Annotated in this window: 37 protein-coding genes; 31 read left to right on the top strand and 6 right to left on the bottom strand. The window is 63.7% G+C overall.

Annotation, left to right across the window (positions count from 1 at the left end; translation table 11 throughout):
- From H0W40_RS07575 to H0W40_RS07530, 10 genes are all read left to right on the top strand, one after another.
- The coding region (locus H0W40_RS07575) for a DUF3400 domain-containing protein (protein ID WP_292444914.1) at window positions 1–1514 on the top strand (1514 nt) is incomplete at its 5' end.
- A 17-nt stretch (window positions 1515–1531) separates the two neighbouring features.
- Window positions 1532–1969 carry an HIT family protein gene (locus H0W40_RS07570; protein WP_292444912.1) on the top strand — a complete coding sequence of 146 codons (438 nt, stop codon included), beginning with the start codon at window positions 1532–1534 and terminating at the stop codon, window positions 1967–1969.
- A 30-nt stretch (window positions 1970–1999) separates the two neighbouring features.
- Window positions 2000–2416, top strand: a complete 417-nt coding sequence (locus H0W40_RS07565) for a DUF971 domain-containing protein (RefSeq protein WP_292444910.1) — start codon at window positions 2000–2002, stop codon at window positions 2414–2416.
- A gap of 10 nt (window positions 2417–2426) precedes the next feature.
- A complete protein-coding gene (ubiE, locus tag H0W40_RS07560; RefSeq protein WP_292444907.1) occupies window positions 2427–3158 on the top strand; it encodes a bifunctional demethylmenaquinone methyltransferase/2-methoxy-6-polyprenyl-1,4-benzoquinol methylase UbiE in 732 nt (243 codons plus the stop codon).
- A gap of 226 nt (window positions 3159–3384) precedes the next feature.
- Window positions 3385–4356, top strand: a complete 972-nt coding sequence (locus tag H0W40_RS07555; RefSeq protein ID WP_292444905.1) for an EpsD family peptidyl-prolyl cis-trans isomerase — start codon at window positions 3385–3387, stop codon at window positions 4354–4356.
- On the top strand, window positions 4353–5189 hold the full coding sequence (epsE, locus tag H0W40_RS07550; protein WP_292444902.1) for a polysaccharide export protein EpsE: 837 nt from the start codon (window positions 4353–4355) through the stop codon (window positions 5187–5189). The genes H0W40_RS07555 and epsE overlap by 4 nt, the downstream gene beginning before the upstream one ends.
- A 15-nt stretch (window positions 5190–5204) precedes the next feature.
- Complete coding sequence (epsF, locus tag H0W40_RS07545) at window positions 5205–6614, top strand: chain length determinant protein EpsF (RefSeq protein ID WP_292444900.1); 1410 nt, start codon at window positions 5205–5207, stop codon at window positions 6612–6614.
- A 5-nt stretch (window positions 6615–6619) separates the two neighbouring features.
- Window positions 6620–7510, top strand: a complete 891-nt coding sequence (epsG, locus tag H0W40_RS07540; RefSeq protein ID WP_292444898.1) for a chain length determinant protein tyrosine kinase EpsG — start codon at window positions 6620–6622, stop codon at window positions 7508–7510.
- Window positions 7507–8406, top strand: a complete 900-nt coding sequence (xrtB, locus tag H0W40_RS07535; protein WP_292444896.1) for an exosortase B — start codon at window positions 7507–7509, stop codon at window positions 8404–8406. The genes epsG and xrtB overlap by 4 nt, the downstream gene beginning before the upstream one ends.
- Before the next feature lie 27 nt (window positions 8407–8433).
- Window positions 8434–10002, top strand: coding sequence for an O-antigen ligase (locus tag H0W40_RS07530; protein WP_292444894.1), 1569 nt, complete (start codon window positions 8434–8436; stop codon window positions 10000–10002).
- Window positions 10003–10112: 110 nt separating this feature from the next.
- Here the strand turns inward: H0W40_RS07530 and H0W40_RS07525 are convergent, their stop codons facing one another.
- Window positions 10113–10394, bottom strand: a complete 282-nt coding sequence (locus H0W40_RS07525) for a hypothetical protein (RefSeq protein WP_292444922.1) — start codon at window positions 10392–10394, stop codon at window positions 10113–10115.
- Between the two features lie 72 nt (window positions 10395–10466).
- Between H0W40_RS07525 and H0W40_RS07520 the strand changes: the two genes are divergently transcribed.
- The 5 genes from H0W40_RS07520 to H0W40_RS07500 all read left to right on the top strand — a co-directional run bounded on the left by H0W40_RS07520 (window position 10467) and on the right by H0W40_RS07500 (window position 16464).
- Window positions 10467–12080: a hypothetical protein gene (locus tag H0W40_RS07520; RefSeq protein WP_367153765.1), complete on the top strand. Its 1614-nt coding sequence runs from the start codon at window positions 10467–10469 to the stop codon at window positions 12078–12080.
- Window positions 12077–13420 carry an oligosaccharide flippase family protein gene (locus tag H0W40_RS07515; protein ID WP_292444891.1) on the top strand — a complete coding sequence of 448 codons (1344 nt, stop codon included), beginning with the start codon at window positions 12077–12079 and terminating at the stop codon, window positions 13418–13420. The genes H0W40_RS07520 and H0W40_RS07515 overlap by 4 nt, the downstream gene beginning before the upstream one ends.
- A gap of 288 nt (window positions 13421–13708) precedes the next feature.
- Entirely contained in the window at window positions 13709–14899 is a 1191-nt protein-coding gene (locus tag H0W40_RS07510; protein WP_292444888.1) for a glycosyltransferase, read from the top strand.
- Window positions 14900–14954: 55 nt separating this feature from the next.
- Window positions 14955–15908, top strand: coding sequence for a DUF535 family protein (locus tag H0W40_RS07505; protein WP_292444885.1), 954 nt, complete (start codon window positions 14955–14957; stop codon window positions 15906–15908).
- Between the two features lie 40 nt (window positions 15909–15948).
- Window positions 15949–16464, top strand: a complete 516-nt coding sequence (locus H0W40_RS07500; protein ID WP_292444882.1) for a hypothetical protein — start codon at window positions 15949–15951, stop codon at window positions 16462–16464.
- Here the strand turns inward: H0W40_RS07500 and H0W40_RS07495 are convergent.
- Window positions 16458–17120 (bottom strand): methyltransferase domain-containing protein, encoded by a 663-nt coding sequence (locus H0W40_RS07495; RefSeq protein WP_292444880.1) that lies wholly within the window; start codon window positions 17118–17120, stop codon window positions 16458–16460. The two genes, H0W40_RS07500 and H0W40_RS07495, sit on opposite strands and share 7 nt — an antisense overlap.
- Window positions 17121–17303: 183 nt before the next feature.
- Here H0W40_RS07495 and H0W40_RS07490 point away from each other — a divergent pair, with 183 nt between their 5' ends.
- From H0W40_RS07490 to H0W40_RS07420, 15 genes are read left to right on the top strand one after another with little or no spacing between them, the layout of a single operon-like run.
- Window positions 17304–18335: a glycosyltransferase family 2 protein gene (locus tag H0W40_RS07490; protein WP_292444877.1), complete on the top strand. Its 1032-nt coding sequence runs from the start codon at window positions 17304–17306 to the stop codon at window positions 18333–18335.
- Window positions 18332–19309 (top strand): glycosyltransferase, encoded by a 978-nt coding sequence (locus H0W40_RS07485; RefSeq protein WP_292444874.1) that lies wholly within the window; start codon window positions 18332–18334, stop codon window positions 19307–19309. Before H0W40_RS07490 ends, H0W40_RS07485 begins: the two co-directional genes overlap by 4 nt.
- A gap of 7 nt (window positions 19310–19316) precedes the next feature.
- A complete protein-coding gene (locus H0W40_RS07480; RefSeq protein ID WP_292444872.1) occupies window positions 19317–21515 on the top strand; it encodes a glycosyltransferase in 2199 nt (732 codons plus the stop codon).
- Complete coding sequence (locus H0W40_RS07475) at window positions 21493–22590, top strand: WecB/TagA/CpsF family glycosyltransferase (RefSeq protein ID WP_292444870.1); 1098 nt, start codon at window positions 21493–21495, stop codon at window positions 22588–22590. The genes H0W40_RS07480 and H0W40_RS07475 overlap by 23 nt, the downstream gene beginning before the upstream one ends.
- The gene (locus H0W40_RS07470) at window positions 22587–23864 is read left to right on the top strand and encodes a polysaccharide pyruvyl transferase family protein (protein WP_292444869.1); all 1278 of its coding nucleotides are present in this window, start codon (window positions 22587–22589) and stop codon (window positions 23862–23864) included. The genes H0W40_RS07475 and H0W40_RS07470 overlap by 4 nt, the downstream gene beginning before the upstream one ends.
- Complete coding sequence (locus H0W40_RS07465) at window positions 23861–25276, top strand: Coenzyme F420 hydrogenase/dehydrogenase, beta subunit C-terminal domain (protein WP_367153762.1); 1416 nt, start codon at window positions 23861–23863, stop codon at window positions 25274–25276. The genes H0W40_RS07470 and H0W40_RS07465 overlap by 4 nt, the downstream gene beginning before the upstream one ends.
- A 55-nt stretch (window positions 25277–25331) precedes the next feature.
- Window positions 25332–26171 (top strand): hypothetical protein, encoded by an 840-nt coding sequence (locus tag H0W40_RS07460; protein WP_292444866.1) that lies wholly within the window; start codon window positions 25332–25334, stop codon window positions 26169–26171.
- Complete coding sequence (locus tag H0W40_RS07455; protein ID WP_292444863.1) at window positions 26168–27289, top strand: glycosyltransferase family 4 protein; 1122 nt, start codon at window positions 26168–26170, stop codon at window positions 27287–27289. The genes H0W40_RS07460 and H0W40_RS07455 overlap by 4 nt, the downstream gene beginning before the upstream one ends.
- Entirely contained in the window at window positions 27286–28536 is a 1251-nt protein-coding gene (locus H0W40_RS07450; protein ID WP_292444861.1) for a hypothetical protein, read from the top strand. Before H0W40_RS07455 ends, H0W40_RS07450 begins: the two co-directional genes overlap by 4 nt.
- A 21-nt stretch (window positions 28537–28557) precedes the next feature.
- Window positions 28558–29901, top strand: a complete 1344-nt coding sequence (locus H0W40_RS07445) for a glycosyltransferase family 4 protein (RefSeq protein ID WP_292444859.1) — start codon at window positions 28558–28560, stop codon at window positions 29899–29901.
- Between the two features lie 7 nt (window positions 29902–29908).
- The gene (locus H0W40_RS07440; RefSeq protein ID WP_292444858.1) at window positions 29909–30286 is read left to right on the top strand and encodes an SMR family transporter; all 378 of its coding nucleotides are present in this window, start codon (window positions 29909–29911) and stop codon (window positions 30284–30286) included.
- Entirely contained in the window at window positions 30286–31719 is a 1434-nt protein-coding gene (locus H0W40_RS07435; protein ID WP_292444856.1) for a UbiA family prenyltransferase, read from the top strand. Before H0W40_RS07440 ends, H0W40_RS07435 begins: the two co-directional genes overlap by 1 nt.
- Before the next feature lie 9 nt (window positions 31720–31728).
- Window positions 31729–33033, top strand: a complete 1305-nt coding sequence (locus H0W40_RS07430; protein ID WP_292444854.1) for a glycosyltransferase family 39 protein — start codon at window positions 31729–31731, stop codon at window positions 33031–33033.
- Between the two features lie 22 nt (window positions 33034–33055).
- Complete coding sequence (locus tag H0W40_RS07425) at window positions 33056–34483, top strand: GMC family oxidoreductase (protein ID WP_292444852.1); 1428 nt, start codon at window positions 33056–33058, stop codon at window positions 34481–34483.
- Between the two features lie 7 nt (window positions 34484–34490).
- Entirely contained in the window at window positions 34491–34934 is a 444-nt protein-coding gene (locus H0W40_RS07420) for a hypothetical protein (RefSeq protein ID WP_292444851.1), read from the top strand.
- 47 nt (window positions 34935–34981) lie between these two features.
- Here the strand turns inward: H0W40_RS07420 and H0W40_RS07415 are convergent, their stop codons facing one another.
- Entirely contained in the window at window positions 34982–36631 is a 1650-nt protein-coding gene (locus H0W40_RS07415) for a choice-of-anchor Q domain-containing protein (RefSeq protein WP_292444849.1), read from the bottom strand.
- Window positions 36632–36777: 146 nt separating this feature from the next.
- Complete coding sequence (locus H0W40_RS07410) at window positions 36778–37395, bottom strand: fibronectin type III domain-containing protein (protein ID WP_292444847.1); 618 nt, start codon at window positions 37393–37395, stop codon at window positions 36778–36780.
- Between the two features lie 689 nt (window positions 37396–38084).
- On the opposite strand from H0W40_RS07410, the gene epsI reads away from it, so the two are divergent.
- Window positions 38085–38906 (top strand): exosortase-associated protein EpsI, B-type, encoded by an 822-nt coding sequence (gene epsI, locus H0W40_RS07405; protein ID WP_292444846.1) that lies wholly within the window; start codon window positions 38085–38087, stop codon window positions 38904–38906.
- Between the two features lie 43 nt (window positions 38907–38949).
- Here epsI and H0W40_RS07400 read toward each other — a convergent pair whose 3' ends face one another.
- Complete coding sequence (locus tag H0W40_RS07400) at window positions 38950–40293, bottom strand: hypothetical protein (protein WP_292444843.1); 1344 nt, start codon at window positions 40291–40293, stop codon at window positions 38950–38952.
- A 35-nt stretch (window positions 40294–40328) separates the two neighbouring features.
- A partial coding sequence (locus H0W40_RS07395; RefSeq protein ID WP_292444841.1) for an undecaprenyl-phosphate glucose phosphotransferase occupies window positions 40329–41540 on the bottom strand: 1212 nt, incomplete at its 5' end.

The raw sequence follows: 41540 nt of genomic DNA, 5'->3' as shown, positions 1-41540 counted from the left end.
GCCTCATGGGGCACGAGTCGCTGATCATGCAGCAGAGCGACATCGGCGCCATCTCCGACTCCATCAAGGACTGCCTGCGCTGCGGCAAGTGCAAGCCGGTGTGCGCCACGCACGTGCCGCGCGCCAATTTGCTCTACAGCCCGCGCAACAAGATTCTCGCCACCTCCTTGCTGGTCGAGGCTTTCCTGTATGAGGAGCAGACGCGCCGTGGCGTGTCGATCAAGCACTGGCAGGAGTTCGAAGACGTCGCCGATCACTGCACGGTCTGCCACAAGTGCCTGAGCCCGTGCCCGGTGGACATCGACTTCGGCGACGTGTCGATGAACATGCGCAACCTGCTGCGCAAGATGGGACAGAAGAGCTTTCGCCCCGGCAATGCGGCCGCGATGCTGTTCCTGAATGCCAGGAACCCGGACACCATCAAGCTGATGCGCGGGGCGATGGTCGGCGTCGGCTTCAAGGCCCAGCGCCTCGCCAACGACCTGTTGCGCCGCCTGGCGAAGAAGCAGACCGCCGCGCCACCGGCAACGGTGGGCGCCGCGCCGATCAAGGCGCAGGTCATCCACTTCATCAACAAGAAGATGCCCGGCGGCCTCCCCAAGAAGACCGCGCGTGCGCTGCTCGACATCGAAGACGCGGAGTACGTCCCGATCATCCGCAACCCGCAGGCCACCACGGCGGACAGCGAGGCGGTGTTCTATTTCCCCGGCTGCGGCTCCGAGCGGCTGTTCTCGCAAGTGGGCCTGGCCACCCAGGCCATGCTCTGGCACGCCGGCGTGCAGACGGTGCTACCGCCCGGCTACCTGTGCTGCGGTTATCCGCAGCGCGGCTCGGGCCAGTTCGACAAGGCCGAAAAGATCATCACCGACAACCGGGTGCTGTTCCACCGCGTCGCCAACACGCTGAACTACCTCGACATCAAGACGGTGGTGGTCAGCTGCGGCACCTGCTACGACCAGTTGCAGGGCTACGAATTCGACAGCATCTTCCCCGGCTGCCGCATCATCGATATCCACGAGTTCCTTCTCGAGAAGGGCATCACGCTCGACAAGGACAAGGCCGGTGGCTACCTTTACCACGACCCTTGCCACAGCCCCATGAAGCTGCAGGAGCCGATGAAGACCGTCAAGGCGCTGGTGGGCGACGCGGTGCTCAAGAGCGAGCGCTGCTGTGGCGAGAGCGGCACCTTGGGCGTGACCCGGCCCGACATCGCGACGCAGGTGCGCTTTCGCAAGGAAGAAGAACTGCGCAAGGACGAGGCGGCGCTGCGCGAGTTGACGCAAAGTGGCGGGGCCGGTGCAAGCTCGGTCGCGGAGCAGGGCCCGGTGAAGATCCTGACGTCCTGCCCGAGTTGCCTGCAGGGCCTGTCGCGATACGGCAATGACCTGAACAACGGCCTGCTGGAAGCCGACTACATCGTGGTCGAGATGGCTCGGCTGATCCTCGGCGAAGACTGGCTGCCCACCTACGTGAAGCGCGCCAACGACGGCGGCATCGAGCGGGTGCTGGTGTGAATGCCGGACCCGATCGCATGGGCTGCGAGCTGTGTACGCAGCCAGGGGGGCATCTGGTTCACCAGACCGAAGATTGGCGCGTGGTGCGTGTCGCGGACGCCGCCTTTCCCGCGTTCTACCGATTGATCTGGAATCGGCACACGCCAGAGTTCACCGACCTCGATGTCGCCGCTCGCCAGCGTTGCATGGAAGCGGTAGCCGCGGTGGAACAGGTCTTGCGGGCGGCGCTGCAGCCGACCAAGATCAACTTGGCCAGCTTGGGCAACGTGGTCGCGCACCTGCACTGGCATGTGATCGCCCGTTTCGACTGGGACAGCCACTTTCCGCAGCCGGTCTGGGGCAACGCGCAGCGCGGCGTCGAGCCGCCTGCGGCCGCGCGACTGCCGCTGGCGCTCGAGACGCTCGACGCCCAGGTGGGTCAGGCACTTGCGGCGCTGTCGTCCGCACGCGACTAAACTTTGCGGGCACCCGCACCGAAAGCGACCATGGCTGGCCTCAGCAAAGACACACCCACTCCCACCGCCCTGACCGTCCATCAGCAGTCGCGCGTGCTGGAAATCGCCTTCTCCGACGGCGCGCAGTTCAAGCTGCCGTTCGAGTTGCTGCGCGTTTATTCGCCTTCTGCCGAAGTGCAGGGCCATGGTCCCGGCCAGGAAGTGCTGCAGACCGGCAAGCGCGAGGTCGAGATCGTGGCGCTCGAGCCGGTCGGCAACTATGCCGTGCAGCCGACCTTCTCCGACGGCCACAGCTCGGGCCTGTACGCCTGGGATTACCTTTACCACCTTGGCTCGCGCCAGGACGTGTTGTGGACGGACTACCTTGCCCGCCTGGAGGCAGCCGGCGCGAATCGCGACGCGGCCATGGCCCAGGCCGGCGGTTCGGCCTGCGGGCATCACCATTGACGAGCCGTTCATGAGCCGCACTCACTTCGGCTTCGAGTCGGTCGAGGAGGCACACAAGGCCACCCGTGTGCGGGGCGTGTTCGATTCGGTCGCCGAGCGTTACGACCTGATGAACGACCTGATGTCGATGGGGCTGCACCGAGCCTGGAAGGCCTACGCCGTGGCAGTGGCCAATGTGCGCGCCGGCCAGCGCGTGCTCGACATCGCCGGCGGCACCGGCGACCTCGCGCGCGCCTTTGCGCCGCAGGTCGGCGGCACCGGCCTGGTGGTTCACACCGACATCAACGAGAACATGCTGCGCACGGGGCGTGACCGGCTCATCGACGCCGGCGTGACGCTGCCCACCGTGCTGTGCGACGCCGAAACGCTGCCCTTCGCCGAAGCGAGCTTCGATCTGGTCAGCGTAGCTTTCGGTCTGCGCAACATGACCCACAAGGAGCGGGCGCTGGCCGAGATGTGCCGCGTGCTCGAACCGGGCGGCCGGCTGCTCGTGCTCGAGTTTTCCAAAGTGGCCCCGGCGCTCGCCAAGGCCTACGACTGGTATTCCTTCCAGCTCTTGCCCCGGCTCGGCCGCTGGGTCGCGAACGACGCTGAAAGCTACCGCTACCTTGCCGAATCCATTCGCGTGCACCCCGACCAGGCAGCGCTCAAGGGCATGATGAAGAGCGCCGGCTTCGGTCACGTCGACGTGCATAACCTCGCGGGCGGCGTCGTTGCGCTGCACGTCGGCATTCGCTGCTGACTTCGCCCTTTACGGGCAAAGTGTGTGGTGCGTCGCAAAGCGCGCTCTTTTTCCGTTTGCCAGCTCACACAAAGCCGCAGGTCGTGCGGTTTTGACGGCCGCAAACGAGGGGTGAAGCGATGGCGAAGCGCGGAGGCCGCGGCTTACACTGATGCGCTTTCCGGTGTGCGGATTTCAAAGTTCGGCGCACCGAAAACGGGTGAACGAGTTGGGAGACTCTTTGAACATGAAGCAAGCATTTTTCGAAGTGAGCAGAACCGGCGTCCGGCGCTCTGCCAAGCTGGTGATTTCGGCGCTTGCGCTCGGGGTCCTCGTGGCCTGCGGCGGCGACGACGAGGCCGAAAAGCCGGCTTCGCAAGTGGCGGCGAAGGTCAACAAGGAAGAGTTGTCGGTCCATCAGTTGAACTACGTGCTGCAGCGACAGCCCGGTCTCCAACCTGAGGAGACGCCAGCCGCCAGCCGCCACGTGCTGGAGCGTCTGATCGACCAGGAACTGGCGCTGCAACGGGCCGAGGAAACCAAGATCGACCGCAGCCCGCGTGTCATGCAGGCCATGGAGGCTGCACGCCGCGAGATCATCTCGCGTGCTTACCTCGAGAAGCTCAGCGAGGAGGCGACCAAACCCACCCCCGAGGAGATCCGCTCCTACTACGACGGGAACCCGGCGCTGTTCAAGGAACGCCGGATCTTCAGCTTTCAAGAGATCGCCATCGAGGCCAAGCCGGAGCAGGCAGATTCCCTGCGCAAGCAGCTTGAGTCCGCCAAAACCGTCAACGAGTTTCTGGAGTACCTCAAGGCCAACGACATCCGCTTTGCCGGCAGTCAGGCCGTGCGTGCTGCCGAGCAGTTGCCGCTCAACCGCCTGCCGATCGTTGCCAAGATGAAGGACGGCGAGTCGATGTTCAACGTGCTGCCGAACGGCAGCGTGCAGGTCATCGTGCTGGCCGGCTCGCGCAGCCAGCCGGTCGACCTCGAACGAGCGACGCCGGCCATCGAACAGTTCCTGCTCAACGAACGCAAGCGCAAGCTGATCGAAGAAGATGTGAAGGCGATGCGGGCCGGCGCGAAGATCGAATACGTCGGCGCGTTTGCGAAGGACGCTGCGTCCGCCCCGCAGGCGCCGGTCGCAGCGCCCGCGGCGCAGACGCCGGCATCGGCCGGTCTCGACATCGAGAAGGGTCTGAGGGGTCTCAAATGAACGATTGGAGAATGGGCATGCAGATCGTTTTCCTGCGGTTTCTCGCTGGTTTGACGTTGTTGCTGATGGTGGGTACCAGCGCCTTCGCGCAGACGGCAGCGAACAAGTCGGAGCACCTGCTCGGGCCGGGCGACGTTATCCGCATCACCGTTTATCAGAACCCCGATCTGACGTCGGAGGCGCGCCTGTCGGAGAACGGCAGCATCACCTTTCCGCTGCTGGGTTCCATCGAGCTGAACGGGCTGGGCCTCAACGCTGCCGAACAGAAAATCGGTCGGCTGCTGCGCGAGGGCAAGTTCGTCATCAAGCCTCAGGTCGCCGTGCAGTTGCTTGAGATCCGCAGTGCGCAGATTTCCATCATCGGCCAGGTCGGCAAGCCCGGCCGCTATCCGATTGATACCACCAACAGCAAGGTTTCCGAAATGATCGCCAGCGCCGGCGGCATTGCTGCCACCGGCGACGACGTGGTCACGCTGGTCGGCACCCGCAGCGGCAAGCCGGTGAAGATCGATATCGACCTGCCGGCGATCTACGAGGCCGGTGACTCGCAACTGGACGTGCGCGTCGCCAACGGCGACATCATTTACGTGCACAAGGCGCCCAACTTCTACATCTACGGCGAGGTGCAACGACCGGGCGTATACCAGCTCGAACGCGGAACGACGCTGCTCAAGGCCCTGGCGCAAAGCGGTGGCGTGACGCCGCGCGGCACCGAGCGCGGCATGAAGCTGCACCGGCGCGACGAAACGGGAGCGGTGACAGTGATCGAGCCCAAGATGAACGATGTTCTCGAGGCCGAGGACATCATCTACATCCGCGAGTCTTTGTTCTAGGTCCAGGAGACTCACATGTCAGTTTGGCAAATTTTGCGGATCGTCTGGGCGCGGCGCTGGCTGGCGCTGGGCTTGTTCGTGCTGACGACGGCCCTGGGCATCGGCTTCATGCTGAGCCTGCCGAAGCAGTACACGGCCGAGTCGACCCTCGTGTTCGACGTCAAGCCCGATATCGTGGGCATATTGGGGCCGAACATGACGACCCCCGCCTACATGCTCACGCAGATCGAGATCATCCAGAGCGACCGGGTGGCCTCCCGGGTGGTCAAGGCCCTGGGCCTGGAGAATTCGGCGTCGGCGGTCCAGCAGTGGCGCGAGGCGACGGACCGCAAGATCCCGCTGGACCGCTATTTCGGCGGGCTCCTGCAGCGGGGGTTGCAGGTGCAGCCGGCGCGGGGCAGCAACATCGTCACGGTGCTGTATTCCGCGCAGGAGCCGGTGTTCGCCGCGACCGTCGCCAATGCCTTCGCACAAGCCTACATCGACATCTCCATCGACATGCGCGTCGAGCCTGCGCGGCAATACGCAGGCTGGTTCGACGAACAGTCGAAGGTATTGCGCAACAACCTCGCTCAGGCGCAGAGCAGGCTGTCGCAGTATCAACGCGAGAAGGGCATCATCGTTTCCGCCGATCAGGTCGATCAGGAAAGCGGGCGGCTTTCGGCGCTCAACGGTCAGTTGTTGGTTGCGCAGGCCGAACTGGTCGAAGCGGCGGGGCGGCAGCGCAGCAGCGGTACCGCGCTTTCCCCCGACGTCGCGCAAAGCGGCTTGGCACAAACGCTTAAGGGGCAGCTGGCGCAAGCCGAGACCCGGATGGGCGAGATCAGCAGCACCTTGGGCACGAACCATCCGCAGCGTCAACAGCTGGACGTGCAGATCCGAGAGCTCAGGCAGCAGTTGGCGACCGAGATCCGGCGCGTCTCGGGCGGCACCTCGGTTATCAGCCGCAGTAGCGCGCAGAAAGTCGAAGAGCTGCGCAACATGGTGGAGGCGCAGAAGAAGCAGGTGCTCGCCTTGCGCAACGAGCGTGATCAGGCGGCGGTCTTGATGCGTGACGTGGAGACGGCGCAGCGGGCATACGACAGTGCCAGCCAGCGCGTGAGCCAGCTCAATCTGGAAAGCCAGACTAATCAAGCGAGCGTGCGACTTCTTAACCCCGCCATCGAGCCGCTCACGCCATCACAACCGCAGATACCCAAGGGCGTTGCACTGGCGTTGCTTGCCGGCTTGGCCGTCGGACTGGGTGCCGCGATGGGCCTCGAGCTGCTCGACCGGCGCGTGCGTAGCCCTGAAGACGTGATCTCGATCGAAGGCGTGCCGGTTCTGGGTGTGCTGCACCCCGTCGGCTCCAAGGTGCCTGTCTTCCGCAGGCTGGCGCTCGGTGGCATGCCGCGTCCGGCAGCCCTGCCCATGGGAGCACGATGATGCGAATGAGCGTCGCTACCGTTCCGACGCTGCCGCGTGCGAATCGCACGATCGGCGCGATCCTGATGGACGCAGGGCTGCTCTCGGCGGAGGACGCCGAGCAGATCCTGCGCCTGCAGCGCCAGAACAACCTGCGCTTCGGCGAGGCCGCGATCCGGCTGGGCCTGCTCACCGAGGCCGACATCCAGTACGCGCTGGCCCGCCAGTTCGACTATGCGTATCTGCGCATGAGCGAACACAAGGCGGTGAGCGAGGAAGTCATCGCGGCTTACCAGCCTTTCAGTGCCACGGTGGAGCGACTGCGCGCGGTGCGCAGCCAGCTCATGCTGCGCTGGTTCGACAAGGCCGAGCACCGGCAGACGATGGCCATCGTGGGGCCGTCTCGCAACGACGGCCGCAGTTATCTGGCCGCCAACCTGGCGGTGGTGTTTGCGCAGCTCGGAGAGCGCACGCTGCTCATCGACGCCGACATGCGCCAGCCGCGCCAGCACGAGCTGTTCATGCTGCAGAACAAGGTGGGTCTGTCGACGCTGCTGGCACACCGCTCGCGCGAGGAAGCCATCGTGCGCATCACCGATTTGGTCGGTCTTTCGGTGCTGCCGGCCGGCCCCGTGCCGCCCAATCCGTCGGAACTGCTCAACCGCCCGGCCTTCGACGAGCTGATCTCGCACGTTCGTTCTTCCTACGACGTGGTACTGATCGACACCCCGAGCCTGTCGAGCGGCGAAGATGCCGCCATGATTGCGGTGCGCACCGGCGCCGTGTTGGCCGTGGCCCGCACCAAGCAAACTCGCGTGGCCGCCTTCGACGACATGGTGGTCGGTCTCACCAACGCCGGCGTGGCAGTCGTCGGCACGGTGCTCAACGATGTCCCGCTGAAGAAACCCGCCAAGTGAGTTCCCCTGCTTTTCCGCTCGAATCGCGTTCATCCTGGCTTGGTGCTCCGAATGCCGGCTGGGTGATCGCGCTGCTCGGCTGGGCGGCGATATACCTGCCGGTGTACTGGTGGGCGGGCAACACGATCTGGCAGTCCGACGAACACGCGCACGGCCCGATCGTGCTGGCTGTGCTGGTGTGGCTGCTGTGGGGCTTGCGCGAGTCGCTCGCGCAGTCTCCGGATGAAATGCAGTCGGGCTGGGGATGGGGTTGGCCGGTGCTGGCTTTCGGCCTGTTGCTCTACGTGCTGGGGCAGGTCCTCAATTTTTCGATTTTCCTGTTCGCTTCACAGACCTTCGTGCTGGCTGGCGCGCTGCTGCTCCTGAAGGGTACGCGCGCTCTGCGCCTAGCTTGGTTCCCGATTTTTTACACCATCTTCATGATCCCGCTGCCGGGCGTGCTGGTGGACGCAATCACCGGGCCGCTCAAGCAGTGGATATCTGCGATCGTCGAAAACATTCTTTACGGCGTGGGCTATCCGATCGCCCGTACCGGCGTGGTCATCGTCGTCGGCCAATACCAGATGCTCGTGGCCGACGCCTGCTCGGGCCTGAATTCCATGTTCAGCCTCTCGGCGCTGGGCACGGTGTTCATGTACCTGATGGCGCGCAAGAGCGTGCTGCACAACGCCATCATGCTGGCGTCGATCCTGCCGATCGCTTTCGCGTCGAACATCATCCGCGTGATCATTCTGGTGCTGATCACCTACCACTTCGGCGATGAGGCGGGGCAGGGCTTCCTGCACGGCGCGGCCGGCATGGTGCTGATGCTGGTGGCGCTGGTGATCTTCTTCCTGCTCGACGCGCTGCTGGCCTGGGTTCTCGGCGCACGCCGCAAACCGGCAGCCACCGCCTGACCCTGCGTTTCGGCCGGGAGAGCGTTCATGCCTGAGCACCTACGGGCCCTCGTCGTCATCCTCGTGTTTGCCAGCGTGGTGTTCGCGCTGGGACGGCGGCCCGCCTGCGACTTTTCGGTCGCTCCCCAGGATTTCACGCGCCGGCGCAACTTGTGGATAGCGGTGACGGTCATCGCATTTGTTTCGCACAACTATTGGCTGTTCGCCGGCTTTACCGGGCTGGTGCTGTTGATGGCGGGGCGAAAGGAAGCCAACGTCGTGGCGCTTTTCGTGTGGCTGCTGTTTGCAGTGCCTGCTTTTTTCAAGGAGGTTCCCGGCTTCGGTGTCATCAACTATCTGATGACGATGGAATACATACGGCTGCTGACGATCAGCCTGCTGGTCCCCGCCTACATCGGTCTGCGCAGGCAAGCTCGGGTCGAGCGGAGCGGTTGGTTACCGACCGACTATCTGCTCTTGGTCTACATGCTGATCCAGCTGACGCTGCGCTTAAACGTAGATACCGCCACTAATACCGCGCGCTACGCTGTCTACGCGCTGCTCGACGTCGGTCTGCCCTATTACGTAGCCAGCCGGTCCTTGCGTGAGCTCAGCCAGTTCCGGGACGTCGCCATGAGCTTCGTGGTAGCGGCCATGGTGCTTGCACTGATCGGGATTTTTGAATCAGTGAAATGGTGGCTGCTGTACTCGAGCCTGGAAAGGGCGCTGGATGCGAAGTGGGGGTACAGCAACTACCTCGGCCGCACGGCCATCCTGCGCGCCCAGGCCAGCACGGGTCAACCCATCGTCTTCGGTTATGTGATGGTGGTGGCGCTGGCGCTATATGCCTACCTCCGTTGCTGCGTCAAAAGCCGGGCACTTTGGTGGCTGGGTTTTGCCCTTCTCGGCGGTGGGCTGCTCGCCTCGTACTCCCGCGGGCCTTGGGTTGGCGCTGCGGTAGCCCTCGTCGTGTTCCGATTGGCCGGGCCGAATGCGGTGGGCGGGCTCTTCAAGGCGGCCCTCGTTGTGGGTGCAATTTGCGCGCTCGTGCTTGTGTCGCCGATGGGCGATACCGTGATCGACCTGCTGCCCTTTATAGGAACGGTGGACAAAAACAACGTGGACTACCGACAGGAGTTGTTGACGACCGGAGTGCGATTGATCCTGCAAGAACCGTGGTTTGGAGTCACCGGTTTCATGAATCAGTTGGTAGACAACGAACTGGTCATCGGCGGCATGGTCGATCTGGTCAATACTTTCCTTGCGATCGGCCTAGCCTATGGCGTGATCGCGCTGGCCTGCTTCGTCGGTGTCTTTGCGGTCACTGCGCGCAGCGCTTACAACGCGATGCGCCGTTTGCCGAACCCGCAAGACGAGGTTCGCATGCTCGGCTGCGGCATCTTGGCTTGCTTTGCAGGCATCGGCGTGACCATCTTCACCACCAGCAGCATCACCGTTATACCGGTCATCTACTGGATCATGGCCGGCGTCGGCGCCGGCTACGTCGCGATGCTGCGCCGGCAGGCTGCGAGCCGCACTGCGGACCGGCAGGGCCTTGCCGCTGCGTCCGCGCGCTCCCGTCGCTTCGTGCCGCGAGCGGGCGCGCGTGTTTCATGACGCTTGGCCCGCATTTAAGCGCGCGAGTCCTACCGAGCTTCTTCGTTTCGTTGTGCATGGTTGGGTCGGCTGCTTGGGCACAAGCCGCGCAAGTTCCTGACGCGAGCGCCTCACGGCCCAGCGCTGCCGATGCATGGCCTGAGCATGTCGTCGATTGGCGTGACACCCACGTTGACTTGTCTTTTCTGAACGAAGACGAAAAGCCGGCTGGACGGCGTGGCTTCGTTCGTGCGCAGGGTGATGCGCTGATGTTCGGCGATGGCAGCACGGCCCGCTTCTGGGGCACCAACCTGACGGCAGCGGCGCTGTTCGGCACCGAGCCGCAGGCGGTACGGCAACAGGCCCGGCGCCTGTCGCGGCTGGGCTTCAACCTGGTGCGGCTCCATCATCATGATTCGCACTGGGTCAAGCCCAACATCTTCGGCCCCGCCGGCCCGCGCGACACGCGCCGTCTCGACCCGACCATGCTCGAGCGCATCGATTGGTGGGTCAAATGCCTGAAGGACGAGGGCATCTACGTCTGGCTCGATCTCCACGTGCAGCGCCAGTTGCGCGCCGGCGACGCCATTGCCGGCTTCGACGAGATCGCCAAGGGCCGACCCGGGGCCGAGTTCAAAGGCTACAACTATGTGAACCCAGACATCCGGCAGGCGATGCAGCGCTTCAACGAGGCGTACCTAGGCCATGTAAACACCCACACCGGTCTCGCATACAAGGACGATCCGGCCATTGTTGCGGTGCTCGTCACCAACGAGAACGACCTGACGCACCACTTCGGCAACGCGCTATTGCCGAACAAGAACGTGCCGCACCACACCGCAGCCTACCTGCGCGAAGCGCAAGCCTTTGCCCGTACCCATGATCTGCCTGAAAGGCGGGTGTGGCGCTCTTGGGAGCCGGGGCCTTCAAAGCGCTTTCTCAATGACCTGGAGCATCGCTTCAATGCAAAGATGATCGCCCACCTGCGCCGCATCGGCGTCAAGGTACCGATCGTCACCACCAGTCTGTGGGGCGCGCAGATGGCATCGCTGCCGGCGCTGACCGACGGCGACATGATCGATGTCCACGCCTACGAGACGCCTGGCCCTCTGGCGCGTGACCCGCGCACCGCCGCCAATGTGGTGCACCTGATCGCCACTGCGCAGGTTGTCGACAAGCCGGTGTCGGTGACCGAATGGAACATGAGCCCTTTTCCTGCCGCAGACCGGCATGTGCTGCCGCTGTACATGGCTGCCAATGCAAGCCACCAGGGCTGGGATGCGTTGATGCAGTACGCGTACGCGCAGACGCCGCTGCAGCAACCGGGCCCGCCGTCGAACTGGCACGCCTTCAACGATCCTGCGCTGCTGTCCGGCCTGCCCGCGGCCGCTCTGCTGTTTCGGCAGGGGCATGTGCAGGCGGCGCAGACCGTCCGTGTTTTGCAGCCCACTGCGTCGCAGTTGTTCGACGAGGGCCTCACGGCCGGCGGCACGGCAGCCATGCGCATCGCCGCCGAGGGCGGCCGGCTGCTTACCGTGCTGCCCGAGGTGCCGCAGTTGCCTTGGCTGCGACCGGGCGTCGCCCCGATCGCTGCACGGCATGTTGACGACGGCGTGCGGCAACTCGCCGATATGCGCCGGAGCGAACTGCGGTCCGATACCGGCGAACTGTGGCGCAATTGGAAGCAGGGTATCTTCACCATCGAAACGCCTCGCACCCAGGCAGCGCTCGGCCGCATTGGCGGCCGTAGCATCGACCTCCCGCAGGTACGCATCGCTCTGACCAACGCTCAGGCGAGCATTGCGGTGCAAAGCCTCGACGGCAAGCCGATCGACGCCGCACACAAACTGTTGGTGTCGATGGCAACCGCGTCGTTGCCGAAGGGGCCGAAGCAAGGGCCGTTCTTCACCGAGCCGGCCGTGGGTGTGATCGAGATCGAGGCCGCGGCTGGCATGGTGCTGCAGCCCGGACCGCATGGAGCCGCGGGCGACAGTGATCCGCAGCTCGACTATGTAGACGGGAAGTACACACTCCGCTTCGCTGGCAAGAATGTGGTGCAGTGGGTCGTGCTGAGCAGACCGGAACGGACCGCACCATGAGCCAGGCGGCAACCACGCTGAGCTTGAAGCTTCGCACCTTTCGTGCTGCTGGCTGGACGGTGGGTGGACATGCGGCCAGCCAGTTGCTTCGCTTCGGCAGCAACCTGATCCTCACCCGGTTGCTGTTTCCGGAGGTGTTCGGGCTCATGGCCATCATCCAGGCGGTGATGATGGGCGTGGCCATGCTGTCGGACATCGGCGTGACTCAGAGCATCATCCGCAGCAACCGCGCGCACGACGAGCGGTTCATGAACACGGCCTGGACGATTCAGATCGCCAAGGGCGTGTTCATGTGGTTGGTGCTGTGCCTGATTGCCGCACCGCTGGCCGCCGCCTACGACGAGCCCTTGTTGGCGTGGATGCTGCCTGTGGCCGGGCTCGCAGCGGTCATCTCTGGCTTCTATTCAACCAATGGCGCGATGGCCTCGCGAAATATCGACGCCAAGCGGATCACGTTCATTTCGATCGGCGGTCACATACTGACCGTTATGGCCACGGTCCTTCTGGCATGGTACGACCCCACGCCCTGGGCGCTCGTGTGGGGCAACCTCATCGGTGCCTCGGTGCAGATGCTGGCGAGCCACGTGTTGCTGCCGGGCGCGCGCAACCGTTTTGCCTGGGAGCGGCAGTCGGCACGCGACATCATTTCCTTCGGTGGAGCGGTGCTGTTGAGTTCGTCTCTTACCTTCTTTGCCGGCGAAGGCAACAAGCTCGTCGCGGGTTTGCTGCTCGACATGCGCATGCTGGGTCTGCTCGGGCTGGCCAGCACGCTCAACCTCGTCATCTGGAGCGCAATTCAGTTGGTTGGCAGCCGGGTGCTGTATCCGGCCTACTCCGAAGTGATGCGGACCGAGCCGGCGCGGCTCTCCAGCATCGTCGAGCGTTCGCGCTTAGTTCAAGTGCTGCCGACGTGGAGCGCCGCCTTGTTCTTCGCCGTTTTTGGGCGGCAGGTCATCGAGTTCTTGTACGACCCTCGCTACGCCGATGCTGGCGTTATCCTGCAGATTCAGGCGCTAGGTCTCATGGCAGGTGTGCTGTCGATGTCATACACCGGCGTCCTTTGGGCGGCTGGCAAGATTGGATTAAGCACGGCCCTGTTGGCCGCACAAGGTGTTCTGCAAATCGGCGGCATGTTCGTTGGCAGCCAGATTGCAGGCCAATTCGGTGTGCTAGTTGGCATCGCGCTGTCCGGGGTACTTATGTACCCAATTACCGCAGCGGTTTATGCCCGCCAAGAACTGTTCCACGCCAAGGTAGATGTGCCGGTGATACTTGCGTCGATCGCGGCAGCAGTCGGAGTGGTGCTGAGTAACGACTGGACGGGGGCGCGCGCATGGTGAGTGCACCCGATGACAGGTCGTCCGGTCTCGCATGCAGGATGCGCGTCGGTGCGCTCACGCTGACAGTTCCGCCGACGGCATCTCTTCTCCGCTCTCCTCCGTCGAGTCGAAACAAGGCCTCACAATGAAGGTCAGGGTAGTGCGACGCATGGGTGTCATCGTGCCGAACCACGTTGCCGTCCACAGCGGCTTGGCGGTCGAGCGCGGATACCGAACGATACGGATACAGCCGCCTCACATGACCAGACTCGCGTCTCGGATTGGTCCACGGCGTATGCAGAGTAGATTATGAGAATTGCTTTCTTGATCGGCTCGGTCGACGTTGGCGGCGGTAACTACGTGGTGTGTCAACACGCCATGCATGCCGCAGCTATGGGTCATGAAGTCGCCGTGGTCGTGCAGACCTCTTTCACGAAAGCCCAGCTTGCTTGGCATCCAGGCTTCGAGCAGTTGCGCTTGATACCACTCGATCAGCTGCGCAGCGAGCGTTTCGATATTGCGGTGGCGACTTTCTGGAAAACTGTGTCGGAACTGCACCGGTTGAACGCCGGGCAGTATGTCTATTTCGTTCAATCGATCGAATCTCGCTTCTACCCTGCTGAACAAGTGCACATGAGGCGGTTGGTGGACCGTACTTACGATCTGCGCCTGCCATCCATCACCGAAGCCACCTGGATTTGCGAGCATCTGCGGCATTTCCATGGCAGCGAGTGCCTGCTGGCGCGCAACGGCGTCCGCAAGGATATTTACACGCCGCACGGCGAACGCCACGCCCCGCGTATCTCGGGGCGGTTGCGTGTGATGGTGGAGGGAAGCTTCGGCGTGCCATTCAAGAACACGGCGCGCACGGTTCGTCAGGTGCGGCGGGCTCGCCCATGGCAGAGTTGGCTTCTCACGACGACCGGAATGTCATGGTATCCAGGAGTCGATCGCGTGTTCTCACAACTGCCGATCGCCGAGGTGCCGAAGGTTTATCGGTCATGCGATGTGATCGTCAAGCTGAGCTTTGTGGAAGGCATGTTCGGCCCGCCGATGGAAATGTTTCACTGTGGGGGAACTGCTATCGTTTATGACGTGTCCGGACACGACGAATACATCGTTCACGGAAACAATGCGCTCGTTGCGCCGATGCACAACGAAGCTGCCGTGCTGGACCATCTGCGCCGACTCCAAGATTCGCCGCGGCTTCTCGAAGATTTGAAATCCGGTGCGATCGAGACGGCGTCGAAATGGCCGGATTGGCCGCAGAGCTCCGCACGATTTCTCGAACATCTTGAGACTTGCTACGCGGCACCGAAGGTTTCGAGGCAGTGGCTGGAAGAAGCAACGCGCGAATTGCGTGAATACTTCCAAGCTCAATCGCAGAGTGCGACGTTCGTCAAAGAAGGTCGTCGCCGCTTCGGATGGTTGCGTCGTCTTAAGAAGGACACGCGCGTCTATACAAACTTGCTTCGGTACATTGCCGATGGCTATCGATGAAGCAAGTCTGTTGCAGCGCATTTGTCGTAGATCGTGTTATCAAAAGGAGTATCAGTTGACTAACGACTGGTCGGCTCTGTGGATGCTGTCCGCAGCCGTATGCGGCCGCAGTGGCCTGGGCGCTCTCAAGCGCAGAATTGTCTTCATGGTCGAATCTTCCAAGGTCACCGGACCGCTTCAGGCGTTGCTGCATCCGACGCCCGGCAGCCCTCTTCAGCGTGCGATGGAGCAGCGCCCGGACATGGCCGGTGTCGTCGTGTGGCCCTATGTCTGCGCCAACTGGAGCACGGCTGAGCGCCTGCGACGCGTCGCCGGTCACTTCACCGTCATCGAAACCCGGCTACCTGTGCTTGATTTCTCCGCCCAAGCCAGTTTGGTGCTTGCCGACCTGAGTCCCGTTTTCGAAAGTTTAGGCGTCGTACTCGATCGGCCGAAGTGGTTCATGCGGGAGGGACAGATGGCACTCAACCTGTTTCTTGGTGACGTTCGAATCTACTCGCTGGCTTTTTCGCTAGATATTGAGGAAGGACGCACGATCGCCCATGTCGGAGCGATCCAAGGCGTCGCCACCGAAGGCATCCAAGCAGACTACAAGGAACTGACCAAAGCCCTGCACGGGATGCGGCCGCGCGATTTTCTTGTTGAACTGTTCCGCATTTTCTGCCGCTGTGCCGGCGTCGTGACCATCCTTGCCGTGGCCGATGCCAGCCGCCAGCACCGCAGCGCCTACTTCGGTGCCGCCAAGGCGGAGAAGCTGACGCCGAACTACGATGAAATATGGGTTGAGCGCGGGGGCGTGCAGTCGACGCCCGATTTCTTCCTGCTCGGCCTGCAGACCCCTGCAAAGGATCTGGAAGAGATCCCCTCGAAGAAGCGGGCGATGTACCGGCGTCGTTATGAGTTCCTGGCCTCGCTTGAGGATCGCATGCATGAAGCGCTCGGTCAGCCTCCCGGCATGAGTGCGTCACCGCGGGTCGCCGGGCCGGCGCTGGGCGTCTTGGCGGCATGACGCGAAGGAACGGTTCGAGCGACTGGATTGGTCATTGCGCATGAGCAGCGATCCCGCTGAAGCGAAAGAGCAATCGGGGAACGAATGGAGGCCTGTAGATTCGCTCGTTGCCAGCATCCGCATGTACCAGCGCTATCGCGAGCAAGCAGGCTTGCGCGCCAGGTTGCTGCGAAGAGCAGCGCGGATCACGCATGCTTTCTGGAGCATCGTGACCGCTTCGGACATCCGTCCGCAGGCTCGACTGGGACAGGGCTTGCGCATGCCGCACCCAACGGGTGTTGTCATTCATCACGATGCGGTCATTGGGGATGACTGCATCCTCATGCAGCAAGTGACGATCGGCCAGTTGACCAAGCCGGGTGCGCCGGTTCTCGGCTGCAATGTCTATGTCGGTGCAGGTGCCAAGGTGCTCGGCGCCATCACGATCGGCGACGGTGCGCGCATTGGTGCGAATGCCGTCGTCCTGACCAGCCTTCCGCCTCATTGCACCGCGATAGGCATCCCTGCAAGGATCGTCAGAACCGACGATTCCGGACAGGACGGCATCGCTCAGTGACCCGTTGTTTGTATTGCGGCGCTGAAATGCGAAACGCCGGCGGGGTCCGCGTTGCCCCCCGCAGCCCAAAAGCCGACGTCATATCGGCTGTTGCGAGACAGGCTGTGTCGCCGAGCGGGCCAGTGATCGATTCGCACCAACTGCTCGGAAGCGTCGAGGACTCGGCTATGCACCGGATTGAGGTAAGCGATGCGCAGCCGGCGCGGTTTCTGGGCGAGCGTTTGGTCCAGTCCGCCAATCACGCTTGTCATCGTTCCTTCGCCGAAGGGATGAAACATGAAAATCACGGTCGTTTCGGCATGCGCATAACTTTCGGCCGACTGACAAACAAATTCGACATTGCGGTCACGCCAGCGGTCCTTGACGCGATTTCGATCGGCCTGCTCGACCAAGCTCGCTTCGATTTCAACGCCGATGGCGCGTTTGACGCCGAGCCACGCGGCACTGAACACGGTGCGCCCCAGCCCGCAGCCCAAGTCGACGAACACGTCGTTCGCTCCAAGGCCAATGTGACGCAAGATCCGAAAGAGGATGTTGTAAGGAACCGGCGTGTAGTGAACCCGAAAATTTGGGTGATCTGCCATTCCAACGGCGGGGTGATACCCGAACGTCGAGATGCCCAACCGCAGATCCCAGAAATGGTCGTAGGGATGCATGGCTCGATCCTTGAGCCCCAAACCTTTCAGCGCCGCCACCATCCTGGTCCTTTCAAGAAGAAGCCGCAGTTGCCTGTAGCGGGCGGAAGTGTGCCGGGAAAGTACAGCGCCGTCGTCCCCCTTGGTCTGGGTGCAGCCGCCTGTGCACAGACAGCATTTCCCATCCCAACGAAGTATTGATCCATGGAGGCCAATCACGTTTCAGCTGATGGCACGCTTGGCACCGGCGCATGCTGTGCCGTACCGAAGGGCGCCGCAAACTCGCCATTGGCCGTCGACATATCCGTCATTGTCGTCAACTACAACACTGCGCATCTGCTGCACGATATGCGCACGGCACTGGTTGCATCGCGCGGTGATCTGAACTTGGAAACGATCGTCATCGACAACGCGTCTCGCGACGATTCTCTGGATTTGCTGAAGCGTGACTTTGGCGAGGTCGAGCTGATGGTCAATCAAACCAACGTCGGGTTCGGGCGCGCCAATAACCAAGGTTTGACGCTTGCCAAGGGCCGCTACATCCTGCTGCTGAACACCGATGCGTTCGTGGCACCCGACACGCTGCACAAGACGGTGAGTTACATGGATGCGCATGCGGACGTCGGCGTCTTGGGCGTGCGGCTCGTCGGCCGCGACGGCTTGCTGCAGCCGAGCTGCCGCTATTTCCCCACGCCCTGGAATGTGTTCCTCGCTCGCACAGGGCTGTCGCGCTATTTTCCGAGCGTGCGCATGGTCGATGATCTCGAATGGGACCACACCTCGGTACGCGAATGCGATTGGGTGACTGGTTGCTACTACCTGGTACGCCGCGAAGTGATCGATCAGGTCGGTCTGTTCGATCCGCGCTATTTCCTGTATTGCGAAGAGATGGACCATTGCCGAGCGGTCAAGCGGGCTGGGTGGAAGGTGGTTTACTTTGGCGACACGAGCGTTGTCCACTTGGGCGGCGAAAGCGCCAAGTCCGATGGTCAACTCACCTCGGCCGGCAAGCAGATCTCCGCTTTGCAGGTTGAGAGCGAACTGCTCTTTTTTCGCAAGCACTATGGGCTGCTCGGCGTTTGCGGCTCGGTGCTGCTGTCGACGGCTACGGATGTGGCCTTGATTTTGAAGTCCTGGTTCAAGCGGTCGGCAACGCCGCGGGTCGAAGCCGGCCACTTGAAAACTCTATGGAGCCTGTGCCTGAGAACCCGCGTGGGTTCGAGGCCGACGCGGTGAATCGCTCCAACATCGGGGTGGTGGTCATTGGCCGCAACGAAGGCGAACGCCTGGGCCGCTGTCTGCGCTCGGTGCAGTCAGGTACAGCGGCAGTGGTGTATGTCGACTCCGGCTCGTCAGACGACTCGGCCATGCTCGCTCGCGCTATAGGCGTGGAGGTGCTCCTGCTCGACATGAGCCGGCCCTTCACGGCGGCACGGGCTCGCAACACAGGCTTGCGCCGCTTGCATGAACTGCAACCTGACGTGCAATACGTTCAATTCATCGACGGCGATTGCGAACTGATCGGAGACTGGCTCGCAACCGCAAGCCGCTTTCTCGATGAACATTACGACGTGGCCGTGGTGTGCGGCCGGCTGCGCGAGCGCTTCCCGCAGCGTTCCATCTACAACCTCCTGTGCGACATGGAATGGAACCGGCCTGCAGGCGAGGTGCGGGCCTGCGGCGGCATCGCCATGATGCGTGTCGAGGCGCTGGCGGCCGTGGGCGGTTTTCGGGAAGACCTGATCGCCGGCGAAGAGCCCGAGTTGTGCGTGCGGATCCGTGCCGGGGGCGCACGGATCTGGCGCTTGGCCGACGAAATGGCTTGGCACGACGCCGCGATGCTGCATTTCGGGCAGTGGTGGCGGCGCGCCACACGAGCCGGCTATGCCTATGCCGAGGGGTCATTGCTGCACGGGAGTTCGCCCGAGCGCCACTATGTGCCCGAAGCACGGCGCGCTCTGCTCTGGGGTGCGGTGCTGCCGCTGCTCATCGCCGTGCTGTCACTGCACAGTCCGTCCTGGTGGGTACTGCTGCTGCTCTATCCGGCGCAGATGCTGCGCCTGGCCTGGCGCGACGGCATCGGCCAGCGCGAGCGGCGCTGGCGGGCGGTGTTCCTGGTGCTGTCACGTTTCCCGGAAGCGCAGGGCATGCTCAGGTTCTGGCTCAACCGTTGGCGCAGGCAGCGCGGCGCGTTGATCGAATACAAGTAGCGCGAGCATGCAAGTGTCAGCTCATGCGCCGAGTGCGGCGCCCGTCGTGGCTTATCTGGGGCCGGAGATTCCGGCGTTGTCGGCCACTTTCGTTCACGAAGAACTGCTGGCGTTGGAGCGACGCGGCGTGAAGGCGGTGCCCTTTTCGGTTCATCGGCCGGCACATCCCGCTACGGCTCAGACCTCGCTGGCAACGCGCACGTGCGTCTTGTATGACGGTTCGCCGACACGGGCCGTGTTGCAAGCGCTTGCCGCGCTGCCGCACTTCGGTCGCGGCAGCTTGGAGTCGTTCTCGTGGCTGCTGAGCGACATGCTCACTGTCAGGCCGTGGCGGTTGCAGGCCTGGAAGCTTGGCTACCAGTGGCTCGCCGCCGCCCACCTGGCCCGGCTGCTGCAGGACGCGGGCTGCACGCACCTGCACGTGCATTTCGCGCATGTGCCCACGCAGATCGGCATGTATGCGGCCGCCTTCACCGGGCTGCCCTTCACAGTGATGGCGCACGCCAACGACATCTTCGAGCGCGCGCTGCTGCTGCCGCAAAAGGCGCGCCGAGCGCAGAAGATGCTGACCATCTCTCACCACAACGTCGCGTACCTGCGCTCGCTCGGCCTGCCGGCCGATAAATTGGCGGTCGTGCGCTGTGGCGTGAGTTTTCCGGCGCGGGCCGACCGGCCCAGCTTCGAGAAACGTCCGCGCTATCGCGTCGGCACGTTGGGTCGTCTGGTCGAGAAGAAGGGGGTCGACGATCTGCTGCGTGCCATGACGAGGCTCCGCCCTGGCACGGAAGTCGAGTTGAGCATTGCTGGCGACGGCCCGCTGCGCACCGAGCTCGAAGCGTTGACCCGGCAACTCGGCCTGCACGACCGCGTCCGTTTCGAAGGGGCGCTCGACCATGCGGCGGTCACGCCCTGGCTGCACACGCTCGATGCCTTCGTGCTGGCCTGCAAGACCGACGCGCAGGGCGACATGGACGGCATTCCGGTGGTGCTCATGGAAGCCATGTCGCAGTGCGTACCCGTCTTGTCCACGCGCTTATCAGGCATCCCGGAGCTGGTAGTGCACGAGCGCACCGGTCTGCTCGCTTCGCCCGCCGACCCGGCCAGCCTGGCCGAGCAATTGCAACGCCTGCTCGACGAGCCCCTGCTGCGCGAACGCCTGGCCACGGCGGCGCAGGCGCATGTCGAGGCCGAATTCGGGCAAGCCGTGAACATCGATCGTCTGATGACGCACTGTGGCCTCGTGCCTGCTGCGGCAGACTCCCACCCTTCGCAAAGCCCCGGCTCCATGAACCGCCGATACGTCCTCATTTCGCCCTGCCGCAACGAAGCCGATTTCATGCGGCAGACGCTCGATACCGTGGTCGCGCAGTCGATGCGTCCTGCGCGCTGGGTCATCGTCGACGACGGCTCTACCGATGCCACGCCGGCCATCCTGGCCGAGTACCAGGCGCGGCACGACTGGATCACCGTGGTCACGCGCAAGGACCGTGGGCGCAGGGCGGTGGGCCCGGGCGTGATCGAGGCCTTCTATGCCGGCTTCGATTCCATCGACCCGAACGACTACGACTATCTGTGCAAGCTCGACCTCGACCTGAGTCTGCCGCCGCGCTACTTCGAGCTGCTGATGCAGCGCATGGAAGCCGATCCCCGGCTCGCCACCTGCAGCGGCAAGGCCTATGTGCGCAAGGGCGATGCGCTGGTCAACGAGAACCACGGCGACGACATGTCGCTCGGCATGACCAAGTTCTACCGCGTGCAGCGGTTCCAGCAGATCGGCGGCTTCGTGCGAGAGGTCATGTGGGACGGCATCGACTGCCACCGCTGCCGCATGCTGGGGTACAGCGCCCGCAGTTGGGACGATCCCGACCTGCGCTTCATCCACCTGCGGCCCATGGGCTCGAGCCAGACAGGCATCCTCACCGGCCGCATGCGTCACGGCTTCGGCCAGTACTTCATGGGTACCGGCTTTGTCTACATGCTGGCCAGCGCGCTGTTTCGCGTTCGCGAGGCGCCGGTTGTCGTGGGCAGCGCGGCCATGCTGTGGGGCTGGCTGAAGAGCGCGCTGGAAGGCAAGCCCCGCTACGACGACCTGGCGTTTCGCCGCTTCCTGCGGCGCTATCAGTGGCGTGCCCTGATGGTCGGCAAGGAAAGAGCCCTGGCCGAGATTTACCGGGAGCAGGGCGTTGCAGCCGGACTTCAACCGTGAGGTCTATTGCCTGCTCGGCCTGCCCTTCGACGCGCTCGGCCAGGACGCCGCGGTGCAGCGGGTTCAGCAGGCCGCGCGCGAGCGCAAGCCGTGTTTCCTGTCTACGCCCAATCTCAACTTCGTGATCGCGGCGCAAACCGACGCGGCGTTTCGCAACTCGGTGTTGCACAGCGATCTGAGCATCGTGGACGGCATGCCGCTGGTCTGGGTGGCGCGCCTGCTCGGGCTGCCGCTGCGCGAACGAGTGGCCGGTGCCAGTGTGTTCGAACGCCTGCGGCGCAGCGCGGGCACGCCCATCAAGCTCTTTTTCTTCGGCGGTGCCGACGGTGTGGCCCGTGCCGCATGCGAGCGCTTGAATGCCGAGCCGGGCGCATTAAGGTGCGTCGGTTTCGACGCGCCCGGCTTCGAGTCGGTTCAAGCGATGAGCGGCGAAGAGCGCATCGCCAAGGTCAACGCTGCTGGCGCCGATTTCGTGGTCGTGGCGCTGGGCGCGCGCAAGGGGCAGGCGTGGATCGAACACAACCGCTCGCGCTTGAACGCGCCAGTGATCAGCCACCTGGGCGCCGTGATGAACTTCGTGGCCGGCAACGTGAAGCGTGCGCCGCCCTGGCTGCAACGCGGCGGGCTCGAATGGGTGTGGCGCATCAAGGAAGAGCCAGCCTTGTGGCGGCGCTATGGGAGCGACGGGCTGGCGTTTGCCGCCTTGCTGGTGCGGCGCGTCCTGCCGCTTGCACTGCAATCCTTGCTCCGGCGGCCGAGCGGGCAACAACTCGCCTCTGCGAAAGTCAGTCTCGAAGAGGGCTCGCAAGCTGCCGTGCTACGTCTGGAGGGTGCGTGGACGGCGGCAAATCTCGCGCCGCTGCGCAAGGCCTTCACCGACGCGGCCGGCAACCGCCAGCCCTTGCGCCTCGATCTGTCTGGCGTTTCGCACCTCGACAGTGCGGCGATTGCGCTGATGAGCCTGCTCTGGGCCAGCCGCACCGGCAATCCCGGTGACGCGCTCCTTTCCGGCGTGCAGCCTCGGGTGCGTCGCCAGATCGAACTTTCATGTTCGACCTATCTACTCGCTGAATGACCTCCAATTTCTTGAAGTCGCTTCGCAATCGGCTCAGCATCGCCCGCCTGAGGGGCTGGGCCGCGTGGTGGGCTATCGCCAAGCCGGAGCCGGTTGCGACCGATTCGGCCCTTCGCCTGCTCATCCTGCCGAGCGACCCGTGGACCCTGATCGGCGCAAAGGGCGACGAGGCGATGATGATGGCGGTGACCTCGCAGCTCCGCGTCAAGCATCCGCACTTGACCGTCGGTGTCGTCACCGCGACGCAGCAAGCTCGAAAGGCCGCCGAAGGCCTGGGCATGATTGCCGTGCCGGCCTGGAGTTCTCACTTCGCGCGGGACTACGCCAACATGCGTCGGTTTCACCCGAACCGCGTTGCTATCGTCGGCGCCGATGTGATGGACGGCTACTACAGCCCCGTACTCACCGCCAAGCTGCTGGTCCTGGCCGATGCGATGGCGCGCCGCGGGGTCAGGGCGGTGATCCTCGGCTTCAGTTTCAACGCCAAGCCGAGCAGCTTGCTCAAGGCCGTGTTCAACCGTCTGAGCCCCGAGGTCGCCGTCAACGTGCGCGACAAGGTGTCCCTGGAGCGTTTGCGCAGCTTCTGCCGAACGCCGGCCACGCTGGTAGCCGATGCAGCATTCATGCTCGAGCCGGCCGAGCTCACGGCGGACATCTCTGCGATGCACGTCTGGGCATCGAGCCGCCGGGCGGCGGGCGATCGGGTGTTGGGCTTCAACATCCACCCGATGCTCGTGCGCTCGTCCAATGCCGAGGACATCGCTGCGCTTGTGCGCGCCGCGGTTGATGCCTTGCGAACGGTCATGGCCCTGCGCGCCGTGTCGGTCCTGCTGATCTCGCACGATTACCGCGGCGCACAGAGCGACGACGCGTGCCTCGAGCCGCTTCATCGTGCGCTGGCCGACGAATTGGGCGCGCGCCTGATGTATTGCACGCGCAAGTTCAGCGCAGCCGAGCTCAAGGCCATTGCCGGCGAGATGGACGCCGTGGTCACGGGACGAATGCACTTGGCCATCGCAACGCTGGGCATGGGCAAGCCGGTGGCGGCTCTGACTTATCAGGACAAGTTTCACGGGCTTTTCGAGCATTTCGACTATCCCGAGAAGTACTTGCTGGCCCCCGCAGCGCTTGCCGATGGCGAGTCGCTGGTCCGCATGATGTGCGAGTTGATCGACGAACTGCCGGCCCTCACGGCGAAGGTCGCGGAGCGATTGCCGGCGGTCATCGAGGCGTCGCGCCGCAACGTCGACGCCTTGCTTCGGGAGGCGCGATGACGGCCGGCCGGTTCGGCATACGCCAAGTGGTCGACGAGGGCTTTTGCGTCGGCTGCGGCGCCTGTGCGGCCGCAGCCCGCGATCCCGCCGTGATGCGCTGGACGCCTTTCGAGCTTTATCAAGCCGACCTGGCGCCGCTGAGCGAGCGTGCAGTCGATGCGCTTTCGCCGGTGTGCCCTTTCTCGGACGATGCTCTCGACGAGGACCGATTGGCCGAACAACTGTGGCCCGACATGCCCGCGGCTCGGCCAGGAGTGATCGGGCGTTATCTGAGCGTGGGGGCGGGGAGGGTCGTCGATGAAGGTCTCGTCAAGCAGTCGAGCTCCGGCGGGCTGACCAGCTACGTGCTGCGGCAACTGCTCGAACGCGGGCTCGTGGATGGAATCATCCATGTAGGCAACACGGAAGGGGGCCCGAACGGCGCGGAAGGCCCGCTTATGGGCTACCGTTTGTCGTACCGAGCGGAAGACGTGGCGCGCAACAGCAAGTCGCGCTATTACCCGATCGAGATGTCGCGCGTGCTGGCGGCCGTTCGCGGAGACGGCAAGCGTTATGCGCTGGTCGGTGTGCCTTGCTTCATCAAGGCCGCTCGCCTGCTGTGCCGCGATGACGAGGCCTTGCGCCAGCAGCTTGTTTTCATGGTCGGGCTGGTGTGCGGCCACCTGAAGAGCGGTGCCTTTGCCAGAAACTTCGCTTGGCAGATGGGCGTGCCGCCCGAGCGGTTGGGCCGTTTCGATTTCCGGGTGAAGGACGAACAGAAATCTGCCAACGCCTACTCGGTCGCGGCGATCGAAACGAGCACCGGGCGGATGGTGCAGGCCCCTTCGCGAACCTTGTTCGGAAGCGACTGGGGCCTCGCCATGTTCCGGCCTCGCGCTTGCGATTTCTGCGACGACATCGCGGGAGAGCTCGCCGACGTGTGCTTCGGCGACGCCTGGCTCCCCCAGTACGAAGGCAACTGGCGTGGCACGAACATCCATGTGCTGCGCAACGAGCAGCTCGCGGCCATCCTGAAAGAAGGCGAGCAGCGCGGCGACATCGTCCTATTCGACTCCGATGCAGATGAGTTCGTCGCCAGCCAGGGCGGCAACTACCGGCACCGCCGCGAAGGCGTGCAAGTGCGCCTTGCAGATCGAAACCGCGCGCGGCAACCGGCGCCGCGAAAGCGCCAGTTCGGCGTCGAACACCGGACCGCCCTGTTCAAGAGGCTCGTCTATCGCGCCCGCGTGGAGCTCGGCGATCGCAGCCATGGCATGTTCCGGCGTGCCGTCGAAGCAGGCGATTACGCCGCGTTCCGCGCGGGGATGAAGCCTGCCCTGAGGCGTTACCGCCTGTTTGCTATGCTGAGTTCGGGCCGCGTGCTCGCGCAGATGATGAGCTTCGTAGCGCGCCGCTTCGCCGTGCGCCGTTGAGGCGCAGCGCGCTCGGTTGCCGTCAGAAGAAGAAACCCCTCGACGTTCACCGTTCATGCCCCGACTCGCCATCGTCTCTGTTCACTACTACCCGCATTGCTGCGAAGCGAGTCTGCGGGAGTTGTCGCGCCTTGCAGCGCTGGCGCCGCCTGCGTATTGCGTGCTGGTCAACAACAATCCGTTGCTGCAGGACCGCTTGCTCGGGCTCGCAGGGCGTCATGCGTTCATCGATGCGGTGGAGCAGCACAACAACAGTGGGCACGAGTTTGGCGCGTATCAGCACGGCCTGAATCAGGTGCTTTCCCACGGCGAGTTCGATTGGGTGCTTTTTCTCAACGACACGGTCGTGACCCACCAGCTTTTCTGCAGCCGACATCGCAAGACGCTGGCGTCGTATTTGACTGACCCGGTCAGCCACGAAGCCCCGGCGGCGGTCGGCAGCCTCGAGACGCTGCCTCGGCCGTACTGCATCGAAGGCGCCCGTTCGCATCGCTGGATCACTACCAACATCTTTGCTTTGAACCGGCAGGCGCTCGAGGTTCTGAACGGGCGGGTGCATCACCCTGAGATCGATGGCCTGATCCGGACCGTCGGCGACGTCGATTCGTTCTTTGCGGACGATCTGGACGACGCCCTGAAGAATCATCTGAAGGCCTGGCTCTTCGGTGCGCTGCCCGGCTCCTCGTGGCGTGAAGCTGCGCCGCTGACGGCGAGCAACGCAGGGCACTTCGCCGACAAGGCGCGGTCGATTCTTCAGGAGAAGTATCTGTCGGCATTGCTGGAGGAGGGCCGCACCGGCTTCATGAACTTGCGAAGGATGGACCCCTTCGACCGCGTCAGATGCCGGGCGGAGCAGATCGTTTTCGACATCCGGAAGAGCCTGGGTCAGGCATGACTTCCCCTCGCATCCTCTTCGTCAGCCCGACCGCGCCGGACGACCGCTCGTACGGCGGCGCGTTGCGCAGCAATGTCCTGCTGCAGGCCCTGCGCAACTGCGGCGACGTCACGACGCTCGTGCTGACCCCCGGCAATGCGAACCGCTTCGTGCCGCATCCATTCCCCGGTGTGCCGGCCAGCATCACCTTCCGGCATGCCTTCTTTCCGTGGCCGCAGCGCAGCCAGAACGCTGTTCGCAAGATGATCCTTGTGGCCCTGGAGGGCCGGAGCTTCGATCTGGTCGTGGTGCGCTACCTGTTGCTGGGTTTGTACGTCAGGCCTTGCGTCGATGCGCCGTTCATTCTGGACGCCGACGACCTCTCCAAACGTCATGCAAAGGAGTCGGCGCCGCCCTTGCGGCGCGCGGTGGCTGCAGGCAGGAAGCTCGCGCGCGACACGGTGACGAGGCTGGGCTTGCCGCGCTATTCGCACGTGTGGTTCGTCAACGAAGCCGACATGGCGACGTTTCGGGTCACCTCGGGCTCGATGCTGCCCAACATTACGCCGTTGGTGAGCGCCCGGCCTTGCACCGAGTCGCGGCCGCCGACGGTGCTCTTCGTCGGGAACCTGGAGTACGGCCCGAATGTGCAGGCGGTCGAGTACTTCGTCGAGCATTGCTGGCCGGACATCCGCCGCTCCATGCCGTCCGCCCGGTTGCAGATCGTCGGCAAGCGGTCTGGCGAGAACGGGAAGCGTTGGAGTGCCGTGGCGGGCGTCGACTCACCCGGCTTCGTCGACGATATCGTGGCGGAGTACGCCTGCGCGTCGTTGGTGATTGCGCCGGTGTTCAGCGGCGGCGGCACGCAGATCAAGGTGCTCGAAGCCCTGGCTCACGCTTGCGCGGTGGTGGTGTCTGATTTCGTGTGTTTCGGCTTCAAGCCCAAGCTGGAAGAAGACGTCCACTTCCTGGTGGCCAGAACACCGGCCGAGTGGGCGGCGTCTTGCATTGGCCTGATGCAAGACAGGGCGCGTGCACGTACCCTGGGTGAAGCAGGCCGGGAGGCGGTCCGCCATCACTATTCACCCGACAGCGTTGCCCGTTCGGTCGAAGCCACCGTGGCGGCCTTGCTGAAATGAAAGTACTTGTTTTCGAGCAGTGGCATGGCGGCCACTACGACAACTATCTCGAGTGCCTGCTGCCGCGCCTTGCTGGCCTCGCCGACGAGGTCGTCGTCGCCGTGACGCCCCGGTTCATGGCAGCAGCTCAGTCGCCTGCAAAGCAGGCTGGCATTGCGGCATTGGATAACGTCACGTTCACCGCTTCCGTTCCTGAGGTCTCGCCCCGGTTGCCGCCCGCGGACCGATATCGAGCGGCGAGAAACGTGGCCCACGTAATAGGGACGGTGCGGCCGGATTACACGCTGCTGCCATCGGCAGACGCTCAGAGCTGGGCCATCGCCGGTTCGCAGTTCCTGGGCCTCGACATGTTGAAGGGCGCAGGCCCCGTAGAGGCGACCTTCCACACCGGCTACGGGCCTTCGTTGGTCACGGCCAAGCAGCGCTTCAAGGAACTCGTCTATGGCCGAATCTACGGCCACCTGCGGCTCGCGCGCATGAACTTCGTCAACTTCAATTACTACGAGCACCTGAAACGCAAGCGGCGTGAAGGCAAGACAGAGGTCAGGCTGGTCGGCGACCCGGTGCCCTCGCTCGAGCCCATTGGTCGCGAGGCGGCTTGCCGGCTGCTCGGCATCGACCCGGACGGTCGTTACCTCGGCTTGCTCGGCTCGCTCGATCGCCGAAAAGCCATCCCGGAACTGCTTGCTGCCTTTCGCGACGCGAAGCTCGCCGCCACCGATCGGCTGCTGCTCGGCGGCCGGCTGGCGCCGGAGTTCGCCTCCCTCATCCGCGATCGGTATGCGGATCTCCTGGCGAGCGGCCGGCTGGTGGTGATGGACCGTTTTCTGTCGGTCGCGGAGCTTGGGCATGGGTTCGAAGCGCTCGATCTGGTCACCCCCGTCTACTACGACTTTCCGGGCTTGGCATCGCTCGCGCTGAAGGCCGTGGCGGCCGGCCGGCCCATCGTCGTCAACGACCTGGGCTGGTCGCGCAGTCTGGTGCTGAGATTCGAAGTAGGCCAGCGGGTGAACATTGCCGACAGCGGCGCGTTTGCGCGAGCGCTCGAGAGCGGGCTCGAGGAGGCGGCGGCTTACCGAAACAGCGAAGCGGTTTCCCGGTTGCTGCAGTTCCATTCGGTGGAGAACTTCACTGACAACATGCTCGAAGGCGTCACCCTTCATCGCGGCGGCAAACTGGCGCCCAAGCGCTGCGATTGGTCCTGGGTTCTGGAGGCCTTGCCCCCCGAACGCCGCCACCTGCGGTAGAGCGCCGAGAGCGTCGAGCACATGAGTGAGCAAAGTGATTCACCAGGGCAGGAGCGGTCCGCGTTGCGCCTGCTGATCGTGGCGGAGCATGCGTCCGCTCAGTTCGGCGGCGAGGCGGCGCTGGCGTTGCATTACTTCCGCGTTTTTCGTCAGCGCGGCATGGCCGTCTGGCTGGTAACCCACGCCCGGCGGCGGGAAGAACTGACCGGGCTTTTTCCGAGCGAGCAGCGCATTCACTACATCGAAGACACGCCGCTGCACCGCTTGATGCACCGGCTGGGCAGCAAACTGCCGACGCGCATCGCCTTTTTCACGCTCGGATTTGTTTCGCGTCTTTCCACGCAAGTGGCGCAGCGCCAAGTGGTTCGGCGTCTGGTTGCGGAAGCAGGTATCGATGTCGTGCACCAGCCCATGCCGGTGTCGCCACGCGAGCCGTCGATGATGTTCGGCTTCGGCGTGCCGGTGCTCATCGGCCCGATGAACGGTGGCATGGACTATCCCCCGGCGTTTCGCCGCCACCGCGGCCCAGGCGAACGTGCAATGTTCGGCGTGGGCAAGCTCGCCTCGGGCCTGCTGAACCGGCTCATGCCCGGCAAGCGCCAGGCCGCGCTCCTGCTGGTTGCGAATGAGCGCACGCGGCGTGCTCTGCCTGCGGGGATCAATACGCGGGTGCATGAGGTGGTTGAGAACGGCGTGGATTTGGCGCTGTGGCGGCCGGTCACTGCGGAGCGCCCCGAACCCTCGGAAGTGACCACCTTTGTCTTCATGGGCCGGCTCGTGGCTTTGAAGGCAGTCGACATCCTGCTGCGCGCGTTCAAGGCGGCGTCGGCTCAGGTGCGCATACGTCTTGTCATCATCGGCGATGGCGTCGAGCGCCAGCGTCTGCAAGCGCTGGCTTCGAGACTGGGCCTCGGCGACGGCAAGCAGGACGGCCAAGGGCAGGTGTGCTTCACGGGTTGGCTCTCCCAGCGCACCTGCGCCGAGAGCCTCGTGCGAGCGGATTGCCTCGTGCTGCCCAGCATTCACGAGTGCGGTGGCGCCGTGGTGCTGGAGGCCATGTCGATGAGCAAGCCGGTCATTGCCACCGCCTGGGGCGGGCCGCTCGATTACCTCGACGCTAGCTGCGGCGTACTGGTGCCGCCGGACAGCCCTGAGCGGCTGACCGAAGGCTTTGCCGAGGCAATGGTCCGGCTGGCTGCATCGCCAGCGGAGCGTGAGAGCATGGGCCGCGCCGGGCGGGCTAAAGTGCTGCGCGACTACGACTGGGAGGTCAAGGCCGACCGGATGCTGGAGCTGTACGACGCGGCTCGCCGCGTGCGCAAGCCCGAGCCATCGATCGATCCGAAGCGCCCCCACCCGACCTGAGCACGTCATGCAAGCAAGCACATTCTTCCTGATCATCGGCAGTGTCGCCATGTCCGCCTTCGCGCAGATCCTGCTCAAGACCGGCATGAGCAATGCGCAGATCGGCGCCACGCTGGCTTCACGGCGCTGGGGCGAACTGGCGTTGCAGGTCGGCACCAACCAGTGGGTGGTGCTGGGCCTGCTGCTCTACTTCCTGAGCGCCGTGGTGTGGCTCGGCGTGCTGGCCCGGGTGGAGGTGAGCTTCGCCTATCCGTTCGTCGGCATCGGTTTCGTCTTCACCATGCTGCTCGGCTGGCTGCTGATGGGCGACGCCCTCAACGTGCAACGCGTTGCAGGCACGCTGTTGATCGCCGGCGGCGTGGTGCTGATCGCTCGGGGCGGCTGATGGCGGACGAATCGCGCTTGCCTCTTTGCATCGACTGCGACGGCACGCTCATCCGCACTGACCTGCTGCACGAGTCGGCGCTGTTGTTGCTCAAACATTCCTGGTTCTCTGTTCTGCTGCTGCCCTTGTGGCTGCTCAAGGGCAAGGCCTTTCTCAAGCAGCGCATCGCCGAGCGCGTGCAACTCGACGCAGCCACATTGCCCTACAACGAAGACGTGGTGGCACTCACGCGGCGTGCGCGCAGCGAAGGGCGCACGACGGTGCTGGCGACCGCCTCGCCGCGCTGCCAGGCCGAGGCGGTGGCGCGGCACCTCGGCGTCTTCGATCAGGTCGTGGCCACCGAAGGCGAGGTGAACCTGTCGGGGCCGCGCAAGGCTGCCCGGCTAGAGCAGATGTTCGGGCGGGGCGGCTTCGTCTATGCCGGCAACGGCTCCACCGATCTGCCGGTGTGGGCGGCGAGCGGCGGAGCGATCGTGGTCAGTCCCTCGCGCGCACTGCAGCGTGCCGCTGCGCTCGCGGCCACTGTGTTGCAGACCATCTCGCTGCCCAAACCTTCGCTGAAAACCTTTGCCAAGGCAGTGCGGCTGCATCAGTGGTCGAAGAACGTGCTGGTTTTCATCCCGCTGCTGGCTGCGCATCAAACTTCCGACGGCCAGGCCGTCGTGGCGGCGCTGCTGGCTTTTCTGGCCTTCGGGCTGTGCGCGTCGGCGGTCTACGTGATCAACGACCTGCTCGACCTGCCGGCAGACCGGGTGCACGCGCGCAAGCGCAATCGGCCCTTTGCCTGCGGTGCGATGTCCATCGCGCAGGGCGTGACCCTGGTACCGCTGCTGCTGGCCGGCACGGTGACGGTCTGCACGCAGTTGCCGCTTGCTTTTGCCGGCACCCTGCTGGCGTACTTTGCAATCACCTGCCTCTACTCTTTTTGGCTCAAGAACCAGGTGGTCGTGGACGTGATGCTGCTGGCCTCGCTCTACACGTCGCGCATCATTGCCGGCGCGGCGGCGACGGCCATCGTGCCCTCGTTCTGGCTGCTCGCGTTTTCGATGTTCATGTTCTTGAGCCTGGCCATCGTCAAACGGTATTCCGAAATGCTGGTGGCGCGCGAGCAGCACAAGGACAAGGCCGCCGGGCGGGGTTATCTGGTGAGCGACATGCCGGTATTGCTGAGTCAGGGTACGGCGGCCGGCTACATCGCCATTCTGGTCATGGCGCTGTACGTCAACAGTGCTGATCTCGGCGGCCTGTATCCCAACCGCTGGGCGCTGTGGATGGTGCTGCCGCCGCTGCTCTACTGGATCACGCGCGTGTGGATGAAAGCGCACCGCGGCGAAATGCACGACGACCCGGTGGTGTTCGCGGCGACCGACAAGCAAAGCTGGCTGCTGGCGGCATGGATCGCAGCGGCGCTTTGGTTGGCGACGGTGCATTGAGGAATGGGCATGACGACAGAATTGCAGCGATCGACATTCGGCGGTAACGAGATTTCGCTTCGCCAGTTGGCATGGGTGGTCGCCGCGGCGCTCGCTCTGCGCATCGGCTGGGGGGTGCTGGTGCCGGTGGTGCCCTTGTCGGACAGCGTGGCCTACGAAACTTTCGCCCGCAATCTGGTCCTGCACGGCGTTTATGGCTGGACGCCCAACGAGCCCTTTGCTTTCTGGCCGCCGGGAACGTCTTTCCTTTACGCCGCCGTCTACAAGCTGTTCGGCTTCGGACACTTCAACATCGTGCTGTTGAACCTGCTGATTTCAGCCGCACTGATCGTCAGCTCGGCCCGGGTTGCCGCGCGCTTTTTCGGCGCGCAGGTGGCGCTGTTCACCGCAGCGGTGCTTGCCGTGTGGCCCACGCTTGTGCTGTTCACGACCGTGCTGGCGAGCGAGCTGCCTTTCCTGCTGTTCACCATGCTGGCGCTCGACGTCTGGACCGCGCCGCGTGGCTCCGTCCTGTTTCGCGGCCTGCTCGCCGGCGTGCTGCTGGGCGCCGCAGCCCTGGTGCGGCCGCTCGCGCTGGCCCTGCCGGTCGTGTACGGTGTGGCAGTGCTGTTCAGCTCGGCGGTCCCGCGCCAAGTGCTACGTTCGCAAATGCAAGTGACCGTGCTGGCCCTGGCCGCCATGGCCTGCGTGGTGTCACCGTGGACCTGGCGCAACTACCAGCTCTATGGCTCGCCGGTGCTCATCTCGACCAACGGCGGCATCACGCTGTGGATGGGCAATTCACCGGGAACGCGAGGCGACTACATGCCCATTCCAGAACGCCTCAACCACCTCAACGACTACGAGCAATCGCTCGTGCTGGGCGACGAAGCCAAGCGCTACATCTTGGAAGATCCGGCCGGATTTGCGGTGCGCACACTGCGCAAGCTGGTTTTCCTGTACGGCAACGAATCGATCGGCGTGATCTGGAACGCAGGCGGTATCAGCGAGTCCTTCGGTGAGCCTGCCGTGCTCTGGTTGAAGCGCTTCACGCAGTTGAGCTGGGTGCTGATTTTCCTGACCGCGGCGTGGGGCGCCTGGGTGTTGCTGCGGCGCCTGGGCTGGCGCCGATTTATCCTGTCGCCGCCCCTTGTCACCATCGCCTTCTACAGTGCGGTGCACAGCATCGTAGTGTCGCAAGATCGTTATCACCTCGCTTTCGCGGCGCAGTTCGCCATGCTGGCGGCAGCCGGGGTCGCTCACCTGAGCCGGCCTGAGAGCCGCGTGCGGCGAGCGATTGGCCGCGGCCGCAGTGCTGCCGCCACATCGGCGTGAGCCTCGAAGGAATCGAACCGGCATGAGCCAGAAAAGTTTTTCGCTTGCAGTGGTCGGCACGGGTTTCGCGTCGACCTTCTTCCTGCTCGAGTATCTGAAGCACGCACGGAAGGACGAGCGCATCCTCGTCCTGGAGCGCGGCCGCCGCGTTGACCCGGCGCTGCGCCTGCAGCGCCGGGGCATTTTGGGCGGCCCCGGATTCAACGACCTGATCATCAACCGCACACCGCAAAAGGGATGGGTGCAGAACATCGCTTTCGGCGGCGGCTCGTGCTGGACCGGCAACACGCCGCGCATGCATCCCAACGACTTCCGCACACGCAGCCTTTACGGCGTGGGGACCGACTGGCCGCTCACCTACGAAGATATCGAGCCCTACTACGTTCGCGTCGAGCACGCGATGGGCATCGCCGGCGCGTCGGAGGGCCCGTTCCCGCGGTCCGAACCTTATCGCTATCCGGCGCATCGTTTCAACGCCTTCGACGAGGTGCTTGCCGCCAAATACCCGGGCCAGCACATTCATTTTCCGAGTGCGCGCTCGAGCAGCGTCGAGACGGGCCGCCCGGTCTGCTGTGCTTCGGGCGTGTGCTCAGTGTGCCCCATCAGTTCCAAGTTCCAGATCGACCTGCACATGGCGCAGCTCTACGACGACCCGCGCGTCACGCTGCTGCTGGACGCGGAGGTCGAACGCGTCGACATCGAGGCCGGGCGTGTCACCGGCGTGCAGTACCGGCGCGAAGGCCGCGAGCAGCACGCCGCCGCCGATCTAGTGGCCGTGGGCGCGCACGCCATCATGACGCCGTTCATTCTGCTGCGCTCGGGCTTGAGCGACCCCGCGCTGGGGCGCTACCTCAACGAGCAGATTTCGCGGGACGTACAGGTCGATCTGGTGGGCGTAGACAACTACGGCGGTGGCCAGGCCGTCACTGGGCTGGGAGCGATGTTCCTCGACGGCGCTTCTCGCAGGGATCGGCCCGCGTGTCTGGTCGAGAACTGGAACGTGCCCTGGTTGCGCGCCGAGCATGGCCGGTGGCGACAGCGTGCGCTGCTCAAGTTCGTCTTCGAGGATTTGCCCAGCGCCGACAACCATGTGTCGCTCGCGCCGGAGGATGCGTCGAAGCCGGCGATTCACTATCCGCGGGCATCGAGCTACATGCAGGCAGGCTTCGATTCGCTCGAGGGCCGGGTGACGGAGCTGCTCAGCGGCCTGCCGGTGGAGTCGTTCTACATCCTGCCCAAGCAAGGTATCGGCGGCTCGGCACATATACAGGGCACCACGCGCATGGGTACCGATCCGCAAACGAGTGTGGTCGATGCCGATCTCCGCCATCACACCTTGCGCAATCTGCTGGTGCTGGGTGGCGGGAGTTTTCCGACTTGTCCCGCGGCCAACCCGACCTTGACGCTCTCCGCGCTGTCTATACGTGCGGCCGAGCGTCTTTTCGTCTGAACCCGCCATGACGATTGCACGGCGCAAATTCCTGGGTCTGGGCGTGGGTCTGGCGGCGGGTGCCACCGCGCTGTACACCGCTTACAAGTGGCGGTGGGGAGAGCCGACTGAGGTGATCGTAGCGATCCTTCGTCGCCGCGTCGGCGACCTGCGTGTCGATGCGGCAAGCTTCGACCGCTTCGCTACTGAGTACGTTGACTACAGGAAGGATTACCAGCGCCAGCTCTCCATCCTGTCCATCGTTTCGCTGCCCTTCCAGTACGTCACCCCGTACAGCTGGATCGAACAAGGCGGCGCACTGCGCCGGCTCGAGGACAACGTGGTTTCGCTCTATTTGTTGTCGACCGATTTTTTCAAGAACGACGCGGACAAAAGCCAACCGGTAAGCTATTTGTCGTTCTACGATCCCTACGCGTCCGTGTGTGGCAATCCGTTTATAAGGTCTACGTAGTAGTAAGCGTTCCGCGAAACGGATCCGGCGCCGGCCGACTGTCGGACCTATTGAACGATGATCCCGGTAGGCGCGGCCGGAACAGGCGGTGGGGCGTTGCCGTTCTCGAAGGCGCCTATATCCGGCAGAGCATCGCGCAGTTTACCGAGGATGTCCGTGGAGGCGCTGAGCGTGCGGCTGCCGGTGTTGATCGCCGGCGAACCGGCACGAACCGGCATGGTCCATCCATTGGAAGCGTGAGGCTCGGCCGTGAGCAACGGATCGGTGTTCAGACTGCGCCGGTCCCAGCCCGCGGCTTGTGCCGCGGCAAGCGTGGCGTGTTGATCGCTCCACTTGTTCGGGCCGCCGGTACGAAAGCAGATGTTGTCGCTGAACGCCGCGTATGACGACAAGGTCCGGCTTGCCGTTTCAAAGCACTTCGCGTTCGCATGCGAGCGCGGTCCAAAATAAATCATGTTGGACACGACCTTGTCATTCAAAGATTCGGCCGAGTTGACTCGAATCGCCCTGCTATTGGCGGACGGGGTGTTCATGTACACCGAGTTATTACGCACGGTAATGGCGTTGTCCTTCGCGCCAGGGGAAGTGAAGGCGCCGTCTGGTACCGCGATGCCGGTGAAGTCGGAGTCCATGAGTCCCACGACGGTGTTGTTCTCTATCACGCAGTTAGGACAGGCGTTGACCCCGATGCCTAGCGAACCGGCTGCTCCGCCCATCACAACTGTGTTGCCGCGAATGACCGTGCCATCGAAACCCATGTATTTAGTGCTGCTTTGATAACCATTGATTTGAATGCCGTAGCAACCCCAGTTGGCAGTCAACTCGACGATGGTGTTGTTCTCGATCAACGTGTTCACCAGATGATCGTGTCCGACTAAGGAAACGCCAGTACAGCGACCGTTGACCATGGCGCTGTTGGTCAGCCTGTTGCCTCGTAGAACCATGTTCTCGGCATAGTCGCTCAGATAAATATTGTGATAGCGCGAGCCGCCCTTGAAGCCGTTATTGTCGAACAGGTTATTTTCCATGACGGTTTTATAGCCGCCACCTAGAAAGCCTTGAGCGAAATTGTCGACAATGCGCGAATTGCGGACGGTAACATTTTCTATTCGCGTCGGCGGGTTGTGCGTATGCTGCGCAATGTAGATGCCGATCCCAAAATTCCGGACCGTGACATTCTCCATCATTACCTCGGACACGTTCTTGTAGAAGAAAAAGCCGCTGCCATAATAATTCGGTGCACCAGTGCCGGTGATATCCAAGTTGCGGAATGCGAAGCCGCTGCCCGCATTGCTCATGTTGAAACCGGCCGAGTTGAGAGCGTTCACGTTGGTCGAAGGAGTGAACCTGATGATTGGCAGTGTTTCGCCCCCCCATGAGGGCTTGTAGTCGGTGAGCACCAGGGACTGAGTAGGACGCTTGAGTTGTCCGAGGTAGAGCATGCCGTTGAACTCGACTGCGCTGCCTTGCGCGAATGCCAGTACATGCTCGCCATCGGCCCTGGTTTTCACATTGAAACCGGCCAAGGTGCGCCGCGGCTTGGCAGGATCGTCACCGACGTTGCTGTCGTTACCAGGTACGCACGCGGCGTTGGAGCCTGCGGCGCAGTCGCTGAAATAAAAAACAGTAGCGTTTGCAGCCGTGCCGCTCAAGGCAAAGGCTAGCGCAACGCCAAGACGGCTAAGAAAAAGTTTCATTGGTCATCCCATTTGTCGTGTACTGAAGACGCGGTCTCAAGCGAATCGCCTCGATCCGATGCCGTACGCATTCACGCAGTGCTGCCCTAAAGCGGTCTCATGAATTCGGATGGTGCTGGTCGGTTGGTCTGTGGTCGCAGCGGCGCTTATTCAATCGACTTGCTGACCTCGACCGAAGCCAGGCTCTCGATATTGGCGGAGTTGTAGGCGGTGACGATCAAATAGTAAGTGCTCGAGGGCAACCCCTTCAGCACGTGGTTCAACTTGTGAGGATCGTCGATCTCAACAGTGCTCGAGTAGCTGCCGCTGCTCGTACCATACCGAACTCGGTAGCCGGCCAGATCGGTTAGCGGTGACCCGTCTGCATTGGTCCGGGGTGCGATCCACGCCAGCGTGATGTTGCCGCCCTGCGTCGTGGGCCGTGTCTGCGGTGCTGTCGGCGTTTCGGCGTCGTCAGTCTGCGCTACTGAGACGCTACAGGCCTTCACCTTCCCGGGAACCGGATCGCCAAAAACGCTGCTGGCACAACGAACGCCATCGTTGTAAGTTGCGTACTTGTACAAACCCCCATTACCGTAGCGGACCTGACGTGTGCCGCTGAAGGTGCACATGCCTTGCTCACTTGAACAGAAGCTCCACGCGGCGGCCGTTGCGTCAGAAGAGTCTTCCGTGGCTAGGCTGGCTTCGGCAGGCCGGTCGCCATCGCCCCGGGCGGTCGTCGCCTTGGCGTCACCGCCGTTGCTCCCGCCGCAGGCGGAAAGCATGAGGACGCAAGCGGTCAGAACCGATGCAAGGATTGAAGTTCGATCGTGTCGTAGTTTAGTCATGACGTTCCTCGGGCGCAGAGATCGAATAACCAACGGTCGCGTCGTTCTGACGTGGCCGCTGGAAGCAGTGCGTGCGCGAGAGGACCGACAGGGTCGGTGTGACGTAGGTACGTTGAGCCGCTGAGGCGCTGCTTCCTGCCCCAGTCAGACAGCAGTCTGAGCGTACGGGGTGGGTGGAGTCCTCCCTGATAACGGCGGCGCCCGGGGCATGCTTGAACGCTTTTGCGTTACAAGATGCAGTGACTCTGTAACGATGTGCGCGTGATGAGCCGTATAGCGCCGCGCCGACAAAGGGTGAGCCGAGAGCAGCGAACGCTGGCTCTTCCGCCCGATGGCTGATGGAATTCACTTCGAGCCTCCGCAAAGCCGCTTCGAATCTGTGTCAAAACTGGTGCGGCGGATGGTGGCTGCACCGCCTCTTCGTACGGTAAGCACCTGTTGAACTCGCGAGGGCGCTCTAAGAAACAGCCATTCAATGCTCGGATCGACGTGAACTGCGGAATGGGGCGGTGTGCGTGGCAAACTTCATGTGCCCCGCATTCGGGTGTGACCAAGTTCACCAATGCTGCCGAGAATCGCTGAGGATAGGGGTTGCCTTAGCGCGTACTTCAAGTCCATTGCCAGGGTTGTTCGTTGCGCACAAGCGCTTCCTCCTTGCTCGGTCGCCGCGCCACCCCGGAACGTTATGTTGCAACCCGCGTCATACCGTTCGACATGCAAGATTTGAAATCCGGATATGGAAGGCTGATTCGATGATGTTTGCTCCGACCCGCCGCGCCCTTTTGATGTCGACATTGATGTGTACGGCCGCTGCAGGCGCCTATGCGCTGCGCCCAGGCAAGAACCGCACGTCTTCCGCTGTCGAACCGACCATTGACCTCGAACTGCTTGTTCCGAAGCAATTCGGGGATTGGCGCGAAGAGGCACAGCAAGTCGCCCAGGTGGTCAATCCGCAGACGCAGGAACTGCTGGACAAGCTGTACAACCAGATCCTGTCGCGAAATTACGTCAGCAAGGACGGCGAGCGCATCATGTTGTCGCTGGCCTACGGTGGCGACCAGCGCGGCTCGCTCGAGGCCCACAAGCCGGAGGTCTGCTATCCGGCACAAGGCTTTCAAGTGCTCGCGCAATCCGATGGCACGCTCGACACCGCCTACGGGAACATTCCGGTTCGGCGCCTCAACACCAGCATGGGTCGCCGGGTCGAGCCGCTGACGTATTGGTTCACCGTGGGCGAAAGCACCGTGCAGAGCCGTTGGGAGAAACGGCTCGTAGAGATCAGGCTCACTCTGACCGGGCAGATTCCCGACGGCTTGCTGTTTCGGGTCTCGTCGATCGACCCTGACCCGGCTCACGCCTGGAAGGTGCAGGAGCAGTTCGTTAACGCACTGCTGAGCGCTGTCGAGGCCAAGGACCGGGCGCGGCTCGCCGGTTTGTCGGTCGCCTGAGCCCGGAGCGGGTCAACGCCCGCTTTTCTGGCCGCGACCGCCCTTACTGCAGCCGAAGTGCCGCCGAGCAGTAAGCGGTGGTAGCGTCGTAGCCGAACGAGCCGGTGCTCGTGGAGATTTCGGAGTCCCGGCTGTAGTAGGCAAGGCCGCAGCCCAGGCTCCAGGCGCGGCTGAGGGCGTAGCTGGCCGCCAAGCTAAGAGATTTGGTGTTGCCGGTGCTGCCGCTGTCGTCGCCCGCGCCTTCGACGAAGCGGGTGTCGTAGCGATCGCGTGAATAGCCGACGCTGGCATTAACGGCGATCTTTGCCGTCGCCTCCCAGTCGGCGCTGACGTTCAGGGAGTCACTGCGCCGGGCGTCGGTGAGGTAGGAGACGGTGCCGGTCTGCGTCGGAGCCGGTGCCAGGGGATCGCTCGGTGCGAGGAGCTCGCCGGGGAGAAAGCGGCTCCCGGTGCCCGTTCCCGTGTTGCGCGACAGGCTCGTCCTCACGGTGGTCTTGCCGGTGACCGCATACACCCAACTGAGTGCACCGGTGATCCCGTTGAAGTCGCGCGCCGTCACCAGATCGTGTTCTTCGTCGGTATGGCTGATCCGCGCACTCAAGACGCTGCGGCCGGTCGCCCGGTATTGAGCGGTCAGGTCGACGTCGCGGCGATCGTAGTCGTCGGAAACGGTCTCTCCCGTGCTGAGATCGACCGTGTCGGGATACTCGCCTTCCGTGAAGCGAGCGGTCAGGCCGAACGACCATGGACCGCCCGGGCGAAAGCGCAGGCCGCCGCCGACCGTCGAACTCTTGCGGTCGCGGTTGGAGAAGCCGCCGTCGGAGTAACTGATGTCGGTGTGGTTTGTGAATGCTTCCAGGCCCACGACGCCGCGGCCGTACTGCGCGCTCAGATCGAGCACGTTCGCCTGCTCGCGGTTCTTGCCTGTCCGATCGGCGGAGAAACTGCCGTAGTCGGCGAAACTGGCTTGGTTCTGCGAAGAGCGCACGCGCGCAGTTCCGTTCAGGCGCGAGCCGGCTTCCCAAGCCAGTCCGAGCAGCAAGTTGTAGCCAATGCCGTTGAGCTGGTCGTTGTCCTGGTAGACATTGCCGCTCACGCCAGCGTTGCCGAAGATGCGCTGGCGCCCGATCTGCTGGTCAAAGCCGCCGGTCAGCGCCGTGCTCGAAATGACGTCGCTGTCTTTGTCGCTCTGTTCTCGGAACAGGTTGGAGTCGTAGCTCAGCGTCTGCGATACCTGCACGTAATAAGGCCTCAGCGGCGAATCCAGGCCTTCCGGAAGCACCAACTGCGCGCCCGCCGGGCCGGCGATCAGCAGCGAAGCCGTGGCGCCGGCCAAGTATGCCAAAGGTAGTTTACGAAAGCTCGTGAGGCGGGGCGTGCGGTTCATCGGGTCTCCTCGGAGTGGTTCGGCGTTGTTCTTCTTCAATAGGCGTGGCGATCGAACAGCAACAGCCGCACGGTGCGCGCGATGATCTGCAGATCGAGCCCGAGCGACCAGTTGCGCAGGTACTCCAGATCGAACTCTACGCGCGCGCGCATCTTCTCGATCGTATCGGTTTCGCCGCGCAGGCCATTGACCTGCGCCCAGCCGGTGATGCCGGGCTTGACCTTGTGGCGAACCATGTAGGCCTTGATCAGCTCGCGGTAGAGCTCGTTGTGCGCAACCGCGTGAGGCCGCGGCCCAACGATGCTCATGTGGCCCTGCAGCACGTTGAAGAACTGCGGCAACTCGTCGAGCGAGGTGCGCCGCATGAAAGCGCCGAAGCGGGTGATGCGCGGGTCGTCGCGCGTGGCTTGCGGCACCGAGTCGCCGTCGTCCTGCGTGGTCATCGAGCGGAACTTGTAGACCGTGATCTCCTCGCCGTCCAGGCCGTTGCGGCGCTGCTTGAAGATCACCGGGCCGGGCGAGCTGAGTTTCACGCCGATGGCAATGAGCCCCAGCAGCGGCGAGATGAGCACGAGGATCAGGATCGACAGCACGACATCGGACATTCGCTTGACCATGTCGTTGGTGCCGGTGAAGGGCGTCTCGCAGATGCCGACGACCGGCACGCCATTCATGTCCTGCAGGCGGCCCTGGATGATGCTGATGCCGAACACGTCGGGCACGAAGAACAGCGACGCCGTAGTGCCCTGCACCGACTCGAGCAGGCGCACGATGCGCGGCTGCGAGCCGAGCGGCAGGGTGATGTAGACCTCGCGGATGCCGTGCGCCACCACGTAGGGCGCCACGTCGGCCAGCGTGCCCAGGCGCCGGCTCGCGGTTTCGGCGTCGACGCGTTCGTCGGTGCGATCGTCGAAGTAGCCGATCACGTCGATCAGCGCGTCGTCCCGGCTGGCCAGGGCCCGCGCCACCTTGACGCCCAGCGGTCCCGCCCCGACGATGATGGCGGCACTGCGGTTGTGCGGCAGCCGCGCGCTGTGCCGGATGGCGAGCCGCCCGATCGTCACCGCGATCCAGAGCAACACCGGCGTCGCTACCGCCCAGACCAGGAGCACTTCGTTCTCGAAGTAATTCAGACTGCGCGTCGCATAGCCGCACAAGGCGAGCACCAGCAGCAGGCTGATCCACGATTGCAGGATGTCGACCGCAGCGGCCAGGCCGCTGTCGCGGAAGCGGTTGCGGCCGGGAAA

It is taken from the genome of Methylibium sp. (assembly GCF_013817345.1).
In the GTDB taxonomy this organism is placed as follows: Bacteria; Pseudomonadota; Gammaproteobacteria; order Burkholderiales; family Burkholderiaceae_C; genus Methylibium.
This window is presented reverse-complemented; position numbering and strand designations above follow the sequence as displayed.

What these genes read in the sequence shown, in the direction of transcription:
- H0W40_RS07440 (WP_292444858.1), top strand. Translation starts at nt 29,909, where the DNA reads ATGCAAGCAAGCACATTCTTCCTGATCATCGGCAGTGTCGCCATGTCC.
- H0W40_RS07570 (WP_292444912.1), top strand. Translation starts at nt 1,532, where the DNA reads ATGGGCTGCGAGCTGTGTACGCAGCCAGGGGGGCATCTGGTTCACCAG.
- H0W40_RS07460 (WP_292444866.1), top strand. Translation starts at nt 25,332, where the DNA reads ATGCCCCGACTCGCCATCGTCTCTGTTCACTACTACCCGCATTGCTGC.
- epsG (WP_292444898.1), top strand. Translation starts at nt 6,620, where the DNA reads ATGAGCGTCGCTACCGTTCCGACGCTGCCGCGTGCGAATCGCACGATC.
- H0W40_RS07465 (WP_367153762.1), top strand. Translation starts at nt 23,861, where the DNA reads ATGACGGCCGGCCGGTTCGGCATACGCCAAGTGGTCGACGAGGGCTTT.
- H0W40_RS07470 (WP_292444869.1), top strand. Translation starts at nt 22,587, where the DNA reads ATGACCTCCAATTTCTTGAAGTCGCTTCGCAATCGGCTCAGCATCGCC.
- epsE (WP_292444902.1), top strand. Translation starts at nt 4,353, where the DNA reads ATGAACGATTGGAGAATGGGCATGCAGATCGTTTTCCTGCGGTTTCTC.
- H0W40_RS07515 (WP_292444891.1), top strand. Translation starts at nt 12,077, where the DNA reads ATGAGCCAGGCGGCAACCACGCTGAGCTTGAAGCTTCGCACCTTTCGT.
- H0W40_RS07410 (WP_292444847.1), bottom strand. Translation starts at nt 37,395, where the DNA reads ATGCTTTCCGCCTGCGGCGGGAGCAACGGCGGTGACGCCAAGGCGACG.
- H0W40_RS07520 (WP_367153765.1), top strand. Translation starts at nt 10,467, where the DNA reads ATGCTCGAGCGCATCGATTGGTGGGTCAAATGCCTGAAGGACGAGGGC.
- H0W40_RS07445 (WP_292444859.1), top strand. Translation starts at nt 28,558, where the DNA reads ATGAGTGAGCAAAGTGATTCACCAGGGCAGGAGCGGTCCGCGTTGCGC.
- ubiE (WP_292444907.1), top strand. Translation starts at nt 2,427, where the DNA reads ATGAGCCGCACTCACTTCGGCTTCGAGTCGGTCGAGGAGGCACACAAG.
- H0W40_RS07415 (WP_292444849.1), bottom strand. Translation starts at nt 36,631, where the DNA reads ATGAAACTTTTTCTTAGCCGTCTTGGCGTTGCGCTAGCCTTTGCCTTG.
- H0W40_RS07490 (WP_292444877.1), top strand. Translation starts at nt 17,304, where the DNA reads ATGGAGGCCAATCACGTTTCAGCTGATGGCACGCTTGGCACCGGCGCA.
- H0W40_RS07425 (WP_292444852.1), top strand. Translation starts at nt 33,056, where the DNA reads ATGAGCCAGAAAAGTTTTTCGCTTGCAGTGGTCGGCACGGGTTTCGCG.
- H0W40_RS07565 (WP_292444910.1), top strand. Translation starts at nt 2,000, where the DNA reads ATGGCTGGCCTCAGCAAAGACACACCCACTCCCACCGCCCTGACCGTC.
- H0W40_RS07400 (WP_292444843.1), bottom strand. Translation starts at nt 40,293, where the DNA reads ATGAACCGCACGCCCCGCCTCACGAGCTTTCGTAAACTACCTTTGGCA.
- H0W40_RS07555 (WP_292444905.1), top strand. Translation starts at nt 3,385, where the DNA reads ATGAAGCAAGCATTTTTCGAAGTGAGCAGAACCGGCGTCCGGCGCTCT.
- H0W40_RS07420 (WP_292444851.1), top strand. Translation starts at nt 34,491, where the DNA reads ATGACGATTGCACGGCGCAAATTCCTGGGTCTGGGCGTGGGTCTGGCG.
- H0W40_RS07430 (WP_292444854.1), top strand. Translation starts at nt 31,729, where the DNA reads ATGACGACAGAATTGCAGCGATCGACATTCGGCGGTAACGAGATTTCG.
- epsF (WP_292444900.1), top strand. Translation starts at nt 5,205, where the DNA reads ATGTCAGTTTGGCAAATTTTGCGGATCGTCTGGGCGCGGCGCTGGCTG.
- H0W40_RS07455 (WP_292444863.1), top strand. Translation starts at nt 26,168, where the DNA reads ATGACTTCCCCTCGCATCCTCTTCGTCAGCCCGACCGCGCCGGACGAC.
- H0W40_RS07495 (WP_292444880.1), bottom strand. Translation starts at nt 17,120, where the DNA reads ATGCATCCCTACGACCATTTCTGGGATCTGCGGTTGGGCATCTCGACG.
- H0W40_RS07525 (WP_292444922.1), bottom strand. Translation starts at nt 10,394, where the DNA reads ATGATGATGGAGCCGCACCAGGTTGAAGCCCAGCCGCGACAGGCGCCG.
- H0W40_RS07500 (WP_292444882.1), top strand. Translation starts at nt 15,949, where the DNA reads ATGAGCAGCGATCCCGCTGAAGCGAAAGAGCAATCGGGGAACGAATGG.
- H0W40_RS07530 (WP_292444894.1), top strand. Translation starts at nt 8,434, where the DNA reads ATGCCTGAGCACCTACGGGCCCTCGTCGTCATCCTCGTGTTTGCCAGC.
- H0W40_RS07510 (WP_292444888.1), top strand. Translation starts at nt 13,709, where the DNA reads ATGAGAATTGCTTTCTTGATCGGCTCGGTCGACGTTGGCGGCGGTAAC.
- H0W40_RS07450 (WP_292444861.1), top strand. Translation starts at nt 27,286, where the DNA reads ATGAAAGTACTTGTTTTCGAGCAGTGGCATGGCGGCCACTACGACAAC.
- H0W40_RS07435 (WP_292444856.1), top strand. Translation starts at nt 30,286, where the DNA reads ATGGCGGACGAATCGCGCTTGCCTCTTTGCATCGACTGCGACGGCACG.
- H0W40_RS07480 (WP_292444872.1), top strand. Translation starts at nt 19,317, where the DNA reads ATGCAAGTGTCAGCTCATGCGCCGAGTGCGGCGCCCGTCGTGGCTTAT.